The 40,372-nt window shown below is 54.2% G+C and carries 36 protein-coding genes and 1 pseudogene; 18 read left to right on the top strand and 19 right to left on the bottom strand.

The annotated features are described in order from the left end of the window. Positions 1 to 193: 193 nt before the first annotated feature. The 6 genes from ttdB to mdh all read right to left on the bottom strand — a co-directional run bounded on the left by ttdB (position 194) and on the right by mdh (position 5,575). Positions 194 to 811, bottom strand: coding sequence for a L(+)-tartrate dehydratase subunit beta (gene ttdB, locus ABLU80_RS12995; RefSeq protein WP_015703618.1), 618 nt, complete (start codon positions 809 to 811; stop codon positions 194 to 196). Beyond that, positions 811 to 1,710, bottom strand: coding sequence for a L(+)-tartrate dehydratase subunit alpha (ttdA, locus tag ABLU80_RS12990; RefSeq protein ID WP_042895788.1), 900 nt, complete (start codon positions 1,708 to 1,710; stop codon positions 811 to 813). Before ttdA ends, ttdB begins: the two co-directional genes overlap by 1 nt. Positions 1,711 to 1,742: 32 nt before the next feature. Further along, positions 1,743 to 3,011, bottom strand: a complete 1,269-nt coding sequence (locus ABLU80_RS12985; protein WP_047080482.1) for an SLC13 family permease — start codon at positions 3,009 to 3,011, stop codon at positions 1,743 to 1,745. Between the two features lie 212 nt (positions 3,012 to 3,223). Further along, positions 3,224 to 3,889: a GntR family transcriptional regulator gene (locus ABLU80_RS12980; protein ID WP_020077824.1), complete on the bottom strand. Its 666-nt coding sequence runs from the start codon at positions 3,887 to 3,889 to the stop codon at positions 3,224 to 3,226. After that, a complete protein-coding gene (locus ABLU80_RS12975) occupies positions 3,876 to 4,505 on the bottom strand; it encodes a GntR family transcriptional regulator (RefSeq protein WP_015703622.1) in 630 nt (209 codons plus the stop codon). Before ABLU80_RS12975 ends, ABLU80_RS12980 begins: the two co-directional genes overlap by 14 nt. A gap of 131 nt (positions 4,506 to 4,636) precedes the next feature. Next, positions 4,637 to 5,575, bottom strand: a complete 939-nt coding sequence (gene mdh, locus ABLU80_RS12970) for a malate dehydrogenase (protein ID WP_015369475.1) — start codon at positions 5,573 to 5,575, stop codon at positions 4,637 to 4,639. A 415-nt stretch (positions 5,576 to 5,990) separates the two neighbouring features. Here mdh and argR point away from each other — a divergent pair, with 415 nt between their 5' ends. The 3 genes from argR to yhcN-B all read left to right on the top strand — a co-directional run bounded on the left by argR (position 5,991) and on the right by yhcN-B (position 7,473). Beyond that, positions 5,991 to 6,461: a transcriptional regulator ArgR gene (gene argR / locus ABLU80_RS12965; protein WP_015369474.1), complete on the top strand. Its 471-nt coding sequence runs from the start codon at positions 5,991 to 5,993 to the stop codon at positions 6,459 to 6,461. A gap of 381 nt (positions 6,462 to 6,842) precedes the next feature. Then, entirely contained in the window at positions 6,843 to 7,106 is a 264-nt protein-coding gene (gene yhcN, locus ABLU80_RS12960) for a peroxide/acid stress response protein YhcN (RefSeq protein WP_015369473.1), read from the top strand. A 100-nt stretch (positions 7,107 to 7,206) separates the two neighbouring features. Next, the gene (gene yhcN-B, locus ABLU80_RS12955) at positions 7,207 to 7,473 is read left to right on the top strand and encodes a DUF1471 family stress response protein YhcN-B (protein ID WP_015369472.1); all 267 of its coding nucleotides are present in this window, start codon (positions 7,207 to 7,209) and stop codon (positions 7,471 to 7,473) included. Between the two features lie 49 nt (positions 7,474 to 7,522). On the opposite strand, the gene ABLU80_RS12950 is transcribed toward yhcN-B, so the two are convergent. The 4 genes from ABLU80_RS12950 to aaeX form a co-directional block, all read right to left on the bottom strand. Then, the gene (locus ABLU80_RS12950) at positions 7,523 to 7,798 is read right to left on the bottom strand and encodes a barstar family protein (RefSeq protein WP_015369471.1); all 276 of its coding nucleotides are present in this window, start codon (positions 7,796 to 7,798) and stop codon (positions 7,523 to 7,525) included. A gap of 84 nt (positions 7,799 to 7,882) precedes the next feature. Continuing rightward, complete coding sequence (gene aaeB, locus ABLU80_RS12945; protein WP_015369470.1) at positions 7,883 to 9,850, bottom strand: p-hydroxybenzoic acid efflux pump subunit AaeB; 1,968 nt, start codon at positions 9,848 to 9,850, stop codon at positions 7,883 to 7,885. 5 nt (positions 9,851 to 9,855) lie between these two features. Continuing rightward, entirely contained in the window at positions 9,856 to 10,788 is a 933-nt protein-coding gene (gene aaeA / locus ABLU80_RS12940) for a p-hydroxybenzoic acid efflux pump subunit AaeA (RefSeq protein ID WP_015369469.1), read from the bottom strand. Between the two features lie 7 nt (positions 10,789 to 10,795). After that, positions 10,796 to 10,999, bottom strand: coding sequence for a p-hydroxybenzoic acid efflux pump operon protein AaeX (gene aaeX / locus ABLU80_RS12935; protein ID WP_002918640.1), 204 nt, complete (start codon positions 10,997 to 10,999; stop codon positions 10,796 to 10,798). A 130-nt stretch (positions 11,000 to 11,129) separates the two neighbouring features. Here aaeX and aaeR point away from each other — a divergent pair, with 130 nt between their 5' ends. After that, positions 11,130 to 12,059, top strand: coding sequence for an HTH-type transcriptional activator AaeR (gene aaeR / locus ABLU80_RS12930; RefSeq protein WP_015703623.1), 930 nt, complete (start codon positions 11,130 to 11,132; stop codon positions 12,057 to 12,059). 44 nt (positions 12,060 to 12,103) lie between these two features. Here the strand turns inward: aaeR and tldD are convergent, their stop codons facing one another. The 8 genes from tldD to csrD form a co-directional block, all read right to left on the bottom strand. Further along, positions 12,104 to 13,549, bottom strand: a complete 1,446-nt coding sequence (gene tldD, locus ABLU80_RS12925; protein ID WP_015369467.1) for a metalloprotease TldD — start codon at positions 13,547 to 13,549, stop codon at positions 12,104 to 12,106. Positions 13,550 to 13,663: 114 nt separating this feature from the next. After that, positions 13,664 to 17,461, bottom strand: a complete 3,798-nt coding sequence (gene yhdP / locus ABLU80_RS12920; protein ID WP_117025834.1) for an AsmA2 domain-containing protein YhdP — start codon at positions 17,459 to 17,461, stop codon at positions 13,664 to 13,666. Between the two features lie 89 nt (positions 17,462 to 17,550). Beyond that, positions 17,551 to 19,020 (bottom strand): ribonuclease G, encoded by a 1,470-nt coding sequence (gene rng / locus ABLU80_RS12915; protein WP_015369465.1) that lies wholly within the window; start codon positions 19,018 to 19,020, stop codon positions 17,551 to 17,553. A 2-nt stretch (positions 19,021 to 19,022) separates the two neighbouring features. After that, the gene (locus ABLU80_RS12910) at positions 19,023 to 19,604 is read right to left on the bottom strand and encodes a nucleoside triphosphate pyrophosphatase (RefSeq protein WP_015369464.1); all 582 of its coding nucleotides are present in this window, start codon (positions 19,602 to 19,604) and stop codon (positions 19,023 to 19,025) included. 8 nt (positions 19,605 to 19,612) lie between these two features. Beyond that, the gene (mreD, locus tag ABLU80_RS12905; RefSeq protein ID WP_015369463.1) at positions 19,613 to 20,101 is read right to left on the bottom strand and encodes a rod shape-determining protein MreD; all 489 of its coding nucleotides are present in this window, start codon (positions 20,099 to 20,101) and stop codon (positions 19,613 to 19,615) included. Continuing rightward, a complete protein-coding gene (mreC, locus tag ABLU80_RS12900) occupies positions 20,101 to 21,099 on the bottom strand; it encodes a rod shape-determining protein MreC (RefSeq protein ID WP_015369462.1) in 999 nt (332 codons plus the stop codon). The genes mreD and mreC overlap by 1 nt, the downstream gene beginning before the upstream one ends. A 70-nt stretch (positions 21,100 to 21,169) precedes the next feature. After that, a complete protein-coding gene (gene mreB / locus ABLU80_RS12895) occupies positions 21,170 to 22,213 on the bottom strand; it encodes a rod shape-determining protein MreB (RefSeq protein WP_002918653.1) in 1,044 nt (347 codons plus the stop codon). A gap of 300 nt (positions 22,214 to 22,513) precedes the next feature. Beyond that, entirely contained in the window at positions 22,514 to 24,454 is a 1,941-nt protein-coding gene (csrD, locus tag ABLU80_RS12890; protein WP_015369461.1) for an RNase E specificity factor CsrD, read from the bottom strand. Positions 24,455 to 24,668: 214 nt separating this feature from the next. On the opposite strand from csrD, the gene ABLU80_RS12885 reads away from it, so the two are divergent. The 11 genes and pseudogenes from ABLU80_RS12885 to fis all read left to right on the top strand — a co-directional run bounded on the left by ABLU80_RS12885 (position 24,669) and on the right by fis (position 34,183). Continuing rightward, entirely contained in the window at positions 24,669 to 25,643 is a 975-nt protein-coding gene (locus tag ABLU80_RS12885) for an MDR family oxidoreductase (protein WP_348850051.1), read from the top strand. 77 nt (positions 25,644 to 25,720) lie between these two features. Beyond that, entirely contained in the window at positions 25,721 to 26,722 is a 1,002-nt protein-coding gene (msrP, locus tag ABLU80_RS12880) for a protein-methionine-sulfoxide reductase catalytic subunit MsrP (protein WP_015369459.1), read from the top strand. Next, positions 26,722 to 27,321 (top strand): protein-methionine-sulfoxide reductase heme-binding subunit MsrQ, encoded by a 600-nt coding sequence (gene msrQ, locus ABLU80_RS12875; protein WP_348850050.1) that lies wholly within the window; start codon positions 26,722 to 26,724, stop codon positions 27,319 to 27,321. The genes msrP and msrQ overlap by 1 nt, the downstream gene beginning before the upstream one ends. A gap of 233 nt (positions 27,322 to 27,554) precedes the next feature. Further along, positions 27,555 to 28,007, top strand: coding sequence for a type II 3-dehydroquinate dehydratase (gene aroQ / locus ABLU80_RS12870; protein ID WP_015369457.1), 453 nt, complete (start codon positions 27,555 to 27,557; stop codon positions 28,005 to 28,007). A 22-nt stretch (positions 28,008 to 28,029) separates the two neighbouring features. Beyond that, positions 28,030 to 28,491: an acetyl-CoA carboxylase biotin carboxyl carrier protein gene (gene accB, locus ABLU80_RS12865; protein ID WP_015369456.1), complete on the top strand. Its 462-nt coding sequence runs from the start codon at positions 28,030 to 28,032 to the stop codon at positions 28,489 to 28,491. Between the two features lie 10 nt (positions 28,492 to 28,501). Then, a complete protein-coding gene (gene accC / locus ABLU80_RS12860; RefSeq protein ID WP_015369455.1) occupies positions 28,502 to 29,851 on the top strand; it encodes an acetyl-CoA carboxylase biotin carboxylase subunit in 1,350 nt (449 codons plus the stop codon). 110 nt (positions 29,852 to 29,961) lie between these two features. Further along, entirely contained in the window at positions 29,962 to 30,204 is a 243-nt protein-coding gene (locus ABLU80_RS12855) for a DUF997 family protein (protein WP_015369454.1), read from the top strand. Beyond that, the gene (panF, locus tag ABLU80_RS12850; RefSeq protein WP_015369453.1) at positions 30,194 to 31,645 is read left to right on the top strand and encodes a sodium/pantothenate symporter; all 1,452 of its coding nucleotides are present in this window, start codon (positions 30,194 to 30,196) and stop codon (positions 31,643 to 31,645) included. The genes ABLU80_RS12855 and panF overlap by 11 nt, the downstream gene beginning before the upstream one ends. Before the next feature lie 11 nt (positions 31,646 to 31,656). Then, positions 31,657 to 32,538, top strand: a complete 882-nt coding sequence (prmA, locus tag ABLU80_RS12845; protein WP_015703628.1) for a 50S ribosomal protein L11 methyltransferase — start codon at positions 31,657 to 31,659, stop codon at positions 32,536 to 32,538. A gap of 358 nt (positions 32,539 to 32,896) precedes the next feature. Beyond that, positions 32,897 to 33,905 (top strand): annotated as a pseudogene (dusB, locus tag ABLU80_RS12840) (tRNA dihydrouridine synthase DusB). Beyond that, positions 33,887 to 34,183, top strand: a complete 297-nt coding sequence (fis, locus tag ABLU80_RS12835; RefSeq protein ID WP_000462905.1) for a DNA-binding transcriptional regulator Fis — start codon at positions 33,887 to 33,889, stop codon at positions 34,181 to 34,183. The pseudogene dusB and the gene fis overlap by 19 nt, the downstream one beginning before the upstream one ends. An 83-nt stretch (positions 34,184 to 34,266) precedes the next feature. On the opposite strand, the gene envR is transcribed toward fis, so the two are convergent. Then, the gene (envR, locus tag ABLU80_RS12830; RefSeq protein ID WP_045362589.1) at positions 34,267 to 34,923 is read right to left on the bottom strand and encodes an acrEF/envCD operon transcriptional regulator; all 657 of its coding nucleotides are present in this window, start codon (positions 34,921 to 34,923) and stop codon (positions 34,267 to 34,269) included. 356 nt (positions 34,924 to 35,279) lie between these two features. On the opposite strand from envR, the gene ABLU80_RS12825 reads away from it, so the two are divergent. The 3 genes from ABLU80_RS12825 to ABLU80_RS12815 all read left to right on the top strand — a co-directional run bounded on the left by ABLU80_RS12825 (position 35,280) and on the right by ABLU80_RS12815 (position 40,041). Further along, entirely contained in the window at positions 35,280 to 36,419 is a 1,140-nt protein-coding gene (locus tag ABLU80_RS12825) for an efflux RND transporter periplasmic adaptor subunit (protein ID WP_348850043.1), read from the top strand. Between the two features lie 13 nt (positions 36,420 to 36,432). Further along, positions 36,433 to 39,543, top strand: coding sequence for an efflux RND transporter permease subunit (locus tag ABLU80_RS12820; protein ID WP_230250050.1), 3,111 nt, complete (start codon positions 36,433 to 36,435; stop codon positions 39,541 to 39,543). A gap of 276 nt (positions 39,544 to 39,819) precedes the next feature. Continuing rightward, the gene (locus tag ABLU80_RS12815) at positions 39,820 to 40,041 is read left to right on the top strand and encodes a hypothetical protein (RefSeq protein ID WP_015369447.1); all 222 of its coding nucleotides are present in this window, start codon (positions 39,820 to 39,822) and stop codon (positions 40,039 to 40,041) included. Positions 40,042 to 40,372 lie beyond the last annotated feature (331 nt).

The raw sequence follows: 40,372 nt of genomic DNA, 5'->3' as shown, positions 1-40,372 counted from the left end.
GCCGAGGAACATCAGGGTGAAGCCTTCGCCTAACAGAACGGCATCAGTCATAAAATAGCCTTTGGAGGAGCGCAATAATGGCGTGATGAACAACCGCGATAGCCGAGTGGATTTCCCCAGACCACATAGTCAGAAGCCTCTTTATCGCGGAAATTAATTCTCGCCATTACTGCGCAATATATTTAACAGGGCATTATTTAATAAAGCTTACGTGCTGACAGATTTCATCGGCGACAATCTCTTTGCGCTGATTAAATATCACCTTATTCTGCTCAAAAAGATTATTTCCGTGGGTATCGATCGACACAATAAGTGGGCCGAATTCTTTCACCCGGCAAACCCATAAGGTTTCCGGCATACCCAAATCACGCCACTGGGCGTCTTCAATTTCTTCCACACAGACCGCGGCAACCACCGCGCAGCCGGCCGGGAAGACGCAATGCAGCGCTTTATGTTCGGCGCAGCCCTCTTCGGTCCCCTTACCCATACCGCCTTTGCCAACGATTAATTTCACACCGGTCTTAGCAATAAATTCTTTTTCAAATTTCTCCATGCGCATACTGGTGGTTGGCCCAACGGAGACCATTTCAAATTTATCTTCCGTACCTTTAATCGGCCGCACAATGGGCCCGGCATGTAATATCGCGCCGCCGGCAACGTTGACCGGTAATTCACGACCGCCTTCAATTAAACGACGGTGAGCTACATCACGACAGGTAACAATATGACCATTGAGATAAATAATATCGCCCGCTTTAATATCAGCTAAATCTTCATCTTTAATTGGCGTAGTGAGTATTTTTTTAGTCATCAGAAAGCCACTCCTGTGTGAGACGTAATGGTGTAATTCAAATCTTTATCGAAAACGATATGTCCTTTGCGGTGCGACCAGCAGCCAACGTTGACCGCCACGCCGATGGTGGAAGGATGGCGCGCGGTGTTTTCGATATTGACGCCCATCACGGAGGTGTTACCGGACATCCCCTGCGGGCCAAGGCCAATTTTGTTGATGCCGTCTTCGAGCATTTTCTCCAGCGATGCCGCGCGCTCATTCTCATTACGCGACCCCACCGGGCGCATCAGCGCTTTCTTCGACAGCAGCGCCGCGGTTTCAACGGAGGTCGCGACGCCAATGCCAACCAACAACGGCGGACAGGCGTTCAGGCCATAGCTGGTCATCACATCCAGTACGAAACGGGTTACGCCTTCGTAACCGGCGCCCGGCATTAGCACCATCGCTTTACCCGGCAGCGAGCAGCCGCCGCCGGCCATATAGGTGTAAATACTGCACTGGTCGGAATCGGGGACGATCTCCCAGAATACCGTCGGCGTACCTTTACCCACGTTTTTACCGGTGTTGTATTCATCAAAGGTCTCCACGCTGTTGTGGCGCAGCGGGGAGTCCACGGTGGCTTTAATCACCGATTCGCGCAGCAGCGCTTCCAGTTCACCAATCAGCGGGAAGTTAGCGCCGCACTCAACCAAAAACTGAATCACGCCGGTGTCCTGGCAAGAGGGACGATCCAGCTCTTTGGCCAGACGCTGGTTTTCAACCATGGTGGTAAAGATGACGTCAGCAAGCTGGCTGGTCTCTTTTTTATGCAACTCTTTCAGTTTTGCAGTGACGTCATCAGGCAATACTTTGCCGGTATATCCCACGAATTTGGCCATAATATCGGTCATTCGGGATATCTGTTCGCTTTTGCTCATAAAGGCTCCTTAGTCAGAACAGCGTCCGTAAATTACGGGTGAAAAGGGAAAAGAATTGGCAGCAGTACGAGGCTGACAATGGTCGAAACAATAATCAGAGGGAGGCCGGATTTGGCGTAATCGACAAACTTATAGCCGCCGGCTGAGAGCACCATCATGTTGGCGGGCATACCGATCGGCGTCGCGTAGGCGCAGGAACTGCCGATAACGGTCGCCATCAGGACCGCTTTCGGATCGGCGCCCATACCGGCCGCTATCGACAAACTCACCGGTACCAGTAGCGCGACGGTAGCGGTATTGGACATAAAGTTGGTCATGATGACGGACAGTACAAAGACCACCACCATCAACATGAACGGGGAAGAGTTCTGGCCCAGCATGCCGATGACATGATCGGCAACCAGCTTGCCCGCGCCGGTCATTTCCAGCGCTTTTGCCAGCGCCAGCGTGCCGCCAAAAATGAAAATAGTTTGTGAATCAATCGCTTTGTAAGCCTGCTTTTCCGTCAGCACGCCGGTAAACACCAGTACCAACGCACCGATACAGCCTGCAACCGTCAGGCTAATGCCGGTCTGTTTCTCAAAAATCATGCCGAGAATCGTGGCGATCAGCACCACCAGCGACAGGATCTGTTTCCAGCGCGGAACGTCGCTGTAATCACGCTGTTCGCCGACGCTGCCGACTTCGCCGCTATTCCCGGTAGCAGGCAGAAATTTATAGCCAATCGTCAGGAAATAGAGGATGCCGCAGAGCAGCATCGGTAAACCCACTTTCGCATACTCAAAGAAGCCAAAGCCGCTACCGATATTCTGTAACGCCGATTGCGCGATCAGGTTGCCGGGCGCGCCAATCAACGACAGGTTGCCGCCGAGGGCGGCGGCAAATACCAGCGGCATCAGTAAACGAGAGCGGGCAAAACCCGATTTCGCCGCGACGCCAATCACCACCGGGATCAGCACCGCCGCCGTACCGGTGTTGGAAAGAAAGCCCGACATCACGCCGACCACCACCATGATGGTGAAAATCAGCTGTTTTTCGGTTTTGGCGAAGTGAGTGATCACCCCGCCGACTTTATTGGCCATCCCGGTTTCAAATAACGCCCCGCCGACGACGAACATGGCGACAAAAAGAATGACGTTGGAGTCGATAAAACCAGCAAAAGCTTGTTTCAGATCCAACACGCCGGTGAGTACTAACGCCACGCAGACCACCATGGAAGTCACTGCCAGAGGCACCTTCTCCCAGACGAACATGACGATAGCGAACACCAGCAAACATAAGGTGATGGTAATCGGTTCCATACTTATAATTATCCCTATCAATGATATATGATATTGTATCCAATATTGACGAAGGAGAAATTATGCCCATACAAAAAGTAAGTCAATGCGTTTTTGAGGAAAGATCGCGCAGTGCGATCTGCATCAAGATCCTGCGCAGATCGTCACAAGAAGTGATTAATAACGATGATCAATAAGAAAAAAGCCTGCAATTGCTCCACAGGCAATTGGCGTTACGCGGTGGTATCAGGAAGGTAGCGCGTTAACATGTTCTCCATCGAGCGGATAATATGCTTGCGCATACGCTGGCGCGCCAGCTCTTCATTATGCTGCTCAAGTGCCTGTAAAATCTCTTTATGTTCGTGGATGGAGATAGCGGCATACTCCGCTTCGGTCACCTTGTACCCCATCGACAGTCCGTTCCACATATTACAAAGCAGCATCTTCATTTTTTCGTTGCCTGCGGCGTTCCAGATCTCCATATGGAAAGCCTGGTTCAGGTCGGAATATTCAGTGAAGTTATTATCGGCCAGCGCTTTTTCCGCTGAGTAGTGTACCTGGGCAATGCGCGAAATATCCGTGCCGGGACGGGAGGCTTTCGCCACCGCCTCGCTTTCCAGCAGCGCGCGAATTTCATAATGCTCGCGGATCGTCTGCTCGTTGATCCCCAACACCACCGCGCCTTTATTGGGGCGGACTTTAATCAGGCCATCGGCGGCTAAAATCTGAAACGCTTCGCGTACCGGCATGCTGGAAACGCCGACCATACGGGCAATGCCTTCGAGAGTTATCTCCTGCCCTTCCACTAAATCCCGCGAAAGAATCGCTTTGCGTAATACCGCCGCGACCTGCTCTTTCGCCGAAAGAAGCTTAATTTTCCCTAATTTAGGCTTCTGCACTTTCCCAATCCTTCATATGTTGACGCATAATTTCCGCAAGCATGAGGAAATAACGCTGTGTTGCCTGAGCAATATTGCCCGCATCGCCGCGGCTAATGGCTCCGGCCAGTTCATGTAGTATCAGTGCCGATTCCTGGCTATCGTCTTTCAGATACAGGATGACATAAGAGATATATCCATCCAAAAATTGCTGATAAGCCTTCGCCAGATAGCGGTTATCAAGATAGGAAATCAGCAACTGATGAAATTCCAGTTCGCGAGTTTTGTCGCCAGGCTGCGCCAGCGCTTGTGCGCGCCCGAGCAGCAATTCCCCCTGGTTTGCCGGCACCAGAGTGAACAATTCGGCAGCCATCACCGCGATCACGCGAAAAATTTGGCTAACATCATCAGGCACCAGTTTTGATACCTGCATATGGCGGTTAGGCAAGCGCACCAGAAAGCCCTCTTGTTCAAGGGACTGCAACGCTTCTCTAACCGGCATACGTGAAAGCCCTAGCTGCTCGGCAATACTCTCCTGCGCCAGCTCATCTCCCGCTTTCATCGCTCCGGACAGAATTTGATAGCGAATGATTTGCGTAATGTGGTCCCTGGTCTGCTTTCGTTCGATCTTTTTCACAACGTCCTCATTGCTTAGGGCTTAAGACGCGGGGATTTTAGCAGATTTAGCCGCCAGGCGGCGCATTCGGCAGGGATATGAGGCGATAAAAAAGCCGGAACGACGGTTCCGGCTTTTCTGCTAAGTAGACATTACTTATTCACGAAATCTTCGCCGAGGGCGATATCTTTCTTCAGCGTATCCAGCATGCCTTCCAGCGCCTGCTGTTCAAAAGCGCTAAGTTTACCGATGGACTGGCGCTCTTCCACGCCATTTTTGCCCAACAGCAGCGGCTGCGAGAAGAAACGGGCATACTGGCCGTCACCTTCGACATAGGCACATTCAACCACGCCTTTTTCACCCTGCATTGCACGCACCAGTGAAAGCCCGAAACGCGCAGCGGCCTGGCCCATCGACAGCGTCGCCGATCCGCCGCCCGCTTTCGCTTCCACGACTTCCGTCCCGGCGTTTTGAATACGTTTGGTGAGATCCGCGACTTCCTGCTCACTAAAGCTGACGCCAGGGATCTGCGACAGTAAAGGCAGGATAGTGACGCCAGAGTGGCCGCCAATGACCGGAACTTCAACCTCTGTTGCCGACTTACCTTTAAGTTCGGCGACAAAAGTATTAGAACGAATGATATCGAGGGTGGTAACGCCAAACAGTTTGTTTTTATCGTACACACCGGCTTTTTTCAGCACTTCGGCGGCGATAGCGACGGTGGTATTTACCGGGTTGGTGATAATACCGATGCAGGCCTGCGGACAGGTTTTTGCGATCTGCTGCACCAGGTTTTTAACGATACCGGCATTAACATTAAATAAGTCGGAACGATCCATGCCGGGCTTACGCGCGACGCCGGCGGAAATCAGCACCACATCAGCGCCTTCCAGCGCCGGGGTGGCATCTTCACCGGAGAAACCTTTGATTTTTACATCTGTGGGAATATGACTTAGATCTACCGCCACGCCCGGCGTAACCGGAGCGATGTCGTACAACGAGAGCTCTGAACCTGAAGGCAGTTGGGTCTTAAGTAGTAGGGCAAGCGCCTGGCCGATTCCACCAGCGGCGCCGAGGACTGCAACTTTCATCCTAAACTCCTTATTATGGTTAATATAGTCTTTCGTTATTCCGTCGCCTGGACCTTAATTCACAAGATGAACAATTACAATAATTATGGCTGAAGAATGCGGGGTACGCGCAATGATGCAGCAAATTCGCATTTTTCTTCCTGAGACTGGCCATCCAGCAAAGCCGTAGTACCGGATCGACTATTGGTTACAATACACCCAGCTCGCTCGGCAAAACAATATCAATTTCATAACATTTATTTCACTTTTACAGCAATTTACCCGCTGTGATGCAGGCATGTTCCTCATCAGGGTTATTTGCTAAAATATGCGCCTTTCATAACATTATTTACGCTATTCCTTTGCGGATTATTTGCATAAAAATGCACTTGTATGCATAATGATGTTGTTTTTACCACCATAATCTGGGTGACTTATGCGTAGTTCGGCAAAACAAGAAGAACTGGTTAAAGCGTTTAAATCGCTGCTTAAAGAAGAAAAATTCAGCTCGCAAGGCGAAATCGTTCAGGCGCTGCAGGAAGAAGGTTTCGAGAACATCAACCAATCGAAAGTTTCCCGCATGCTGACAAAGTTTGGCGCCGTTCGCACGCGTAACGCCAAAATGGAAATGGTCTACTGTTTGCCTGCCGAACTCGGCGTGCCGACGACCTCCAGCCCGCTGAAAAATCTGGTGCTCGACATCGATTATAACGATGCGGTGGTGGTGATTCACACCAGCCCCGGCGCGGCGCAGCTAATCGCACGCCTGCTGGATTCCTTAGGCAAAGCCGAAGGTATTCTGGGTAGTATCGCGGGTGATGACACTATCTTTACCACCCCTGCCCGCGGTTTTTCCGTTAAAGATCTCTACGACGCGATTCTGGTCCTGTTCGAACAGGAACTCTAAGCGCTCCCCCTCTGGTTCCTGCCAGAGGGTTCTTCCCCGCAAAATGCTATCCCCCCAAACCTTCAAATAAAGCAGCATTTTTTTAACATTTAGTGTGGTTTTCCACCTCTATACATTCCTTTACCGAATGATAACGGCTAAAGCGCACAAAAGATCAAAGCGCAATATCTATTTGATTTAAATATAAATAATCATGATATTCACCCCACGAATGACATTTCTAATTCTTATACGTTATAAAAACGACATTTCTTGGAAATTATTTACACTGAAAACAATTAGCATGGTATTAATATTTTTGGTGATTAGTGTATACTTGATTTTGTGATGAGGGTCACGAAACAAAGCCCCCTAATAATAAAATTCGACGAGGTGAACATCATGAAAATCAAAACCACTGTAGCCGCACTCAGCATGCTATCCGTACTGTCCTTTGGCGCTTTCGCCGCTGATTCAATCAACAGCACTCAAGCGGAAAGCCGCCAGTCACTGGGCACCGTATCTATCGGCGCGGTAGGTTCTTCCCCGATGGATATGCATGAAATGCTGAACAAAAAAGCACAAGAAGAAGGTGCTTCTTCTTATCGCATTATCGAAGCTCGCACCGGCGACCATTGGCACGCCACTGCTGAACTTTATAAATAAGCTTTAACGATTGTCGGTCATTAACTGAAACAGTATCTCTTCAGCGGCCTGGGTTCATAAGAAATCTCCCGCCGCTGCACATAAGGTTGGAGTCAAGATTATGAAAAGCGCAATTATCATCGCATCCCTGGGTCTGGCATCTGTTCTCTCTTTCGGCGCAAGCGCAGCCGTACAGCAAGTGAATGCCGATCAAGCACAAAACCTGCAACCAATGGGCACTATCTCTGTATCGCAAGTAGGTAGCGCGCCAATGGATATGCGCCAGGAACTCGCGGCTAAAGCCGAGAAAGAAGGCGCCAGCAGCTACCGCATTATTGAAGCTCGTACCGGCGACAGCTGGCACGCGACTGCTGAGTTGTACAAATAAACCCTCGTCGTCTTATCCGACGACTTGCCCCCGCCTGCCGGGGGCTTTTTTATGCCCAACGGGCATTGAAACGTAGTTGTCCTTCCAGCTCCTCTTCCGCTTCATCGAACAGCAAAATTAACGCGCCAAAGCGACGACGCTGTTTTTCATCCAGATGGACAAATTCAATCTCCAGCGGGAACGGTAAGCGCCCTCCCGTCACCGCGCTCCACAGCGCGTCAAGGTTATCCACCTGCTTATCCGGTAGCGCGAAGGCGCGGGAAAACTCACGATAGAAATCCTGTTGCTCAGCTATTTCATCAAAATCAAAGGTATAAATAGTCATTGCCCGCCGCCCCTTCCGCTCTGTCCCTCTACACCAAATAAGTATAGCGATAAAAAAACCGACGCCGGGGCGTCGGTTCGCAGGTTAGCTATTGGTGAGCACGTGTTGATATTTTTTCAGCATATCCACCAGCCGTCGCACCGGCTCAGTAACCTGGGGCGACGCCTGCCAGTGAAGGAGTTTTTCCTGATAAACATCAAGCTCTTCCAGCAGACGGGTAAAGTAACGGCGGCGCTTATCGTCGCTGCCGGCGGAGATAACGTGATCGGCGGTTCGCCGCAGCTGGCGGTGGAAGGCCGACAGATCCTCGTTTACCGGTACCGGGGCATCGCGTAGACGCTGGTGCGCGATAATCAGCGTCAACGCTAACCGAAAGCGGGCGATATCGCCGGGAAACTTGTTCAGCAGTAAAAACAGCTGTTGATACAGCGCCGGCAAATGGTTCTCTTTTCGCCTTGCGCTGTTAGTAGTGAGCGAAGAGACCGCCGCCGAGACGAACTGGTTCAATAACACCCGTCCGGTGCGTGCCTGAGAGTTATCACGCACTAACAGAATCACCATCAGCGCGAGGAAACAGCCGACAATCTGCCCCAGGGCGCTATCGAGGAACTGGCTAAACTGGAACTGCATCGGGTTATCCAGCACCAAAATGTTGATGGTGCTCGCTAAAGCCCCCAGCGATCCCAACCGCCGCTTTTGTACCTCAATGCCGATAAAGAACGCCATCGCGGCAAGGCTGATACACAATAGCAGCATGCTCTGTTGCGTCGCAGGCATGACGACAAGGAAGAACAGCGCGCCGAGCGGTAAAGCGGCAAGGGTGCCATAGAGGAAGTCTAAGGCCACCATCCGCGGGTTAGGCAGACGCATCGCCAGCGCGGTCACCACGGCAATCATGACCATCGCCCCGCTACCGGATGTCCAGCCGGTCCATAGCCAGAACAGGGTGCCGAGAATACAGGAAATGGAGGTTCGCCAGAAGTTAACCATCGCGTGGTGACGTTCGGCGGACTCAACCTTCACCACCGTCTCGCCGCGTAGAACTTCATCTTCAATACGGCTGATTTTGGTGTTGCCAACCACGCCGCGCTTGAGCAGCAGGTAACGCGTCGCCGCGCCGACCCAGCTATAAATAGTGACCGGCGTATTGTGTTCACCTTTCCATGTCAGGAAGCGGCGCATACGCTTAAGCTGTTGATGCACATCCTGTACCGTTTCAACGGGCTCAGCGAACAGCTCGCGGTAGTCGTCAGTCACCATCTCCGGGCGTGAGTTCTGAATCAGATAGGTTTCGCAGGCCTGAGTAATCAGCGTCAGCGATAGCGTGTTGATCGCCTTTAGCCGCTGGTTGACCTTCGACCAGCGCGAAGATTCCATGATCAGATTGCCGCGCATTCCTTCCAGCGCGGCAGTACGGCGCACCAGCGCTCCCCAGGCTTTGTCCACCACCTCGCTATCGCCATGGGCGACACAAAGCTGCATCAGGCGATACTGATCCAGTAACAGGTTATCCAGTTCGAGGTCGATCTCTTTTTTGATGGAGCGCGGGGAAAATAGCAGGTCAGCAACGATGGCGCTGACGATCCCGATGACGATTTCGCTACAGCGCTCAACGGCAAACTGCGGCGCCAGCATCGGGTCGGTATGAATGGTGATGATGATAATCAGCGCCGTATAACCCGCCAGCCCCCAGGCGTAGGAGTTTTCGACCTTCACCAGCGAGGAGATCCAGGTGCAGAAACCGGCCCAGAGACAGCAGACCAGCATCATCAATAGCGGCGCGCGGATCATGAGGATAATGATCGCCAGCGCGGCAATACAGCCGATAAACGTCCCGGCAATACGCAACATTCCACGGTAACGAATCGCCCCGGAATAGGGTTCACCGCCGGCGGCAAATGCCGGACCGGCGGTCACGATAGCCGCGGTCAGTACGGCCCAGCGCGGCGTCTCAAGCTGAAAATGAAAGCCGACAAACAGCGCCAGCACCACCGCGCATGCAAGCTTAATGGCAAAGCGGAGATGCCGGGGAGCAATGGTATAGGTCCCCATGGCGATTAACCAAACTCACGTAAGCGCATGGCGACTTTCTGGAAGAAGTTGGCCTGGCTAGCGTCGCGATCTTCTTTACCGGTAATGACGACGGTTGCGGTGGTGCCCGACGGCCAGAGGTTGCCCTGCTGCTGGTCAAGACGAATACGTACCGGCACGCGCTGCGCCAGACGCACCCACTCAAGGTTGGAGTCAACAGAGGCCATCCCTTTTGTATCGCTGCTGCTGCTGGCGTTAGTCACGCCCGCGGCAACGCTGTCAACGGTACCTTTTATCACCTTACTACTACCGAGCGGAGTGATTTCGGCGCGATAACCCGGACGCACGCCTTCCAGCTTAGTCTCTTCCAGGTATGCCATCACGTAGAAGGTATTTTGTTTCACCAAAGCGACCGCGGTCGAACCGCGGGTGATGAATTCGCCGGCGTAGACGTTCAGGTTGGTCACCCAGCCGTCGGCTGGCGCGCGAATCACTGTGCGTTCGAGATCCAGTTTGGCTAAATCGCGGCTGGCCACCGCTTTCGCCAGCTGATGCTCTACGGTTTGCAGCACGTTGTTGGCCTGGTCAATCTCTTCGCGCGACATCGCCTGCACGCCGAGCTTGTTACGGCGCCCGGCTTCAACGCGTTTTTCCTGAGCCAGCGTCTGGTAATAGGAGACATCGGCTTGCGCCTCCGCCAGCGCTTTTTGGTAACGAGGTTGGTCAATAACGAACAATACCTGGTCTTTCTTAACCAGTTGGTTATCCTTGACATTCACCTGTGAAATGAGCCCGGACACATCCGGGGCGATGGCGACGATATCGGCGCTAAAGCGCGCATCGCGCGTCCACGGCGACGCGGTGTAGTACACCCATGCGCGAAAAATAGCGATAAACGCCAGAATAACCAGTATCACAGTGATGGCAGTACGCAGGATATTTCTTGTTAGTGTTTTCACATCGACCTCAAACGAACAAGCGCGATATCAGATAAAACAGACAGCAATACAGCGCAGTATTAAACAGTGCAGGGTGCCAGACAAAATCATAAATACCGGTCGGAACCAGCAAACGGTGCACCAGCCAGAAGATGGCTAGCGACAATAGCAGCTCAAAGAAGATCGGCGGAAACGATAGGCCGAAAATCACTATGACAGGAAACAGACTCATGATGACCTTGATAAGAAGCGTACAGGTGGTAGCGTGATGCGTTTATTATGTAGCTAACTATATATTAACGTAACAATTGCAGCCTTATCTATAATATGTGATCTAAATCACTTTTAAGCCAGAGTGAATAATGGAACGACTAAAACGCATGTCGGTGTTCGCCAAAGTGGTTGAGCTGGGCTCTTTCACCGCCGCCGCACGCCAGCTCCAGATGAGCGTTTCATCTATCAGCCAGACCGTTGCTAAACTGGAAGACGAGCTACAGGTAAAGCTGCTCAACCGCAGCACCCGCAGCCTGGGCTTAACAGAAGCGGGTAAAATTTATTACCAGGGCTGCCGAAGAATGCTCTTTGAAGCGCAGGACGTCCATGAACAGCTGTATGCCTTCAACAATACTCCCATCGGCACGCTGCGCATCGGTAGCTCTTCAACTATGGCACAGAATGTGCTGGCGCGCATAACCGCCGAAATGCTCAAAGAATATCCAGGTTTATCGATTAATCTGGTGACCGGCATCCCTGCGCCAGACCTGATTGCCGACGGCCTCGACGTGGTAATACGCGTCGGCGCATTGCAGGATTCCAGCCTCTTCTCGCGGCGGCTGGGCTCGATGCCGATGGTGCTTTGCGCGGCGAAAAGCTATCTTCAGCACGCGGGATGCCCGGAAAAACCGGCGGATCTCGCCAGCCACTCGTGGCTGGAATATAGCGTACGGCCAGATAATGAGTTCGAAATTATCGCCCCGGAGGGGATCTCAACACGCCTGATCCCACAAGGGCGTTTCGTCACTAACGATCCGATGACGCTGATCCGCTGGCTGACTGCCGGCGTTGGCGTGGCCTACGTTCCGCTGATGTGGGCGATCGACGAGATCAATCGCGGTGAACTGGAGATCCTGCTGCCGAGCTATCAATCGGATCCGCGGCCGGTCTATGCGCTGTATACCGAAAAAGACAAACTGCCGCTGAAGGTGCAGGTATGTATTAACTATCTGACGGATTATTTTGTCGAGGTGGCGAAGATCTATCAGGGAATGCACGGGCGCGGGATGACCCGTTAATTGACATCCCGGCAGCGGCTTCGCGCCGCCGGGACCAGCCGTTATCAGGCGGTGCCGCCAACGGTAAGGTTGTCGACTTTCAGCGTCGGCTGGCCGACGCCGACCGGCACGCTCTGCCCTTCTTTACCGCACACGCCAACGCCGCTATCCAGCTTCAGATCGTTACCAACCATAGAAATCTGCTGCATCGCTTCGATACCGGAACCGATTAGCGTCGCGCCTTTGACTGCCTTGGTCACTTTGCCTTTTTCAATCAGATAAGCTTCCGAGGTCGAGAAGACAAATTTACCGGAGGTGATATCCACCTGGCCGCCGCCGAAGTTCGGCGCATAGATACCGTAATCGACCGATTCGATAATCTCCTGCGGCGTCGACTTACCGGCCAGCATATAGGTGTTGGTCATCCGCGGCATCGGCAGATGCGCATAGGATTCACGGCGACCATTACCGGTCGGCGCAACGCCCATTAAACGCGCGTTGAGCTTATCCTGCATATAACCTTTCAGGACACCGTTTTCGATAAGCACATTGTATTGACCCGGCGTACCTTCGTCATCAATCGCGACCGAGCCACGGCGATCGGCCATGGTGCCGTCATCCACGACGGTGCACAGTTCAGAGGCGACTAATTCGCCCATGTGACCGCTGAAGACCGAGGTGCCGCGACGGTTAAAGTCACCTTCCAGACCGTGGCCAACGGCTTCATGCAGCAGCACGCCAGGCCAGCCCGCGCCAAGAACCACCGGCAGCATTCCGGCTGGCGCGGCAACCGCGGACAGATTGACTAATGCCATACGTACCGCTTCACGCGCCCAGACATCCGCCCGTACGTCGCCATCCAGCGGCGCAAGGAAATAATCATAGCCAAATCGCCCGCCGCCACCGCTGGCGCCGCGCTCGCGTTTGCCGTCTTCCTCCACCAGCACGCTCACGGAGAGGCGAACCAGAGGACGGACATCAGCGGCCAGCGTCCCGTCCGTTGCCGCCACCAGGATAAGCTCGTAGACGCCGCTCAGGCTGGCGGAAACTTCCTGCACGCGCTTATCGGCAGCACGCGCCACCTTATCAACGCGGCGCAGGATATCCAGTTTCTCTTCGCGGCTCATGCTCTGCAGCGGATCGACGCTGGTATAGAGAGAGCTGTATTCCACCGCGCCGAGCGTCTGCACTTTGCCGTCGCCATGGTCGCGGACGATAGTACGCGCCGCCTGGGCACTCTGTTCAAGCGCCAGTTTGCTGATTTGGTCCGCATAGGCAAAACCGGTTTTCTCGCCGCTTACCGCCCGGACGCCTACGCCCTGGTCAATATTGTACGACCCATCTTTAATGATGCTGTCTTCCAGAACCCAGGATTCGTGATAGCTCGACTGAAAATAAAGATCGCCGTAATCGAGACGGCGCTCAGCCAGTTGGCCAAGAATGGCAAACAGGTCCTGATGGTTCAGGCCATTTGCCGACAGTAATTGTTCACTTACCAGGTTCAAACTCATCGTTACGCTACTCGTTTGTTGCCGCCTGACACAGGGGAATGCCATGCGGCGAAAAAGATGACGGGGAGAAAATGCCCTCTATTGAGAGTGCGATAATTCCCCGTACTCGTCAAATCATTGCTTTTTGTTGCTGCGCGCCTGGCGCAGCACTTCATTGATTTCTGGCTGATCGATTGGACCCGTAATGCGATAGCGCAGAATCGACACTTTGTTCCACAGCGGCCCAAGCACCTTGCTGGCGGCAAACACCGCCGCGCCGACGATCGGGTTGACGGCGAATGCCGCCGCTACGCCGACGGTGGCCGATATTTCCGGCGCCACCACCGCTTGTAAATCTAAACGACGACGCACCAGATCGACCGAACCTTTCATCGCGATGTCGGCTTCGAGCCCATCCACCAGCGTATCATCCGTATTCAGCACGCCGTCTTTAATCCACGCCGTACTGCGAATCGAATCAAACCAGAACCCTTCCTGGAAGGTGTCGCTGAAATCGAAGCGTAGCTTACGCAGCAGCGCGTCAACGCTCAATAGCCTTAACAACTGACCGGCATGACCGGTGCTCAGGTCAGTAAACTCGCCTTTGCCGAGGCGGCTTTTGAGGATCCCGTTCAGCGAAGCGACATCAGGCTGCCATGGCGGCGCGCGCCAGTGCAGATCGTAATCGACATCAAACGACGACCCTTTCACCGGCGTCGAGACACCGAAGAAGTTGACGAAGTCGTCCGTTTTATTGCCGTGAAGCTTGCCTTTCAGCGAGGTACGTACGCCGCCCGGCGCATTTACCCAGACGCCATCGGTAGTGAGTCGGCCAAAGCCGGTATCCACCAGGCCATTACTGAGAGTGAGCGTATCGCCCTTGATATCGAAGTCACCGTCGATTCGTCCATATTTTTGCCCCCACAGCCAGCACTCTTTACAGCGCAGCTGTAAATCCGGCCAGCCGCGGAAATCCAGACGGGTATCAGCCAGCGGGCCGCTCTCTTTTTTCGCCGTACCGCTGTTATCGCTGGAAGGGTTGTAATAGAGGTAGCGAATAGCCGCCAGCCAGGGGGCATTCTTATGCATCGTCAACGTGGCATTGATTTCACGCCCCTGCGCCTCCACCTTCGAGCCGCTACCGTCAGGCTGAGAGACCAGACTGACGTTATTCCAGTTCTGCCCGGCGAAGGCCAGCGACGGTGTACGAAGCGTCACGCGCTCCGGGAAGGCCATATTACTGCTCACTTCGTTGACGGCGCCTTGCTGGAACAACGCCAGCCATTGCGCGCCATCCATCGCCGGCATGTTGAGCTCGACGCCTGATGCTTCAGGCAGCGACGGAATCGCTTTGCTGTCGGAGGTCAGAATCGCCCGATCGAGCGTCAACTTGTTATTCAGTAACCAGCGGCTATTGACGTGGTTCTTGCTGCCGATGTTGCCGGTCAAATCGAAGCTGCTTAAGCCGCCGGTCACGTTGATTTTCACCGGCAACGGCTCACCCGCCGATTTATTCACCGGCGCAGGTAAGTGACTACTCACATTTTTCAGATCGCCGTTGATATCGACTTTGTAGCTCGCGCTACCGCGATACGGTAACTCAATGGCCACTTTGCCGTCCCAGGGGACGCTGCCGCTGAGTTCATCATTGACCGCTTTCGGCAGCAGGCCGGTACGCGTCGGCTGCCAGTTAGCGTTCATGCCGACGTCAACGAGGAAGGCTTTCGCCCCTTCAGTGGTGGTGAAATTGAGGTTCAACGGTTGATTAAACCAGGTCGCGCTTAGCGGCCCGCTTTTTAAATCTCCGTTTTCGAAGCTGAACTGACCATTGAGATTCTTCAGCGTCGCGTCAATCGGCTTGATAAACAGATCGTTATTTTTCAGCCGTACATCGCCTTTGGCGGTGGTCATCTCGCCATCAAGCGGGATAGCAAGATGTAAGCGAGCGCTCACATTACCATCAAGCTGCAGTTCATCCAGCGCCGAGCCGAGCGTATCCTTCAGCGGGGTCTGTTTGAAATAAGGGCCGACCTCTTTACCAGGGCCGTTAACATCGGCATCGATAAACAATTTTTCATGGGAATAGTCGGGGATCACCGCGTCAAGGTTGCTGGCAGTAACGTTGCCCAGCATCGCTTTATCCGCCTTCATCCACAGGCCGTTATTGACGAAGTTAAGGTTGATATCCAGTCCGGTCAGCGCCGGCCAGTCCGGCTGGAAGGCGAAAGTTGCGTTCTTCAGCGGTACCGAGACCTGGAATTGGCCTTCGTTATGCTCATAGGGGAACTGATGTGGGTTGCCGCCGTAAACCAGGGTGGCATTGCTTGCCTGGCCGCCCTTAATTGCGCCGCTCAGGTAATCCACCAGCGCTTTGCCCATCAGATTTTCCGGGAAATAGCGCCACGCCTGGCCGCCATCGTTGGTACTGATACCCGCCAGGATGCCTAACCACGGCTCATCGCCTGCTGGCTGCAGATAGCGGAAGCCGCCGCGCGCGCGAACGCCGGTCGCCTGCACGTCGATATCGCGGCCATCCAGCATAAAGCCCTTGCTGTTCTTCTCCCAGCTTAGAGTCGCATCGCCCTGGGCTATCTCCAGCGGTGCGCGAAAGACCGTTTCATAAGGCATTTTCGCCTGGGTCATATGCGCGCGCAGTTCGCCATTTTCCACGCTGCCGCTCAGGCTGCCGGAAAAGTGCTCGGCTCCCGGCAGCAGCTTCCACTGCTTCCACGCCAGATCGCTCCAGTCGGCCTGGAAACGGGTCTTTTCCGTTGCCTGCAGCGGGATATCCAATGCCAACAGGTTGATTTTGCCGCTCGGCTGGGTGGTTCGCCACACTTCGCCAAAGCTCGGCGCCAGCTTATCGGCCATCGGTTGCAGACCGGTTAGCCCGCCAAGCTCGAGATTGCTGGCGCGGATGCGTAGCTCATCGCTGCGCTGATTGTTATTGCCACCCACTTCCTGCGCCGGGATCCACGCCATCGCCAGCTCGCCGCGCGGCCAGGCTTTGCCGTCTATCGAGATCCGCGTATCGGGGATGTGAAATGCCCAGCTTTGATTTTCACGCGTGATATGCCCCGTCAGGTTATCCACCGACAGCTGATGCAGATGCTTATCGCCCTGCCAGCTGGCGCCGCCTTTTTTCAGCCACACATCGCCGCTGGCGACATCGCCTTTATCGATGGTCATCCAGCCTTCAAGGCTGAAACGCGCGCTCTGCAGGGCGATGTTGTCCTGCATCCAGCGCCCGAGCCAGGGTTTAACGTCGATGTCGTCGGCCTGTAACCAGAGGCGCCCCTTGTTGAGCAGGCCGTTCTCATCACGTAAATCCATCCGCACCTGCATGACGCCGTGCTGGCCGGTGAGGCTCGAAAGGCTCAGCTGCCCCTCGGCGCGGTGGCGATTTTTACCGTTAAGCCAGGTCAGCTGTGGGATCGCCAGTTCAGCACGCTGACCGGAAATCGTCAGGAAGCTCAAATGGCTATCACGGAGAATAAAGTGGTCAAACTGGCGCAGGAACAGATCGCTGATGCGATCGGTCTTCAGGCTTGCGCCGTCGTCGTTAGTCTGGATGGGGGTATTGGTGTGAATTTGCAGTTGCCAGAAGGTCAGGTCGCGGAACTGCCAGCGCATATGTAGCAGGCTTTGCCAGACGTCGAGGGCAAGGGTAACCCGTTTGATCGTCATTACGCCACCGTCTTTCAAGGTGGCTTTAATATCGCGAACGTCCAGCGTCGGGCCGAAGTTTTCCCAGTTGGCGTTGATCTGTGAGGCATCAACCGCGACCCCGGATACCGCGGTAATTTTCTCCAGCAGTTGGGGACGCCAGTTATTTAGCTGCGGCAATGCCAGACGCAGGCCACTCACCAGTAGCGCAACAATCACCACCACGGTTGCCACGGTGAGCAGTAATATCCCGGGCCATCGCCTCAACGCATCTCTCCTTGTCAGCCTGTTACGCTTTATCCTTCAGCCCGCCTGTTTACCGCCCCCGACGCCATCGGGAGCGACAGGCTGAATGATTACATCATTACCACATCGAACTGCTCTTGATTATAGAGCGGCTCAATTTGCACTTTGACCTGCTTGCCGACAAAGATTTCGACTTCCGCCAGCGCGTGGGACTCTTCCCCTTTCAGCGCTTCCGCGACGGCAGGTGAAGCATAGACCAGGAAGCGGTCTGAGTCATACGCATGATGCACGCGAACTATTTCGCGCATGATCTCATAGCAGACCGTTTCGACCGACTTTACCGTGCCGCGCCCATGACAGGTAGGGCACTCGTTACACAGCACATGTTCCACGCTTTCGCGGGTGCGTTTACGGGTCATCTCGACCAGCCCCAGCTGCGAGAAGCCGTTAATGCTGGTTTTCACCCGGTCTTTACTCAGCGCCTGCTCCAGGGAATGCAGTACCCGACGACGATGATCTTCATTATTCATATCGATAAAATCAATAATGATAATGCCGCCCAGGTTACGCAGACGCAGCTGGCGCGCGATAGCCTGCGTGGCTTCAATATTGGTATTGAAGATGGTGTCGTCGAGATTACGGTGGCCAACAAACGCCCCGGTATTGATATCGATGGTGGTCATCGCTTCGGTCTGATCGATGATCAGATAGCCGCCTGACTTCAGCTCGACTTTACGCTCCAGCGCGCGTTGGATTTCGTTCTCAACGTCAAAGAGATCGAAAATCGGCTGGCGGCCGCTGTAATGTTCCAGCTTGCTGGTCATTTCCGGAATGTATTCCGCGGTGAACTCCAGCAGCGCCTCGTAGGTCAGGCGCGAATCCACGCGAATGCGGTCAAGCTGAGCGTCGGCGAAATCGCGCAGCACGCGCTGGGCCAGCGCCAGCTCGCCGTACATCTGATAGCGGGTCTGGTTGCGCTTTTTGCGCTCCATGACTTTGGTCCAGACGCGCTTAAGGTAGGCCGCATCCGCCGCCATCTCTTGCTCATGTACGCCTTCCGCCGCGGTGCGGATAATAAACCCGCCCTGCTCGTCGCAATATTCGGTAACCACGCTTTTCAGACGTTCGCGCTCGGCCTCGCTTTCAATACGCTGCGATACGCCGACGTGCGAAGCGCCCGGCATAAAGACCAGATAGCGGGAAGGTATGGTAATGTCGGTGGTCAGACGCGCGCCTTTGGTACCCAGCGGGTCTTTCACCACCTGCACCATCAGGTCCTGGCCCTGACGCACCAGCTCGGAAATATCGCGAACGGTAAACTGCTTCTGCTCTTCACCCGCCACGCACTCGGTGTGCGGCATGATATCGGAAGCATGCAGAAAGGCGGCCTTATCCAGGCCAATATCTACAAAAGCCGCCTGCATTCCAGGCAACACACGACTGACACGACCTTTGTAGATATTGCCTACGATTCCGCGCCGCGCTTCTCTCTCAATATGAATTTCCTGCAGGATCCCGCCATCGATATACGCGACGCGCGTCTCGGATGGCGTTACGTTAACTAATAATTCAGCCGTCATCTTTATCCCTTTTCTTCACGCAGTGAGTTAAAGTTACTCAGCAACTCATACGTTTCCACCAGCGGTAAGCCGACTACGGCGTGATAGCTGCCATTTATCTTCCTGACAAAACAACCACCCAACCCTTGAATACCGTATGCGCCTGCTTTATCTAAAGGTTCGCCACTGGCTACGTAGGTAGCGATATCCTGCTCGGAGAGCAGACGGAAGGTCACTTCCGTCACCACCAGGCAATCCAGCGTTTGCTGCTTATCCGCCAACGCCACCGCGGTCATCACCTGGTGGGTTTTTCCGGAAAGCATGCGAAGCATTTCTGCGGCGTGCCCGGCGTCGCGCGGCTTTTCCAGCACTTCGCCGTTAAGAATGACAATCGTATCCGCGCCCAACACCGGCAGATCGCGCGGCGCCATCGCCACGCCAGCCAGCGCTTTTTCGCGCGCCAGACGCGCAACGTAATGCGCAGCGCTCTCCTGCGGGCCGCGTCGTTCCTCAATACCCGGAACCAGACGTTCGAAAGAGAGACCAAGCTGAGTTAACAGTTCCTGCCGACGCGGGGAACCAGAAGCCAGATACAGAGTTGTCATATCAACCTTTATTGAACCGCAAATTGCTGACGCACTTTACGCATTAGCAGGAATAGCCACGGCCAGAGCACACCGTTTACTACACTACTCCAGAACACTTCCGGACGGAAAGAGACGTTGATCACTAAAAACTCTGCCCAGAAAACAATGATATCAACGGCAAGAGACAACAGCATGACCACCAGCGCCTGTTGCCAGAGCGCCAGATTACGGAACAGCTGATATTTTAAAGCGACCAGATAGGCAACAATACTTAACGACAGCGCACGTACGCCGAGGGTCGAACCGCTGATGAGGTCGAGAATCGCCCCCATCACAAATCCAGTACCGACGTTAACCCGGTGCGGCAGCGCGAGGATCCAGTACAACAGAATCAACAACACCCAGTTTGGCCGGAAGACGGTGATGTCCTGCGGCCAGGGCATAATCTGCAGCAATAGCGCAATAAGAAACGAGAGCCAGATAACCCAGCGTCCCTGGCTACGATAACTTGCCACTATTGCCCCCCTGCTGGCAGAGGTTGCGCGGACGGCGGCGGCGTCAGGCCTGTCGCCGGCGCCGGCATCTGCGGCCCCATCGCATCAGGCGCAGGCAGCACCTGCGGCATCATTTGCATCAGGCGCTCATTGGCAACGCGGTGCACCTCTTCCGGAGTCATCGGGTTAGCGCCGTTGCGATCGGCGCCCCACAGCAGCAGCAGATAGCGCAAACGCTGCAGTCCGGCGGTCGGACGGGCCTGGATCACCGTGTATGCACGCTGAGTATCCAGACGTACCGAGGAGACTACCCCAACCGGATACCCTTCCGGGAAGCGTCCGCCGAGCCCGGAGGTCACCAGCACATCGCCGACGCGAATATCGGTATTCGCCGGCAGATGTTCAAGCTGTAAATCATCAGTACAACCGTTACCGGCTGCAATGACGCGGATATCGTTACGCAGCACCTGGATCGGCAAGGCATGGGTCGCATCGCAAATGAGCAGCACGCGGCTGGTCATTTTCGCTACCGCCACCACCTGGCCGACAACGCCCTTGTCGCTAATGACCGGTTGGCCTTCATAAACGCCATTGACGCTGCCCTTGTCGATAACGACCTGATCGCTGTAGGGATCGTTAACCGTCGAGATAACCTGGGTCACCATCTTCTGCTCATCCTGACGCAGCGGCGAGCCTAACAGCTCACGTAGACGGGCGTTTTCTTGTTTGTATTGACCCAACATCAGCAGATCGCTGTTTTTCAACAGCAGTTCCTGACGCAGCGCACGGTTTTCCAGTTCGAGCTGATCGCGGGTCGCCAGCGATTGCGATACGCTGTCGAGCAGTTCCCGGGGACCATTTGAGATAAAGTAGAAAGGACTGACGGCTGTATCCATGTACGTTCGAATCTGGCTGAACGTACCCAGGCGGCTGTCGGCGATAATGACGCCAAGCGCCACCAAAACCGCCAGAATAAGGCGAATCTGTAGCGACGGGCCGCGGCTAAAAATTGGCTTCATAGGCTATGCGTATTCTCGTGTCAGTAAAGACCAGAGGCAGCCCTTAAGCTGCCCCAGACCTTCAGGCTGACTACTCTTCGCTGAACAAGTCGCCGCCGTGCATATCGATCATTTCCAGCGCCTTACCGCCGCCACGAGCGACGCAGGTCAGTGGATCTTCTGCAACTACGACAGGGATCCCTGTCTCTTCCATTAACAGACGGTCAAGGTTACGCAGCAGCGCGCCGCCGCCGGTCAGGACCATACCGCGCTCGGAGATATCGGATGCCAGCTCCGGCGGGCACTGTTCCAGCGCGACCATAACGGCGCTGACGATGCCGGTCAGCGGCTCCTGCAGCGCTTCGAGGATTTCGTTGGAATTGAGGGTGAAGCCGCGTGGAACGCCTTCAGCCAGGTTACGGCCGCGCACTTCGATTTCGCGTACTTCATCACCCGGGTAAGCGGAACCGATTTCGTGTTTGATACGCTCAGCGGTTGCTTCGCCGATCAGGGAACCGTAGTTACGGCGCACGTAATTGATCACGGCTTCGTCGAAACGGTCGCCGCCGATACGTACGGAAGAAGAGTAGACCACGCCGTTCAGGGAGATAACTGCGACTTCGGTAGTACCGCCGCCGATATCAACAACCATAGAACCGGTCGCTTCAGAAACCGGCAAGCCTGCGCCGATCGCGGCCGCCATCGGCTCTTCGATCAGGAAGACTTCACGAGCGCCAGCGCCCTGCGCGGATTCGCGGATAGCACGACGCTCAACCTGGGTCGCGCCAACCGGCACGCACACCAGCACGCGTGGGCTCGGACGCATAAAGCTGTTGCTATGCACCTGTTTAATAAAGTGTTGCAGCATCTTTTCAGTCACGAAGAAGTCGGCGATAACGCCGTCTTTCATCGGGCGAATCGCCGCGATATTGCCCGGCGTACGGCCCAGCATCTGCTTCGCTTCATGACCTACAGCGGCAACGCTTTTCGGCGAACCGGCACGATCCTGACGAATGGCCACAACGGAAGGCTCATTCAATACGATGCCTTGTCCTTTTACATAAATAAGGGTATTCGCGGTACCCAGGTCAATGGACAGGTCATTGGAAAACATGCCACGAAATTTTTTTAACATACTAAGGGATAATCCTGAAAGCTGGGGCGGAAAACAAAATCCGCTTACTTTACCAACCACACGCAGCAGCGACAAGGCGCAAAAATCATCTGCTACGGTGAAAATTAGTGCAGTTCATTTCCTTTGTTACAAACATTTACGAAGTCCCTTCGGCGCTGAATAAATCAGCTGCGCTCCGTGCTCTGTTTGTACCTGTCAAAGGTCAGTCTTGCGTAAGTTGCGACATTCCGGCGGGTAGACAAGCACACCCCCTTTACTATGGCGCGCGTTATTCTACGTGAAATCACGCCAAACGGCAGATCAAACCGAGTATCTTTGCGAATATTTTTTCACATTTGTGTCAAGTGGCTGTGAGGCGGCAAAAAATTCCCCCTGACCGCCGGTCACGCCGCATTGCGACAGCACCTGCCACTCGCTGCGACTGCGTACTCCCGTCGCAAAAACCTGTACCGGCATCCCTTTACAGGCTTCCACCAGACTTTGAACCAGTAACTGGTTCTCGCTGCGTTTTTCAATATTGCGCGATAGCCCTTGATGCAGCTTGATCACTTCTACGTCCAGCTGCTTGATCCAACTGGTGCCAACCAGCGTCAACCCGGCCTGAACCACAGCGACGCGAATGCCCAGCGCGTTTATCAACCGCATAACCGGGTGTAAACGGCCGATATATTGACAAACATCCGCCTCTGCAAGTTCAAAAATAATCCGCCGACGTTGTGATTTTTCGCACTGCATCATGGTATCGCGCAGCCAGCGCTGGAAACGCGGGCGAATCAGCGACTCCACGGTCACCTGCAGGGCCAGCGTTTGATCAGGCCAATAACTTAATAACGGCAGCAAACGCGTAATCTGTAGGCGATCGTACTCTTCCGCTAAGCCAAACTGCTGCACCATTGGCATATACTCGGCGGCAATCACCTCTTCTTTACCGTCATAGATGCGGCACATGAGCTCGCGATGATGTACCCGCCCATCGCGCATGACCGCCGGTTTCTGATACAAGCGCGGGCCGCCGCGGCTGAGCATCTGCTCGATAAGCGTTCGCCAGCGCACGTTGCCGCGCCCCTTCTCCGGCAGTGAATCATCGTAAACCGCCCAGCTATTACTCCCCTGCAGCACGGCGTTGCGGGTGGCGGCTTCGGCGTGTTCCATCACCTGAGAGGTGGACTGGCCGCTGCGGAAGGCGCAGATGCCGATATGCATCGTGTCGTCTTTATCCAGCACCCGCGTTGACGGCAGCGCATCCATCGCCTTCAGTAACTGCCCGGCGATACTATCGGCCTCTTTAAGAGTGCGATGCGGCAATAAGACGGCGAAATCGCTACGGTGATAGCGCGCCAGTAGCGAGCCGGGATAACGCATAATAAAAGTAGACAGCAGATTAATTAGCGTGAAGTAATGCTCTTCCGCCGCCGCCCGTCCCCAGTTGTCGCGCAGCAGATCAAACTCCGGCAGGCGAATCATCATCACGATACCGTGCGCCCCCACTTTTTCCTGATCGTCCAGCAGCGTCGCCAGTTGATTATCAAAGAACAGGCGGTTGTTAAGACCGGTTTTGGAATCCTGGGCGGCGTAGGAGCGAATCAGGGTATCCATGCGGCTGCGCTGATCGCTGGCGAACTGCAGCTCCGAGAGCAGCATATCCAGCGCGCTGCTGGTACTGGCCGGCCATTCATGAACCGAACCGCGCACCTGCGGCCCGCGCTCGCCGCTGAGAATGCGTCGCGCGCGCAGCTCCAGTAGTTCTTGCCCCGCCAGCTGGCGGCGGATCCAGCGAATCGAAAAGAAGATAATCAGCACCATGAAGCCGATGGCGAAGGAGAGCGGCGCGGTGACGTGAAGCGAGCGGAAGTAATTGACCATCGGGTCCATGTAGACCAGACGAATCGAGATTCCGGGATGTTTGAGCGAGGGTACCGTCATTTCACGATACTGATTGTTACTGCCCAGCGGACGGTAACTATCACCGCGGGTATGGCTGTAAAGCGATTTGCCGTTGAGCAGAAAATCAATATGTTCGACTTCTACCGGCGTGAGCAGCTCGTCCATTTGCGGTTCGAGCTTCTCAAAAGAGGTGGTCACCAGGCGGCTATCCAGCATCGTCGCCACCGCCTGTACGCGATTCTCAACCTTAATCTGAATGCCGTTGTAAAAGCTCAGCGACGCGCCGATCAGCGTGACAAAAATCGTCAGGCTGGTGAGCAGCGTAACAAATGCTGAGAATTTCGTCGTTAATCGCATCCCTGTGTTAACTCCGCGTGTGAATAACTACCCGATGGGCATTCGGGCCCCTTTTGAGACTTTTTCTTAAGTAAGTACTAACTTTCTGAAGCGACGCATACTACCAAAGCTGGCGTATCTGGCAATTTATTGCGTTACATCCACGTAATAATGCCGTTAGCGAGTATAGTCTGCAGAATAATTTTTCCAATCTTCAAACCGCGAGGAACCACATATGCAGGCATTAATTTTAGAACAGCAGGATGGCAAAACCCTTTCCTCGGTGCAAAACATCGATGCCAACCTGTTGCCGCCAGGCGATGTGACTGTCGATATTCACTGGTCGAGCCTCAATTATAAAGATGCGTTGGCCATTACCGGCAAAGGAAAAATTATCCGCAACTTTCCGATGATTCCTGGTATCGATTTTGCCGGTACCGTCCACGCCAGCGAAGATCCGCGTTTTCACGTTGGCCAGCAGGTATTACTCACCGGTTGGGGCGTGGGAGAAAATCACTGGGGCGGCCTGGCCGAGCGCGCCCGCGTCAAAGGCGAATGGCTGGTGGCCATACCTGAAGGTCTCGACGGACGCAAAGCGATGGCGATCGGTACCGCAGGTTTTACCGCCATGCTATGCGTGATGGCGCTGGAAGACGCCGGCGTGCGTCCGCAGGATGGCGAGATCGTCGTAACAGGCGCCAGCGGCGGCGTCGGCAGCACGGCAGTCGCTCTGCTGCATCATCTGGGTTATCAGGTGGCGGCGGTTTCCGGGCGCGAAAGTACCCATGACTATCTGAAAAGCCTCGGCGCGCAGCGTATTTTGAGCCGCGACGAGTTCGCTGAGAGCCGTCCGCTGGAAAAACAAATCTGGGCGGGTGCTATCGATACCGTCGGCGATAAAGTGCTGGCTAAAGTACTGGCACAAATGAACTACGGCGGCTGCGTCGCGGCCTGCGGCCTGGCGGGCGGTTTCGCGCTGCCGACCACCGTGATGCCGTTTATCCTGCGCAACGTCCGCCTGCAGGGCGTCGATTCGGTAATGACCCCGCCCGCGCGCCGCGCAGAAGCCTGGCGCCGGCTGGTGCGCGATCTGCCGGAGTCTTTTTACGCGCAAAGCGCGACCGAAATCACCCTGGCCGATGCCCCGGTCTTCGCCGACAAAATCATGAACAACCAGATCCAGGGGCGTACGCTGGTCAAAATCGGCTAATCTGCAATTTTTCGTGACATATTCGCGATCGCGCTGCGCCTCCGTCATGCTTAGGAAAAAGTATGACGGAGGACGCCATGAAAACCAGAAAACTGACGGAAGCCGACGTAACGGCGGAATCGGTATTTAACCTGCAGCGCCGCCAGGTGCTGAAAATGCTCGGTATCGGCGCGACGGCGATGTCGCTCTCAACGAAGGCCCATGCCGACCTGCTCGATTGGTTTAAAGGCCACGATCGCCCACCGGCGCCTGCAGGAAAGGCGCTGACCTTTGATAAACCCGCAGCATGGCAAAGTAAGCTCGCCCTCACCCCGGAAGATAAAGTCGCCGGCTACAACAACTTTTATGAATTCGGCCTCGATAAAGCCGATCCGGCCGCTAACGCAGGCAGCCTGCGCACTGATCCCTGGACGCTTACCATCGGCGGCGAAGTCGCCAAACCCCTGACGCTCGATCACGACGACCTGACCCGTCGTTTCCCGCTGGAAGAGCGTATTTATCGGATGCGCTGCGTGGAGGCCTGGTCGATGGTCGTGCCGTGGGTCGGCTTCCCGCTGCATAAACTGCTCGCGCTGGTGGAGCCCACCAGCAACGCCCGCTACGTCGCTTTCAAAACGCTGTATGCGCCAGAACAAATGCCTGGACAAAAAGATCGCTTCATCGGCGGCGGCCTGGCCTATCCCTATGTCGAAGGGTTGCGCCTTGATGAAGCGATGCACCCGCTCACGCTGATGAGCGTTGGCGTCTATGGGAAAGCGTTGCCGCCGCAAAACGGCGCGCCCATCCGCCTGACCGTGCCGTGGAAGTACGGCTTTAAAGGGATTAAATCGATCGTGAGCATCGAATTAACCCGCGAGCGGCCGCCGACCACCTGGAATCTGGCGGCGCCGGATGAATACGGTTTCTATGCCAATGTGAACCCGCACGTCGATCATCCGCGCTGGTCGCAGGCCAGCGAGCGGTTTATCGGCGCCGGCGGCGTACTCGACGTAAAACGCCAGCCAACGTTGCTGTTTAATGGCTATGCCGAGGAAGTCGCCTCGCTGTATCGCGGGCTTAACTTACGGGAGAATTTCTAGTGCGTCTGAGCGTTAAACAGATAGGTTGGCTGAAAGTTGCGCTGCATTTAGCCGGTTTTTTACCGCTTGTCTGGCTGTTCTGGGCCGGACATCAGGGCTATTTCAGCGCCGATCCGGCAAAGGATATCCAGCATTTTACCGGACGGGTGGCGCTGAAGTTTTTGCTCGCCACCTTGCTTATTACGCCGCTGGCGCGCTACGCTAAACAGCCATTATTGATACGCACCCGCCGGTTATTAGGGTTATGGTGCTTTGCCTGGGCCACGTTGCACCTCACCAGCTATACGCTGCTGGAGCTCGGCATTAACAATCTGGCGCTACTCGGTTCCGAGATAATCAACCGTCCGTATCTCATGCTTGGTTTAATCAGTTGGTTGGTTTTACTGGCGCTGGCGGCGACGTCAACCCAGTACATGCAACGAAAATTAGGCCGTCGTTGGCAAACATTGCACAACTTCGTCTATCTGGTGGCGATCCTCGCCCCTATACATTATCTGTGGTCGGTGAAGATTATATCGCCGCAGCCGCTGATTTATGCCGGGCTGGCAACGGTACTTTTAGCCAGCCGCTACAAGAAGTTTCGCCAGTGGTGGCGCTAATCTCCGGATATGTGCAGTTCCCCGCATAACGTTTATCAACCGCGACTCTTTTTACGATAGCGGTTGATAATCTTCCCTGATAAGACCAGTATTTAGCTGCCAATTGCTACGAAATCGTTATAATGTGCGACTTTGGTTTTCCTGAAGGGGTTTTCGAACCCTGAAAAGGTGACAAGCGCGTATCGAAGGTATATTTTGTTTTTTACCCGAGGTTAGCAGGAGATAGCTGCACAATGGCTGACAAGTTTCGCATTTTGCTTTTGAACGGACCAAACCTTAATATGCTCGGCAGCCGTGAACCCGAGAAGTATGGTTCGCTAACGCTGGCAGAAATTGTTAACCGTTTAACCGCAGAAGCGGAAGCGCTAAACGTGACACTCGACCACCTGCAATCCAATGCGGAGTTCGCGCTCATCGACCGAATTCATCAGGCTAAAGACTCTGTGGACTATATCCTGATCAATCCGGCCGCGTTTACGCATACCAGCGTGGCCATCCGCGACGCGCTGCTTGCCGTGAGTATCCCGTTTATCGAGATCCACCTGAGCAACGTGCATGCGCGCGAGCCGTTCCGTCACCACTCGTATCTGTCTGATGTCGCCTCGGGCGTGATCTGCGGATTAGGTGCGGACGGCTATTCATACGCTTTACAGACGGCGGTAAAACGCCTGTCACAAACACACTAAACAAAGAGTACGGAACCCACTCATGGATATTCGTAAGATTAAAAAACTGATCGAGCTGGTTGAAGAATCAGGCATCTCCGAACTGGAAATTTCTGAAGGCGAAGAGTCTGTACGCATCAGCCGTGCAGCGCCGGCTGCCAGCTATCCGGTAATGCAGCAAGCCTATGCTGCGCCAATCGCCCAGCCTCAGGCGCCAGCCGCCGCAGCGCCGGCAGCAGCACCTGCCGCTGAAGCGAAAGCGGAAATCAGTGGTCACATCGTACGTTCCCCGATGGTCGGTACTTTCTACCGCACCCCGAGCCCGGACGCGAAAGCCTTTGTGGAAGTCGGTCAGAAAGTTAACGTGGGCGACACCCTGTGCATCGTAGAAGCGATGAAAATGATGAACCAGATCGAAGCCGACAAAGCCGGCGTGGTTAAAGCCATTCTGATCGAAAGCGGCCAACCTGTAGAATTCGACGAGCCGCTGGTTGTCATCGAGTAACGAGGCGAACATGCTGGATAAAATTGTCATCGCTAACCGTGGCGAGATCGCACTGCGCATCCTGCGTGCCTGTAAAGAACTGGGCATCAAGACCGTTGCTGTGCACTCCACCGCGGATCGCGATTTAAAACACGTATTATTAGCGGATGAGACGGTCTGCATCGGCCCGGCTCCGTCCGTAAAAAGCTATCTGAACATCCCGGCTATCATCAGCGCAGCGGAAATCACCGGCGCGGTAGCGATTCACCCGGGTTACGGTTTCCTTTCCGAGAACGCTAACTTTGCCGAGCAGGTTGAGCGCTCCGGTTTCATCTTCATCGGCCCGAAAGCCGACACTATCCGCCTGATGGGCGACAAAGTGTCCGCCATCACCGCTATGAAGAAAGCTGGCGTTCCGACCGTTCCAGGTTCTGATGGCCCGCTGGGCGACGACATGGACGCTAACCGCGCGCATGCCAAACGCATCGGCTACCCGGTTATCATCAAAGCCTCCGGCGGCGGCGGCGGTCGCGGCATGCGCGTCGTGCGCAGCGACGCTGAACTGGCGCAATCCATCTCCATGACCAAAGCGGAAGCGAAAGCGGCTTTCAACAACGACATGGTCTATATGGAGAAGTACCTGGAAAATCCTCGTCACATCGAGATTCAGGTGCTGGCGGACGGCCAGGGCAACGCTATCTATCTGGCGGAACGCGACTGCTCCATGCAGCGTCGTCACCAGAAAGTCGTCGAAGAAGCGCCGGCGCCGGGCATTACCCCGGAACTGCGTCGCTACATCGGCGAACGTTGCGCGAAAGCCTGTGTGGATATCGGCTATCGCGGAGCGGGTACCTTTGAGTTCCTGTTTGAAAACGGCGAGTTCTACTTCATTGAGATGAACACCCGTATTCAGGTAGAACATCCGGTTACCGAAATGATCACCGGCGTTGACCTGATCAAAGAACAGCTGCGCATCGCGGCGGGTCAGCCGCTGTCTATCAAGCAAGAAGAAGTGCAGGTTCGCGGCCATGCGGTGGAATGCCGTATCAACGCCGAAGACCCGAATACCTTCCTGCCGAGCCCGGGTAAAATTACCCGCTTCCACGCGCCGGGCGGTTTTGGCGTGCGCTGGGAGTCTCATATCTACGCCGGTTACACCGTACCGCCGTACTATGACTCAATGATCGGTAAACTGATCTGCTACGGCGAAAGCCGTGATGTGGCGATTGCCCGCATGAAGAACGCGCTGCAGGAATTGATCATCGATGGCATCAAAACCAACGTTGAGCTGCAGATGCGCATTATGAGCGACGAGAACTTCCAGCATGGTGGCACCAATATCCACTATCTGGAGAAAAAACTCGGACTGCAGGAAAAATAATCCTGTACTCGCTGCAAAAGGCCGGATAATCCGGCCTTTTTTCTTTTTCTCTCCCCTCGACTTTTCCATGCGGTACAATCCCCGCTTTCTTCATCCTCAAGGGACAAAAAATGGACAAAAGATTTGTTCAGGCCCATAAAGAAGCGCGCTGGGCGCTGTGGCTGACCCTTCTCTATCTTGCCGCGTGGCTGGCTGCGGCCTATCTGCCTGGCGTCGGTATCGGCTTTACCGGCCTGCCGCACTGGTTCGAACTGGCCTGCCTGCTGGTGCCGCTGCTGTTCGTCCTGCTGTGCTGGGCGATGGTGCGCTTTATCTTCCGCGATATCTCTCTGGAGGATAACGATGCAGCTTGAGATTATCGTGGTGCTGATCGCTTATCTGTTTGTCGTTTTCGGGCTGTCTCTTTACGCGATGCGTAAACGCAGTACCGGGAACTTCCTGAGCGAGTATTTCCTCGGCAGCCGATCGATGGGCGGCTTTGTATTAGCCATGACCCTCACCGCCACCTATATTAGCGCCAGCTCGTTTATCGGCGGCCCTGGCGCCGCCTACAAATATGGGCTGGGCTGGGTACTGCTGGCGATGATCCAGGTACCGACGATCTGGCTCTCTCTCGGGATCCTCGGCAAGAAGTTCGCGATCCTGGCGCGCCGCTACAATGCCATTACCCTTAACGATATGCTGCAGGCGCGCTACCAAAGCCGCGCGGTGGTATGGATTGCCAGCGTCAGCTTGCTGGTGGCCTTTGTTGGGGCCATCGCGGTACAGTTTATCGGCGGCGCGCGCCTGCTGGAAACCGCCGCCGGGATCAAGTACGAAACCGGACTATTGATATTTGGTATCACAATTGCGCTCTACACCGCTTTTGGCGGCTTCCGCGCCAGCGTACTCAACGATACCATGCAAGGGATGGTGATGTTGATCGGAACGATCGTCCTGCTGGTTGGTGTAGTGCATGCCGCCGGAGGCCTGCATCAGGCGGTAGAAACACTCCAGCAAATCGACCCGCAGCTGGTGTCGCCCCACGGCGCCGATGATATCCTCACGCCAACCTTTATGACCTCGTTCTGGGTGCTGGTCTGTTTCGGCGTCATCGGCTTGCCGCATACCGCCGTACGCTGTATCTCCTATAAAGACAGCAAGGCCGTACACCGCGGGATCGTTATTGGCACCATCGTCGTGGCGATTCTGATGTTCGGTATGCATCTCGCCGGCGCTCTTGGTCGCGCCGTCCTGCCGGGCCTCACCGTGCCCGATCAGGTGATCCCGACGTTGATGGTTCAAGTGCTGCCGCCGTGGGCCGCAGGGCTGTTTTTAGCGGCGCCGATGGCCGCGATTATGTCTAACGTTAACGCCCATTTACTGCAGGCATCGGCTACGATCATTAAAGATCTGTGGCTCAGCGCTCAGCCAACGAAAAAGCGTAACGAGCAGAAGCTGAAGCGGATCTCAACGATCGCCACCTTAGTGCTCGGCATACTTATGATGCTGGCCGCCTGGCGGCCGCCGGAAATGATTATCTGGCTTAATCTGCTGGCCTTTGGCGGCCTGGAAGCCGTGTTCTTATGGCCGCTGGTATTGGGCCTTTACTGGGAGCGGGCAAACGCTGCCGGCGCGCTCAGCGCGATGTTAGTGGGCGGCATACTGTATGCCGTGCTCGCGACGTTTAACATTCAGTACCTGGGCTTCCACCCTATCGTGCCCTCGCTGCTGCTAAGTTTGTTGGCTTTTGTCGTCGGGAACCGCTTCGGTCAACCCGTACCACCAGCCCCTATTATGACTACTGATAAATAAAGAGTTTTGCCATGCCTTGGATCCAACTAAAACTGAATACGACCGGCGCTCACGCGGAAGAACTGAGCGACGCGCTGATGGAGGCCGGCGCGGTCTCGATTACCTTCCAGGACACCCACGACACGCCGGTGTTCGAACCGCTGCCGGGTGAAACCCGTTTGTGGGGCGATACCGACGTTATCGGTCTGTTCGACGCAGAAAGCGACATGAACGAAGCGGTTGCTATCCTTGAGCAGCATCCGCTGCTCGGCGCCGGCTTCGCGCATAAAATTGAACAACTGGAAGATAAAGACTGGGAACGCGAGTGGATGGATAACTTCCACCCGATGCGTTTCGGCGAACGCCTGTGGATTTGCCCGAGCTGGCGCGATGTTCCTGATGAGAATGCAGTCAATGTGATGCTTGATCCAGGACTGGCCTTTGGTACCGGCACTCACCCAACGACCGCGATGTGTCTGCAATGGCTCGACGGCCTTGACCTGCAGGGCAAAACGGTTATCGATTTTGGCTGCGGCTCCGGCATCCTGGCGATCGCCGCGCTGAAGCTGGGCGCCGCCAAAGCTATCGGTATTGATATCGATCCGCAGGCCATTCAGGCCAGTCGTGATAACGCCCAGCGTAACGGCGTCTCCGAACGCCTTGAACTGTATTTGCCGCAGGATCAGCCAGAAGCCATGAAAGCCGATGTGGTGGTCGCAAACATTCTGGCAGGCCCGTTACGTGAGCTGGCCCCTTTAATCAGCGTCCTGCCGGTTACAGGCGGCCTGCTTGGCCTTTCCGGAATCCTGGCAAGCCAGGCGGAAAGCGTCTGCGAAGCCTACGCCCCGCTCTTCACCCTCGACCCGGTGGTGGAGAAAGAGGAGTGGTGCCGAATTACCGGACAGAAAAACTAAGTAAGACTGCGGCCTACGGGCCGCATTTTTGTTTCCAGTAACCGCCGAATATTGCCAGGAAATGAGAGCCGGATCGCATTACGATGCCCTTTTTTGGCTACAAAAACAGCGTTTTATCCCGTCTCGTATCGCCTTCATCTCAGAAAAATCGAGAAGTTTTGTGATTTTATAATTGGACACAAATTATCCCGTTGGTAATAACATAATGATTAATATGATAATTTATTCATGGCTATTACGTTACTCCTGGATTCATTGATCTGTAACAGAGGATTGGTCAAAGTTTGGCCTTTCATCTCGCGCAAAAAATGCGTAATATACGCCGCCTTGCAGTCACAGTATGGTCATTTCTTAACTCATGCGCATCGGACACCACCAGCTCAGAAATCGCCTGATCGCAGCACCTATGGCTGGCATCACTGACAGACCATTCAGGACGCTGTGTTACGAGATGGGAGCAGGTTTAACCGTCTCCGAGATGATGTCCTCCAACCCGCAGGTATGGGAGAGCGACAAGTCCCGGTTACGGATGGTGCACATTGATGAGCCCGGTATTCGTACCGTGCAAATCGCCGGTAGCGTACCGGAAGAGATGGCCGCAGCCGCCCGTATTAACGTGGAAAGCGGCGCCCAGATTATTGATATCAATATGGGGTGCCCGGCTAAAAAGGTGAATCGTAAGCTTGCTGGTTCAGCCCTCTTGCAGTATCCCGATCAGGTGAAGTCAATCCTGACCGCGGTCGTCAAGGCAGTGGACGTTCCGGTGACTCTCAAGATTCGCACCGGTTGGGAACCGGAACACCGTAACTGTGTAGAGATTGCCCAACTGGCTGAAGAATGTGGCATTCAGGCTCTGACTATTCACGGACGCACTCGCGCCTGCTTGTTTAACGGAGAAGCTGAATACGACAGTATTCGGGCAGTTAAGCAGAAAGTTTCCATTCCGATTATCGCGAATGGCGACATTACTGACCCGCTTAAAGCCAGAGCCGTGCTCGACTACACGGGGGCTGACGCTCTCATGATAGGCCGTGCGGCTCAGGGAAGACCCTGGATCTTTCGGGAAATCCAGCATTATCTGGACACTGGGGAGTTGCTGCCCCCCCTGCCGTTGGCAGAGGTTAAGCGCTTGCTTTGCGCGCACGTTCGGGAACTGCATGACTTTTACGGTCAGGCAAAAGGGTACCGAATCGCGCGTAAACACGTCTCCTGGTATCTCCAGGAGCATGCTCCAAATGACCAGTTTCGGCGCACATTCAACGCCATTGAGGATGCCAGCGAACAGCTGGAGGCGTTGGAGGCATACTTCGAAAATTTTGCGTAATAGAAATAAAGAGCTGACAGAACTATGTTCGAACAACGCGTAAATTCTGACGTACTGACCGTTTCTACCGTTAACTCTCAGGATCAGGTAACTCAAAAGCCCCTGCGTGACTCGGTTAAACAGGCACTGAAGAACTATTTTGCTCAACTGAATGGTCAGGATGTTAATGATCTGTATGAGCTGGTATTGGCTGAAGTTGAACAGCCACTGTTGGACATGGTGATGCAATACACCCGTGGTAACCAGACCCGCGCTGCCCTGATGATGGGTATCAACCGCGGTACTCTGCGTAAGAAACTGAAAAAATACGGCATGAACTGATATTAATCAGTAAATTGCTGAATTAAAAAGGCGCTCTTCGGCATGGGGAAGCGCCTTTTTTTATACCTGATTTTTATACTGAACTACTGCCCCACGGCAGCCATTGGCCACACGCTATGGTCAGGTTGTTGCAGCGATAACGCCGACATAATATTGTCTACCAGCACGGGCGCCTGCTGATAGAGATTGAATTGTTCAGGATCCATTAACCAGTTTTTGATAATTCCTGTAAAAGCGCCGTGTAATATTATCAACGTAATTTCGATATTTGTTTCCGCCGGCAATAATCTATTTCTTACGCAACACTGCAGGACGTCACGGATTATGGCGTAATTGAAGCCAATTCGTTTGCGGATTTCGCTTTCCGGCAGCATGTCACTAGTAAACTCGCATTTATGATAAAGAATTTGTAGCAGTGCCTGCTGTCGGGAATTCTCAGCGATATATTGTAATCCGGTAATAAATTTTTTACGTAACCCAGTTAACGGATTTTTGTTATCCAGCTCCCACTGTTGATGGGGCAGTAGCTCTCTGAGCGGCGGCTGCTGCTGCCACATCTCATTAAATAACTCCGCCTTGCTGGAAAAATGCCAGTACACCGCTCCACGCGTGACGCCCGCGGCGTCAGCGATATCGGTCAGCGTGGTATTGGTAACGCCGCGCTGCGCGAACTGCTGAATGGCGGACTCAATCAGGAGTTGACGCGTTCTTAAGGCGTCCTCTTTGGTTTTTCTGGCCATAACCTTTTCCCACTCGCTACCTAACGGTGAATACAGAATTGACTGATACACCAGCCAATTTAGCATTCCATAAAAAATATTATTTAGCAAAAATGCAGATACTGACATTTAATTACACGAGAATTTAATACATGCGATAAATATAAAATAAGAATACATTCACAAAATAAATATTAAAGAAGACGCAACGAAATCAACCTCCTTTTTTTTGTTTTTACGTGCCTTGTTTATTGCTCAAAAATAACTATTCCTTACATCCACCGATGTTTATTTGTAGGATAACGAACCGCTTTAATATTCATTATTTCTTCGCAGATTCGCCGCCCTATCCGGCCCGTAATCTATAAGGAACAGCAATGACGAGTCATGCCAGAGTTTCTCTTTTATCCAGCCTAATTATCTCCGCCGTATTGCTTACCGGTTGCGATAATACAGGCAACCAGCAGGCACAACCGCAGGCGCCACAGGTTAGCGTACATGTAGTGCACAGCGAACCGCTTTCCGTCACCACTGAACTCCCAGGGCGAACGTCGGCCTTCCGTGTCGCTGAAGTTCGCCCTCAGGTCAGCGGTATTATCCTGAAACGCAACTTTGTCGAAGGCAGCGATATCAAGGCCGGTGAATCGCTCTATCAAATCGACCCAGCTACTTACCAGGCGGCCTGGAACAGCGCCAAAGGCGACGAGGCAAAAGCCGAAGCCGCAGCGGCTATCGCCCATCTGACGGTGAAACGTTATGTTCCTCTGCTTGGGACGCAGTACATCAGTCAGCAGGAATACGATCAGGCCGTCGCTACCGCGCGTCAGGCCGATGCCGATGTCGTGGCGGCTAAGGCCGCGGTCGAAAACGCCCGTATCAATCTGGCTTACACCAAGGTGACCTCGCCCATCGACGGGCGGATTGGTAAATCCAGCGTAACCGAAGGCGCACTGGTGACCAACGGCCAGGCGGACGCCATGGCGACGGTGCAGCAACTCGATCCGATCTATGTCGACGTAACCGAATCCAGCAACGATTTTATGCGCCTGAAACAGGAAAGCCTGCAGCGCGGTGATGACAGTAAAAGCGTGCAGCTGATTATGGAAAATGGCCAACCCTATTCCCTGAAGGGATCGCTGCAATTTTCTGACGTGACCGTCGATGAAAGCACCGGATCCATTACGCTGCGCGCGGTATTCCCTAATCCGCAACACACTCTTCTGCCGGGCATGTTTGTCCGCGCCCGTATCGATGAAGGCGTCAATCCGCAGGCGATTCTGGTACCGCAGCAGGGGGTTACCCGCACGCCGCGCGGCGATGCCACTGTGTTAATCGTTAATGCGCAGAACCAGGTGGAAAACCGAGAAGTCACCGCCGCCCAGGCGATAGGCGATAAATGGTTAATCACCAGCGGCCTGCAAAACGGCGACAAAGTCATCGTTAGTGGGTTACAGAAGGTTCGCCCAGGCGTCACCGTGAAGGCGACGGAAGATACCGCTGCCTCCGCCGCACAATAAGGTATGAATCGCTATGTCTAAGTTCTTCATTCATCGACCGGTGTTTGCATGGGTGCTGGCGATCATCATGATGATTGCCGGCGGCCTCGCCATCATGCAGCTTCCTATCGCGCAATATCCCACGATTGCGCCGCCCGCGGTAGCCATCTCGGCAACCTACCCGGGTGCAGATGCGCAAACCGTGCAGGACACCGTCACCCAGGTTATCGAACAGAACATGAATGGTATCGATAATCTGATGTACATGTCCTCTACCAGTGATTCATCCGGTAGCGTGACCATCACGCTCACTTTTCAATCCGGCACCGATCCGGATATCGCCCAGGTGCAGGTGCAGAACAAACTGCAACTGGCGACGCCGCTGCTGCCACAGGAAGTACAGCAGCAAGGTATTAGCGTTGAGAAATCCAGTAGCAGCTTCCTGCTGGTTGCCGGATTTATCTCTGATAACCCAAGCACTACCCAGGATGATATTTCCGACTACGTTGCCTCCAACATCAAAGACCCTATCAGCCGTCTTAACGGCGTGGGCGATGTACAGTTGTTCGGTGCGCAATATGCCATGCGTATCTGGCTCGACGGCAACCTGCTGAATAAATATAACCTCACGCCGGTTGATGTTATCAACCAGCTGAAAGTGCAAAACGATCAGATCGCCGCCGGACAGCTTGGCGGTACACCATCGGTTAAAGGTCAACAGCTTAATGCCTCGATCATTGCTCAGACTCGCCTGAAAGATCCTGAGGAATTCGGTAAAGTCACGCTGCGGGTTAACGCCGATGGTTCCGTGGTTCGCCTGAAGGATGTCGCGCGCATTGAACTGGGCGGCGAGAACTATAACGTTGTCGCGCGCATTAATGGCAAACCCGCCTCTGGTTTGGGGATCAAGCTGGCGACCGGCGCCAATGCGTTAGATACCGCTACGGCGATTAAAGCGAAACTTGCCGAGCTGCAGCCCTTCTTCCCGCAAGGGATGAAAGTTGTTTATCCCTACGACACCACGCCGTTCGTTAAAATCTCCATTCACGAAGTGGTCAAAACGCTGTTTGAAGCCATTATCCTCGTCTTCCTCGTGATGTATCTGTTCCTGCAGAACATTCGCGCAACGCTTATCCCGACGATCGCTGTGCCGGTCGTCTTGCTGGGTACTTTTGCGGTGCTGGCGATGTTCGGCTACTCCATCAACACGCTAACCATGTTTGGCATGGTGCTGGCGATAGGGCTACTGGTCGACGATGCCATCGTGGTGGTAGAGAACGTTGAGCGCGTCATGGTCGAGGACAAGCTTTCCCCCGTTGAAGCCACAGAGAAATCAATGGAGCAGATTCAGGGGGCGCTGGTTGGTATCGCCATGGTGCTCTCGGCGGTATTCGTCCCGATGGCCTTCTTTGGCGGCTCGACCGGGGCGATTTATCGTCAGTTCTCCATCACTATCGTTTCCGCGATGGCGCTGTCTGTACTGGTCGCGCTGGTACTGACCCCGGCGCTATGCGCAACCATGTTAAAGCCAGCATCCGCAGACCATCATGGCAAAAAGGGGTTCTTCGGCTGGTTTAATGCCAGGTTCGACCAAAGCGTTAACCACTACACCAACAGCGTAAGCGGGATCCTGCGCGGCACCGGGCGCTACCTGGTTATCTATCTGCTGATCGTTATCGGCATGGCAATGCTGTTTGTCCGCTTGCCTACATCCTTCCTGCCTGATGAAGACCAGGGCGTGTTCCTGACCATGGTTCAGTTACCTGCTGGCGCTACGCAAGAGCGTACGCAAAAGGTGCTCGACTCCGTCAGCGACTACTATCTACAGAAAGAGAAAGCTAATGTTGAGAGCGTGTTCACCGTTAACGGCTTTAGCTTCAGCGGACAAGGACAAAACTCCGGTATGGCGTTTGTCAGTTTGAAACCATGGGAAGAGCGCAGCGGTTCGGAAAACGGCGTTGAAGCCATTATTAAGCGTGCCACCGCCGCATTTAGCCAGATTAAAGATGCAATGGTCTTCCCGTTCAACATGCCGGCCATCATCGAGTTAGGTACCGCGACCGGTTTCGACTTTGAGCTGATTGACCAGGGTGGCTTAGGACACACACAGCTAACTCAGGCACGAAACCAGCTTCTGGGGATGGTAAAACAGCATCCGGAACAGCTGGTACGCGTTCGCCCTAATGGCCTTGAAGATACACCGCAGTTTAAACTCGACGTCGATCAAGAGAAAGCGCAGGCGCTGGGCGTCTCGTTATCCGACATTAACGAAACGATATCAGCTGCACTGGGCGGCTATTATGTGAATGACTTTATTGACCGCGGCCGCGTGAAGAAAGTCTATGTTCAGGCCGATGCCAGTTTCCGTATGCTACCCGGTGATATCAATAACATGTATGTCCGCAGCTCTAACGGTGAAATGGTGCCGTTCTCGGCATTTGTTACTTCACGTTGGGTATATGGTTCTCCGCGTCTCGAACGTTACAACGGCCTGCCTTCGATGGAAATCCTCGGCGAAGCGGCTCCGGGTAAGAGTACCGGGGAAGCCATGGCCTTGATGGAGCAACTGGCCAGTAAACTGCCTGCAGGTATCGGTTATGACTGGACGGGCTTGTCTTATCAGGAACGTTTATCAGGTAACCAGGCGCCAGCGCTATATGCTATTTCGCTGATAGTCGTCTTCCTCTGTCTGGCAGCACTCTATGAAAGCTGGTCTATTCCATTCTCCGTTATGCTGGTTGTGCCATTAGGAGTTATCGGCGCATTATTAGCAGCCTCAGTTAGAGGATTGAATAATGACGTTTATTTCCAGGTTGGCCTGTTAACAACTATTGGTTTATCTGCGAAGAACGCCATTCTTATTGTTGAGTTCGCCAAAGACCTTATGGATAAAGAAGGCAAAGGTATTATCGAGGCGACCCTGGAAGCATCCCGTATGCGTCTGCGCCCTATATTAATGACTTCATTAGCCTTTATTCTCGGGGTCATGCCGTTAGTGATTAGCCATGGCGCTGGTAGCGGCGCGCAAAACGCTGTCGGTACCGGCGTGATGGGCGGTATGCTTACCGCAACGCTGCTGGCCATCTTCTTCGTACCGGTGTTCTTTGTGGTTGTAAGGCGTCGCTTTACCCGCCACGCAGAATAATCGACTATCATTATCAAGGCGCCACGCGGCGCCTTTTTTTATATCTATAAGAACAATAAGTTAGTAGAAATATTAATTCCCATCCCCGACTGACGCATTGAAATATCCCTTTCTACATATTTTCTTCATTATTTCTCATTTCTCTTCACGATATTTACTCTGCTCATAATTTGAGATTATTTCCCCTTCCGGGCCTGGGTCATTGCGGTGGTAAAATAAGCTATTCCGTTATGTGTTGACATCGTTGACTGCAAACGGTTATTTAGAGGTAATACCATGAAAAAATTAATATTAGTGACATTGTTAGCAACGTTGCTTGCTGGCTGTGCCCATGATTCCCCGTGCGTGCCGGTCTATGACTCGCAGGGCCGACTGGTGCATACCAATACCTGTGTAAAAGGCACAACTCAGGATAACTGGGAAACCGCTGGCGCAATCGCCGGTGGGGCCGCAGCGGTTGCCGGTCTCACGTTAGGAATCGTGGCGCTTACGCGTTAGTGATACCTCTCCACAAACGCGTAAGCCGGGATGCGTTCCCTTTGGCTTAGCCGCCAGAAAGACAAAAGGCCCAGTCTCACGACTGGGCCTTTCATTTATATTGATATGGTCATTTTCCCGGGGGCGGCGCGATGCGCCTTTCCCGGGCTACGGGTCTGTAGCCCCGGTAAGCGCAGCGCCACCAGGGAAGATGGCGGCGCGCCTGACCGCAAAACACAAAAACAAAAGGCCCAGTCTTTCGACTGAGCCTTTCGTTTTATTTGATGCCTGGCAATGATGGCGGGCGTCCTGCCCGCCACCCTCCGGGCCGTTGCTGCGCAACGTTCAAATC

This window comes from Klebsiella sp. CN_Kp104 (assembly GCF_040064515.1).
GTDB classification, from domain to species: Bacteria; Pseudomonadota; Gammaproteobacteria; order Enterobacterales; family Enterobacteriaceae; genus Klebsiella; species Klebsiella aerogenes.
Note: the sequence above shows the minus strand (reverse complement) of the source record. Positions and strands in the feature narration are given on the sequence as shown.

What these genes read in the sequence shown, in the direction of transcription:
- aaeX (WP_002918640.1), bottom strand. Translation starts at nt 10,999, where the DNA reads ATGAGTCTGTTTCCTGTCATAGTGATTTTCGGCCTATCGTTTCCGCCG.
- csrD (WP_015369461.1), bottom strand. Translation starts at nt 24,454, where the DNA reads ATGCGATTAACGACGAAATTCTCAGCATTTGTTACGCTGCTCACCAGC.
- accB (WP_015369456.1), top strand. Translation starts at nt 28,030, where the DNA reads ATGGATATTCGTAAGATTAAAAAACTGATCGAGCTGGTTGAAGAATCA.
- fis (WP_000462905.1), top strand. Translation starts at nt 33,887, where the DNA reads ATGTTCGAACAACGCGTAAATTCTGACGTACTGACCGTTTCTACCGTT.
- ABLU80_RS12855 (WP_015369454.1), top strand. Translation starts at nt 29,962, where the DNA reads ATGGACAAAAGATTTGTTCAGGCCCATAAAGAAGCGCGCTGGGCGCTG.
- aroQ (WP_015369457.1), top strand. Translation starts at nt 27,555, where the DNA reads ATGGCTGACAAGTTTCGCATTTTGCTTTTGAACGGACCAAACCTTAAT.
- mreB (WP_002918653.1), bottom strand. Translation starts at nt 22,213, where the DNA reads ATGTTAAAAAAATTTCGTGGCATGTTTTCCAATGACCTGTCCATTGAC.
- accC (WP_015369455.1), top strand. Translation starts at nt 28,502, where the DNA reads ATGCTGGATAAAATTGTCATCGCTAACCGTGGCGAGATCGCACTGCGC.
- yhcN-B (WP_015369472.1), top strand. Translation starts at nt 7,207, where the DNA reads ATGAAAAGCGCAATTATCATCGCATCCCTGGGTCTGGCATCTGTTCTC.
- aaeB (WP_015369470.1), bottom strand. Translation starts at nt 9,850, where the DNA reads ATGGGGACCTATACCATTGCTCCCCGGCATCTCCGCTTTGCCATTAAG.
- aaeR (WP_015703623.1), top strand. Translation starts at nt 11,130, where the DNA reads ATGGAACGACTAAAACGCATGTCGGTGTTCGCCAAAGTGGTTGAGCTG.
- ABLU80_RS12815 (WP_015369447.1), top strand. Translation starts at nt 39,820, where the DNA reads ATGAAAAAATTAATATTAGTGACATTGTTAGCAACGTTGCTTGCTGGC.
- rng (WP_015369465.1), bottom strand. Translation starts at nt 19,020, where the DNA reads ATGACGGCTGAATTATTAGTTAACGTAACGCCATCCGAGACGCGCGTC.
- ttdB (WP_015703618.1), bottom strand. Translation starts at nt 811, where the DNA reads ATGACTAAAAAAATACTCACTACGCCAATTAAAGATGAAGATTTAGCT.
- ttdA (WP_042895788.1), bottom strand. Translation starts at nt 1,710, where the DNA reads ATGAGCAAAAGCGAACAGATATCCCGAATGACCGATATTATGGCCAAA.
- tldD (WP_015369467.1), bottom strand. Translation starts at nt 13,549, where the DNA reads ATGAGTTTGAACCTGGTAAGTGAACAATTACTGTCGGCAAATGGCCTG.
- mreC (WP_015369462.1), bottom strand. Translation starts at nt 21,099, where the DNA reads ATGAAGCCAATTTTTAGCCGCGGCCCGTCGCTACAGATTCGCCTTATT.
- panF (WP_015369453.1), top strand. Translation starts at nt 30,194, where the DNA reads ATGCAGCTTGAGATTATCGTGGTGCTGATCGCTTATCTGTTTGTCGTT.
- ABLU80_RS12820 (WP_230250050.1), top strand. Translation starts at nt 36,433, where the DNA reads ATGTCTAAGTTCTTCATTCATCGACCGGTGTTTGCATGGGTGCTGGCG.
- msrP (WP_015369459.1), top strand. Translation starts at nt 25,721, where the DNA reads ATGAAAACCAGAAAACTGACGGAAGCCGACGTAACGGCGGAATCGGTA.
- envR (WP_045362589.1), bottom strand. Translation starts at nt 34,923, where the DNA reads ATGGCCAGAAAAACCAAAGAGGACGCCTTAAGAACGCGTCAACTCCTG.
- ABLU80_RS12985 (WP_047080482.1), bottom strand. Translation starts at nt 3,011, where the DNA reads ATGGAACCGATTACCATCACCTTATGTTTGCTGGTGTTCGCTATCGTC.
- ABLU80_RS12910 (WP_015369464.1), bottom strand. Translation starts at nt 19,604, where the DNA reads ATGACAACTCTGTATCTGGCTTCTGGTTCCCCGCGTCGGCAGGAACTG.
- mdh (WP_015369475.1), bottom strand. Translation starts at nt 5,575, where the DNA reads ATGAAAGTTGCAGTCCTCGGCGCCGCTGGTGGAATCGGCCAGGCGCTT.
- ABLU80_RS12950 (WP_015369471.1), bottom strand. Translation starts at nt 7,798, where the DNA reads ATGACTATTTATACCTTTGATTTTGATGAAATAGCTGAGCAACAGGAT.
- prmA (WP_015703628.1), top strand. Translation starts at nt 31,657, where the DNA reads ATGCCTTGGATCCAACTAAAACTGAATACGACCGGCGCTCACGCGGAA.
- argR (WP_015369474.1), top strand. Translation starts at nt 5,991, where the DNA reads ATGCGTAGTTCGGCAAAACAAGAAGAACTGGTTAAAGCGTTTAAATCG.
- ABLU80_RS12885 (WP_348850051.1), top strand. Translation starts at nt 24,669, where the DNA reads ATGCAGGCATTAATTTTAGAACAGCAGGATGGCAAAACCCTTTCCTCG.
- ABLU80_RS12825 (WP_348850043.1), top strand. Translation starts at nt 35,280, where the DNA reads ATGACGAGTCATGCCAGAGTTTCTCTTTTATCCAGCCTAATTATCTCC.
- yhcN (WP_015369473.1), top strand. Translation starts at nt 6,843, where the DNA reads ATGAAAATCAAAACCACTGTAGCCGCACTCAGCATGCTATCCGTACTG.